Source organism: Nonomuraea sp. NPDC051941 (assembly GCF_044593615.1).
The window spans coordinates 55,000-109,700 of the sequence record NZ_JBIUCF010000038.1 but is presented as its reverse complement, the minus strand read 5'-3'; the positions used below and the strand labels follow the sequence as shown (position 1 = coordinate 109,700).

Annotated in this window: 56 protein-coding genes and 1 tRNA gene (2 of these 57 only partly in view); 28 read left to right on the top strand and 29 right to left on the bottom strand. The window is 70.9% G+C overall.

The features are described from left to right. Window positions 1-2,369 carry the 3' portion of an FxSxx-COOH system tetratricopeptide repeat protein gene (fxsT, locus tag ACIHFD_RS46245; protein ID WP_397372311.1) on the top strand. 187 nt of this gene lie to the left of the window's left edge, so 2,369 of the gene's 2,556 nt are visible here — the last part of the coding sequence; its start codon lies off the left edge, out of view; its stop codon occupies window positions 2,367-2,369. Here fxsT and ACIHFD_RS46240 read toward each other — a convergent pair. Beyond that, entirely contained in the window at window positions 2,366-3,016 is a 651-nt protein-coding gene (locus tag ACIHFD_RS46240) for a 4'-phosphopantetheinyl transferase (protein WP_397372310.1), read from the bottom strand. The genes fxsT and ACIHFD_RS46240 overlap by 4 nt on opposite strands. A gap of 17 nt (window positions 3,017-3,033) precedes the next feature. Further along, window positions 3,034-3,996: a helix-turn-helix transcriptional regulator gene (locus tag ACIHFD_RS46235; protein ID WP_397372309.1), complete on the bottom strand. Its 963-nt coding sequence runs from the start codon at window positions 3,994-3,996 to the stop codon at window positions 3,034-3,036. Window positions 3,997-4,059: 63 nt separating this feature from the next. Between ACIHFD_RS46235 and ACIHFD_RS46230 the strand changes: the two genes are divergently transcribed. Next, window positions 4,060-5,214 (top strand): epoxide hydrolase family protein, encoded by a 1,155-nt coding sequence (locus ACIHFD_RS46230; protein ID WP_397372308.1) that lies wholly within the window; start codon window positions 4,060-4,062, stop codon window positions 5,212-5,214. A 24-nt stretch (window positions 5,215-5,238) separates the two neighbouring features. On the opposite strand, the gene ACIHFD_RS46225 is transcribed toward ACIHFD_RS46230, so the two are convergent. After that, complete coding sequence (locus ACIHFD_RS46225) at window positions 5,239-6,111, bottom strand: NAD(P)H-binding protein (RefSeq protein ID WP_397372307.1); 873 nt, start codon at window positions 6,109-6,111, stop codon at window positions 5,239-5,241. Window positions 6,112-6,200: 89 nt separating this feature from the next. Between ACIHFD_RS46225 and ACIHFD_RS46220 the strand changes: the two genes are divergently transcribed. Then, a complete protein-coding gene (locus ACIHFD_RS46220) occupies window positions 6,201-6,926 on the top strand; it encodes a helix-turn-helix transcriptional regulator (RefSeq protein ID WP_397372306.1) in 726 nt (241 codons plus the stop codon). A gap of 64 nt (window positions 6,927-6,990) precedes the next feature. Here ACIHFD_RS46220 and ACIHFD_RS46215 read toward each other — a convergent pair whose 3' ends face one another. Continuing rightward, window positions 6,991-10,737, bottom strand: a complete 3,747-nt coding sequence (locus tag ACIHFD_RS46215; RefSeq protein ID WP_397372305.1) for a S8 family peptidase — start codon at window positions 10,735-10,737, stop codon at window positions 6,991-6,993. Window positions 10,738-10,890: 153 nt separating this feature from the next. Continuing rightward, window positions 10,891-12,177 (bottom strand): PHB depolymerase family esterase, encoded by a 1,287-nt coding sequence (locus ACIHFD_RS46210; RefSeq protein WP_397372304.1) that lies wholly within the window; start codon window positions 12,175-12,177, stop codon window positions 10,891-10,893. A gap of 272 nt (window positions 12,178-12,449) precedes the next feature. Between ACIHFD_RS46210 and ACIHFD_RS46205 the strand changes: the two genes are divergently transcribed. From ACIHFD_RS46205 to ACIHFD_RS46175, 7 genes are read left to right on the top strand one after another with little or no spacing between them, the layout of a single operon-like run. Continuing rightward, window positions 12,450-13,382: a GNAT family N-acetyltransferase gene (locus ACIHFD_RS46205; RefSeq protein ID WP_397372303.1), complete on the top strand. Its 933-nt coding sequence runs from the start codon at window positions 12,450-12,452 to the stop codon at window positions 13,380-13,382. After that, on the top strand, window positions 13,379-14,089 hold the full coding sequence (locus ACIHFD_RS46200) for a PIG-L deacetylase family protein (protein ID WP_397372302.1): 711 nt from the start codon (window positions 13,379-13,381) through the stop codon (window positions 14,087-14,089). The genes ACIHFD_RS46205 and ACIHFD_RS46200 overlap by 4 nt, the downstream gene beginning before the upstream one ends. Then, window positions 14,086-15,693 (top strand): ABC transporter substrate-binding protein, encoded by a 1,608-nt coding sequence (locus ACIHFD_RS46195; RefSeq protein WP_397372301.1) that lies wholly within the window; start codon window positions 14,086-14,088, stop codon window positions 15,691-15,693. Before ACIHFD_RS46200 ends, ACIHFD_RS46195 begins: the two co-directional genes overlap by 4 nt. Next, window positions 15,690-16,670 (top strand): ABC transporter permease, encoded by a 981-nt coding sequence (locus tag ACIHFD_RS46190; protein ID WP_355204964.1) that lies wholly within the window; start codon window positions 15,690-15,692, stop codon window positions 16,668-16,670. The genes ACIHFD_RS46195 and ACIHFD_RS46190 overlap by 4 nt, the downstream gene beginning before the upstream one ends. After that, entirely contained in the window at window positions 16,667-17,491 is an 825-nt protein-coding gene (locus ACIHFD_RS46185) for an ABC transporter permease (RefSeq protein ID WP_364265257.1), read from the top strand. The genes ACIHFD_RS46190 and ACIHFD_RS46185 overlap by 4 nt, the downstream gene beginning before the upstream one ends. Further along, window positions 17,488-18,468 (top strand): ABC transporter ATP-binding protein, encoded by a 981-nt coding sequence (locus ACIHFD_RS46180; RefSeq protein ID WP_397372300.1) that lies wholly within the window; start codon window positions 17,488-17,490, stop codon window positions 18,466-18,468. Before ACIHFD_RS46185 ends, ACIHFD_RS46180 begins: the two co-directional genes overlap by 4 nt. Then, window positions 18,465-19,460, top strand: coding sequence for an ABC transporter ATP-binding protein (locus tag ACIHFD_RS46175; RefSeq protein ID WP_397372299.1), 996 nt, complete (start codon window positions 18,465-18,467; stop codon window positions 19,458-19,460). Before ACIHFD_RS46180 ends, ACIHFD_RS46175 begins: the two co-directional genes overlap by 4 nt. Before the next feature lie 10 nt (window positions 19,461-19,470). On the opposite strand, the gene ACIHFD_RS46170 is transcribed toward ACIHFD_RS46175, so the two are convergent. Then, complete coding sequence (locus ACIHFD_RS46170) at window positions 19,471-20,448, bottom strand: helix-turn-helix transcriptional regulator (RefSeq protein ID WP_397372298.1); 978 nt, start codon at window positions 20,446-20,448, stop codon at window positions 19,471-19,473. A 46-nt stretch (window positions 20,449-20,494) separates the two neighbouring features. Between ACIHFD_RS46170 and ACIHFD_RS46165 the strand changes: the two genes are divergently transcribed. Then, window positions 20,495-20,947 carry a hypothetical protein gene (locus tag ACIHFD_RS46165; protein WP_397372297.1) on the top strand — a complete coding sequence of 151 codons (453 nt, stop codon included), beginning with the start codon at window positions 20,495-20,497 and terminating at the stop codon, window positions 20,945-20,947. Here the strand turns inward: ACIHFD_RS46165 and ACIHFD_RS46160 are convergent. From ACIHFD_RS46160 to ACIHFD_RS46125, 8 genes are all read right to left on the bottom strand, one after another. Next, complete coding sequence (locus ACIHFD_RS46160) at window positions 20,944-21,336, bottom strand: hypothetical protein (RefSeq protein ID WP_397372296.1); 393 nt, start codon at window positions 21,334-21,336, stop codon at window positions 20,944-20,946. The genes ACIHFD_RS46165 and ACIHFD_RS46160 overlap by 4 nt on opposite strands. Window positions 21,337-21,419: 83 nt before the next feature. Further along, complete coding sequence (locus tag ACIHFD_RS46155) at window positions 21,420-21,821, bottom strand: hypothetical protein (RefSeq protein ID WP_397372295.1); 402 nt, start codon at window positions 21,819-21,821, stop codon at window positions 21,420-21,422. A 77-nt stretch (window positions 21,822-21,898) separates the two neighbouring features. Then, window positions 21,899-23,695, bottom strand: a complete 1,797-nt coding sequence (gene nhaA / locus ACIHFD_RS46150) for a Na+/H+ antiporter NhaA (RefSeq protein ID WP_397372294.1) — start codon at window positions 23,693-23,695, stop codon at window positions 21,899-21,901. 40 nt (window positions 23,696-23,735) lie between these two features. Continuing rightward, entirely contained in the window at window positions 23,736-24,419 is a 684-nt protein-coding gene (locus tag ACIHFD_RS46145; RefSeq protein ID WP_397372293.1) for a GAP family protein, read from the bottom strand. Between the two features lie 121 nt (window positions 24,420-24,540). Then, window positions 24,541-25,911 carry a Dyp-type peroxidase gene (locus tag ACIHFD_RS46140; protein WP_397372292.1) on the bottom strand — a complete coding sequence of 457 codons (1,371 nt, stop codon included), beginning with the start codon at window positions 25,909-25,911 and terminating at the stop codon, window positions 24,541-24,543. Between the two features lie 152 nt (window positions 25,912-26,063). Further along, window positions 26,064-27,050, bottom strand: coding sequence for a lytic polysaccharide monooxygenase (locus ACIHFD_RS46135; RefSeq protein ID WP_397372291.1), 987 nt, complete (start codon window positions 27,048-27,050; stop codon window positions 26,064-26,066). A gap of 41 nt (window positions 27,051-27,091) precedes the next feature. Then, window positions 27,092-28,390 carry a sensor histidine kinase gene (locus ACIHFD_RS46130; protein WP_397372290.1) on the bottom strand — a complete coding sequence of 433 codons (1,299 nt, stop codon included), beginning with the start codon at window positions 28,388-28,390 and terminating at the stop codon, window positions 27,092-27,094. Between the two features lie 37 nt (window positions 28,391-28,427). After that, window positions 28,428-29,105 carry a response regulator transcription factor gene (locus tag ACIHFD_RS46125; protein ID WP_350740650.1) on the bottom strand — a complete coding sequence of 226 codons (678 nt, stop codon included), beginning with the start codon at window positions 29,103-29,105 and terminating at the stop codon, window positions 28,428-28,430. Window positions 29,106-29,144: 39 nt separating this feature from the next. On the opposite strand from ACIHFD_RS46125, the gene ACIHFD_RS46120 reads away from it, so the two are divergent. Continuing rightward, window positions 29,145-29,654 (top strand): hypothetical protein, encoded by a 510-nt coding sequence (locus tag ACIHFD_RS46120; protein ID WP_397372289.1) that lies wholly within the window; start codon window positions 29,145-29,147, stop codon window positions 29,652-29,654. 94 nt (window positions 29,655-29,748) lie between these two features. Next, window positions 29,749-30,183, top strand: coding sequence for a hypothetical protein (locus tag ACIHFD_RS46115; protein WP_397372288.1), 435 nt, complete (start codon window positions 29,749-29,751; stop codon window positions 30,181-30,183). Here ACIHFD_RS46115 and ACIHFD_RS46110 read toward each other — a convergent pair. Together ACIHFD_RS46110 and ACIHFD_RS46105 are read right to left on the bottom strand one after the other, a co-directional pair. After that, on the bottom strand, window positions 30,128-30,622 hold the full coding sequence (locus tag ACIHFD_RS46110; RefSeq protein ID WP_397372287.1) for a DUF523 domain-containing protein: 495 nt from the start codon (window positions 30,620-30,622) through the stop codon (window positions 30,128-30,130). The genes ACIHFD_RS46115 and ACIHFD_RS46110 overlap by 56 nt on opposite strands. Beyond that, complete coding sequence (locus tag ACIHFD_RS46105; RefSeq protein ID WP_397372329.1) at window positions 30,592-31,947, bottom strand: DHA2 family efflux MFS transporter permease subunit; 1,356 nt, start codon at window positions 31,945-31,947, stop codon at window positions 30,592-30,594. The genes ACIHFD_RS46110 and ACIHFD_RS46105 overlap by 31 nt, the downstream gene beginning before the upstream one ends. 43 nt (window positions 31,948-31,990) lie before the next feature. On the opposite strand from ACIHFD_RS46105, the gene ACIHFD_RS46100 reads away from it, so the two are divergent. The 7 genes from ACIHFD_RS46100 (at window position 31,991) to ACIHFD_RS46070 (ending at window position 36,569) form a co-directional block, all read left to right on the top strand. Then, the gene (locus ACIHFD_RS46100) at window positions 31,991-32,680 is read left to right on the top strand and encodes a TetR/AcrR family transcriptional regulator (RefSeq protein ID WP_397372286.1); all 690 of its coding nucleotides are present in this window, start codon (window positions 31,991-31,993) and stop codon (window positions 32,678-32,680) included. Window positions 32,681-32,746: 66 nt separating this feature from the next. Next, complete coding sequence (locus tag ACIHFD_RS46095; protein ID WP_350740632.1) at window positions 32,747-33,109, top strand: hypothetical protein; 363 nt, start codon at window positions 32,747-32,749, stop codon at window positions 33,107-33,109. Then, window positions 33,106-33,486 carry a hypothetical protein gene (locus tag ACIHFD_RS46090; RefSeq protein WP_355204913.1) on the top strand — a complete coding sequence of 127 codons (381 nt, stop codon included), beginning with the start codon at window positions 33,106-33,108 and terminating at the stop codon, window positions 33,484-33,486. The genes ACIHFD_RS46095 and ACIHFD_RS46090 overlap by 4 nt, the downstream gene beginning before the upstream one ends. Before the next feature lie 139 nt (window positions 33,487-33,625). Further along, the gene (locus ACIHFD_RS46085) at window positions 33,626-34,855 is read left to right on the top strand and encodes a CynX/NimT family MFS transporter (protein WP_397372285.1); all 1,230 of its coding nucleotides are present in this window, start codon (window positions 33,626-33,628) and stop codon (window positions 34,853-34,855) included. Continuing rightward, entirely contained in the window at window positions 34,852-35,682 is an 831-nt protein-coding gene (locus tag ACIHFD_RS46080) for a metal-dependent hydrolase (protein WP_397372284.1), read from the top strand. The genes ACIHFD_RS46085 and ACIHFD_RS46080 overlap by 4 nt, the downstream gene beginning before the upstream one ends. Window positions 35,683-35,818: 136 nt before the next feature. After that, window positions 35,819-36,034, top strand: a complete 216-nt coding sequence (locus ACIHFD_RS46075) for a helix-turn-helix domain-containing protein (RefSeq protein WP_350740620.1) — start codon at window positions 35,819-35,821, stop codon at window positions 36,032-36,034. Window positions 36,035-36,038: 4 nt separating this feature from the next. Beyond that, window positions 36,039-36,569 (top strand): Clp protease N-terminal domain-containing protein, encoded by a 531-nt coding sequence (locus ACIHFD_RS46070; protein WP_397372283.1) that lies wholly within the window; start codon window positions 36,039-36,041, stop codon window positions 36,567-36,569. Window positions 36,570-36,580: 11 nt separating this feature from the next. Here the strand turns inward: ACIHFD_RS46070 and sigJ are convergent, their stop codons facing one another. Further along, window positions 36,581-37,471 carry an RNA polymerase sigma factor SigJ gene (sigJ, locus tag ACIHFD_RS46065; protein ID WP_397372282.1) on the bottom strand — a complete coding sequence of 297 codons (891 nt, stop codon included), beginning with the start codon at window positions 37,469-37,471 and terminating at the stop codon, window positions 36,581-36,583. 75 nt (window positions 37,472-37,546) lie between these two features. Between sigJ and ACIHFD_RS46060 the strand changes: the two genes are divergently transcribed. Next, window positions 37,547-37,619 (top strand) — tRNA-Ala (locus ACIHFD_RS46060). Window positions 37,620-37,688: 69 nt separating this feature from the next. Here ACIHFD_RS46060 and ACIHFD_RS46055 read toward each other — a convergent pair. After that, window positions 37,689-38,771, bottom strand: coding sequence for a pentapeptide repeat-containing protein (locus tag ACIHFD_RS46055; RefSeq protein WP_397372281.1), 1,083 nt, complete (start codon window positions 38,769-38,771; stop codon window positions 37,689-37,691). A gap of 139 nt (window positions 38,772-38,910) precedes the next feature. Then, window positions 38,911-39,090, bottom strand: a complete 180-nt coding sequence (locus ACIHFD_RS46050) for a hypothetical protein (protein WP_350740609.1) — start codon at window positions 39,088-39,090, stop codon at window positions 38,911-38,913. Between the two features lie 277 nt (window positions 39,091-39,367). On the opposite strand from ACIHFD_RS46050, the gene ACIHFD_RS46045 reads away from it, so the two are divergent. Next, the gene (locus tag ACIHFD_RS46045) at window positions 39,368-40,993 is read left to right on the top strand and encodes a BTAD domain-containing putative transcriptional regulator (RefSeq protein ID WP_397372280.1); all 1,626 of its coding nucleotides are present in this window, start codon (window positions 39,368-39,370) and stop codon (window positions 40,991-40,993) included. On the opposite strand, the gene ACIHFD_RS46040 is transcribed toward ACIHFD_RS46045, so the two are convergent. The 3 genes from ACIHFD_RS46040 to ACIHFD_RS46030 are packed head-to-tail and all read right to left on the bottom strand — an operon-like array spanning window position 40,977 to window position 43,779. Next, complete coding sequence (locus ACIHFD_RS46040; RefSeq protein WP_397372279.1) at window positions 40,977-41,399, bottom strand: S26 family signal peptidase; 423 nt, start codon at window positions 41,397-41,399, stop codon at window positions 40,977-40,979. The two genes, ACIHFD_RS46045 and ACIHFD_RS46040, sit on opposite strands and share 17 nt — an antisense overlap. Next, a complete protein-coding gene (locus ACIHFD_RS46035; protein ID WP_397372278.1) occupies window positions 41,396-43,225 on the bottom strand; it encodes an ABC transporter ATP-binding protein in 1,830 nt (609 codons plus the stop codon). The genes ACIHFD_RS46040 and ACIHFD_RS46035 overlap by 4 nt, the downstream gene beginning before the upstream one ends. A 2-nt stretch (window positions 43,226-43,227) precedes the next feature. Continuing rightward, window positions 43,228-43,779, bottom strand: a complete 552-nt coding sequence (locus ACIHFD_RS46030; RefSeq protein ID WP_397372277.1) for a TlpA family protein disulfide reductase — start codon at window positions 43,777-43,779, stop codon at window positions 43,228-43,230. A gap of 148 nt (window positions 43,780-43,927) precedes the next feature. Between ACIHFD_RS46030 and ACIHFD_RS46025 the strand changes: the two genes are divergently transcribed. Next, window positions 43,928-44,110, top strand: a complete 183-nt coding sequence (locus ACIHFD_RS46025; RefSeq protein WP_185078139.1) for a hypothetical protein — start codon at window positions 43,928-43,930, stop codon at window positions 44,108-44,110. A 55-nt stretch (window positions 44,111-44,165) separates the two neighbouring features. Here ACIHFD_RS46025 and ACIHFD_RS46020 read toward each other — a convergent pair whose 3' ends face one another. Then, window positions 44,166-45,098, bottom strand: a complete 933-nt coding sequence (locus ACIHFD_RS46020) for a hypothetical protein (RefSeq protein WP_397372276.1) — start codon at window positions 45,096-45,098, stop codon at window positions 44,166-44,168. 131 nt (window positions 45,099-45,229) lie between these two features. On the opposite strand from ACIHFD_RS46020, the gene ACIHFD_RS46015 reads away from it, so the two are divergent. Both ACIHFD_RS46015 and ACIHFD_RS46010 read left to right on the top strand, forming a co-directional pair. Further along, on the top strand, window positions 45,230-45,742 hold the full coding sequence (locus tag ACIHFD_RS46015; protein WP_397372275.1) for a SigE family RNA polymerase sigma factor: 513 nt from the start codon (window positions 45,230-45,232) through the stop codon (window positions 45,740-45,742). Further along, window positions 45,729-46,475 (top strand): hypothetical protein, encoded by a 747-nt coding sequence (locus tag ACIHFD_RS46010; RefSeq protein WP_397372274.1) that lies wholly within the window; start codon window positions 45,729-45,731, stop codon window positions 46,473-46,475. Before ACIHFD_RS46015 ends, ACIHFD_RS46010 begins: the two co-directional genes overlap by 14 nt. A 9-nt stretch (window positions 46,476-46,484) precedes the next feature. Here ACIHFD_RS46010 and ACIHFD_RS46005 read toward each other — a convergent pair whose 3' ends face one another. Beyond that, complete coding sequence (locus tag ACIHFD_RS46005) at window positions 46,485-47,585, bottom strand: SGNH/GDSL hydrolase family protein (protein ID WP_397372273.1); 1,101 nt, start codon at window positions 47,583-47,585, stop codon at window positions 46,485-46,487. Window positions 47,586-47,783: 198 nt separating this feature from the next. On the opposite strand from ACIHFD_RS46005, the gene ACIHFD_RS46000 reads away from it, so the two are divergent. After that, window positions 47,784-48,215 carry a GNAT family N-acetyltransferase gene (locus tag ACIHFD_RS46000; protein ID WP_397372272.1) on the top strand — a complete coding sequence of 144 codons (432 nt, stop codon included), beginning with the start codon at window positions 47,784-47,786 and terminating at the stop codon, window positions 48,213-48,215. A gap of 9 nt (window positions 48,216-48,224) precedes the next feature. Here the strand turns inward: ACIHFD_RS46000 and ACIHFD_RS45995 are convergent, their stop codons facing one another. Then, complete coding sequence (locus ACIHFD_RS45995) at window positions 48,225-48,614, bottom strand: VOC family protein (RefSeq protein ID WP_397372271.1); 390 nt, start codon at window positions 48,612-48,614, stop codon at window positions 48,225-48,227. A 90-nt stretch (window positions 48,615-48,704) separates the two neighbouring features. On the opposite strand from ACIHFD_RS45995, the gene ACIHFD_RS45990 reads away from it, so the two are divergent. Further along, complete coding sequence (locus ACIHFD_RS45990) at window positions 48,705-49,649, top strand: helix-turn-helix transcriptional regulator (RefSeq protein WP_397372270.1); 945 nt, start codon at window positions 48,705-48,707, stop codon at window positions 49,647-49,649. 19 nt (window positions 49,650-49,668) lie between these two features. Here ACIHFD_RS45990 and ACIHFD_RS45985 read toward each other — a convergent pair whose 3' ends face one another. The 3 genes from ACIHFD_RS45985 to ACIHFD_RS45975 form a co-directional block, all read right to left on the bottom strand. Further along, window positions 49,669-51,132, bottom strand: a complete 1,464-nt coding sequence (locus tag ACIHFD_RS45985; protein WP_397372269.1) for a pyridoxal-dependent decarboxylase — start codon at window positions 51,130-51,132, stop codon at window positions 49,669-49,671. 102 nt (window positions 51,133-51,234) lie between these two features. Beyond that, window positions 51,235-51,438, bottom strand: a complete 204-nt coding sequence (locus ACIHFD_RS45980; RefSeq protein ID WP_355204864.1) for a DUF4236 domain-containing protein — start codon at window positions 51,436-51,438, stop codon at window positions 51,235-51,237. Between the two features lie 51 nt (window positions 51,439-51,489). Beyond that, complete coding sequence (locus ACIHFD_RS45975; RefSeq protein ID WP_397372268.1) at window positions 51,490-52,956, bottom strand: PLP-dependent aminotransferase family protein; 1,467 nt, start codon at window positions 52,954-52,956, stop codon at window positions 51,490-51,492. Between the two features lie 78 nt (window positions 52,957-53,034). Between ACIHFD_RS45975 and ACIHFD_RS45970 the strand changes: the two genes are divergently transcribed. Beyond that, on the top strand, window positions 53,035-53,784 hold the full coding sequence (locus ACIHFD_RS45970; protein ID WP_397372267.1) for a metallophosphoesterase: 750 nt from the start codon (window positions 53,035-53,037) through the stop codon (window positions 53,782-53,784). A gap of 39 nt (window positions 53,785-53,823) precedes the next feature. On the opposite strand, the gene ACIHFD_RS45965 is transcribed toward ACIHFD_RS45970, so the two are convergent. Then, window positions 53,824-54,701: the 3' portion of an alpha-L-arabinofuranosidase C-terminal domain-containing protein gene (locus ACIHFD_RS45965; RefSeq protein WP_397372266.1), read on the bottom strand. It continues 2,530 nt past the right edge of the window; only the last 878 of its 3,408 coding nucleotides appear in the window; the start codon falls outside the window, past its right edge; its stop codon occupies window positions 53,824-53,826.

The window sequence follows — 54,701 nt, the reverse complement described above, 5'->3', positions numbered from 1 at the left end:
TGCAAGGACTCGGCGGCGTGGGCAAGTCGCAGCTCGCGATCGAGTACGCCCACCGCTTCAGGCACGCCTATGACCTGGTGTGGTGGGTGCCGTCGGCGCAGACGATGCTGGTGAAGTCGTCGCTGGCCGGGTTGGCCCGGGAGTTGCATCTCAAGGTCGGTCCCCACAGCGTCGAGGACGCGGCCGAGGCGGCGCTGGACGCGCTGCGGCGCGGCGACCCGTACCGGAACTGGCTGTTGATCTTCGACAACGCCGAGACCCTGGACATCAACGACATCGTCCCGCGCGGCCCCGGCCACGTGCTGATCACCTCCCGCAACCACAGCTGGCAGGGCGTGGTCGACACCCTTCCCGTGGACGTGTTCGAGCGCGAGGAGAGCGTCGCGTTCCTGGTCAAGCGGGTGGGGCGGGCGATCGACCACGAGCAGGCCGACCGGCTGGCCGAGGCCCTCGGCGACCTGCCGCTGGCCCTGGAGCAGGCGGGAGCGCTGCAGGCCGAGTCGGGGATGTCGACCGATGAATATCTGCGGCTGCTGAAGAGGCAGACGACCCGGCTCCTGGGCGCCAACAAGCCGTCCGACTACCCGCTGTCGATGACGGCGGCCTGGGCCACCTCGGTGTCGCAGCTCAAGGCCAGGCTGCCCGACGCGGTCGAGCTGCTGCGCTGCTTCGCGTTCTTCGGGCCCGAGCCGATCCCGCGCGACCTGCTGGACGAGCTGCCCGAGGAGTACGCGGCCGGATCCAAGATCGCCGGCCTGCTGGCCGACCCGATCCAGCTCAGCCAGGTCATCCGGGAGCTGGGCAGGTACGCCCTGGTGCGGATCGACTCGGAGAGCCGAACGGTCCAGGTGCACCGGCTGGTCCAGGCGCTGCTGCGCGACGAGCTCGACGACGACGAGGCCGACGCCTTCCGCCGCGAGGTCCACCTCCTGCTGTCGGCCTCGGTGGCCGACTACGAGCCCGACGACACCACGGCCTGGCCCCGCTACGCCAACCTCCTCGGCCACATCACCACGGCCGACGTCAAAGGCAGCCGCGACCCCAACGTCCGCAAGTTCGCGCTCAACATCATCCGCTACGTCTACACCTCGGGCGACTTCGCGTCGGCCCGCGAGCTGGTGCAGGAGTTCCTGGAGGCCTGGCGGGAGGACGGCGGCGAGGACGACCGCCACGTGCTCACCGCCCAGCGCCACTACGCGATCATCATCCGCGAGCTGGGCAGCATCGACGAGTCGTTCGAGCTGAACAAGGCCCTCATGGAACGGATGCGGCGCGTGCTCGGCGAGGGCGACGAGGAGACCCTGCTGCTCACCAACAGCCACGGCGCCGACCTGCGCAACCGCGGCGAGTTCGCGGAGGCGCGGGAGCACGACCAGGAATCGCTGAGCCGGCACGAGGCGGTCTTCGGCCGCTCGCACCGCCGCACCCTGCGCGCCATGAACAACCTCGCCCTCGACCACCTGCTGCTCGGCGACTACAAGGAGGCGCAGTCCCTGCACGCGCGCGTGCTCAAGCTGCAGCGGCAGGCCGGGTCGGGCGCGAGCCGCGCCAACGTGCTCTCCTCGATGAACAACCTCGCCCGCGTCGTACGCCTCCAGGGTCGCTACCGCGAGGCCTGCGACCTCGGCCAGGACGCCTACGACTTCGGTCTCCAGGAGCTGGGCCAGGAGCACCCCTGGACGCTGCGCTGCGCCAAGGACCTGTCGATCGCCAAACGCCGGGCGGGCCTCATCGAGGAGGCGCTCGAACTCGCCGACCGCACCTTCGAGGTGCAGAAACGCGGCACCAGCATCGACCACCCCGACACCCTGGCCGCCGCCCTCTGCCTGGCCAACGCCCAGCGGGCGGCCGACCAGGTGGACGACTCGCTGCGGCTGCTGCGGGACATCGTCTCCAGGTTCGCCAGCATGTACGGCGACGAGCACCCGTTCAAGTACGGCTGCGACAGCAACTTCGCCCTGCTGCTGCGGGTGAGCGGCAGCAAGGAGCAGGCCCGGGAGATCGACGAGGCGGCGCTGGCCGGGTTCGACCGGCGGCTCACGCGCAAGCACTACTTCTCCCTGACCTGCGCCATCAACCTCGCCAGCGACCTGGCCGAGGTGGGGCTGCACGAGGAGGCGCGGGTGCTCGGGGAGCAGACCCTGCTGGACCTGCGGGCCCTGTTCGGCGACGACCACCCGGTGACGCTGGCCGCCGGGGCCAACCTCGTCGTCGACCTGCTCGCCACGGGGGCCACGGAGGAGGCGGCGGCGCTGCGCGAGGACGTGCTGGATCGCTACGACCGGGTGCTCGGCGCCAACCATCCCGACGTGCTGGTGTCCCGCCGGGGCAACCGCCTCGACTTCGACTTCGACCCACCCGTCCTCTAACCGCGAACCGGGACCGCGATCGCCGTCACGATCAGGCCGCCGCTCACCAGCCAGCGGCCCTCGAAGCGGGTCGGCCAGCCCGGGCCGTGGACCGCGATCTCGGCGGCGAAGGTCCCGGACGCGGCCGGCGGGTGCGGGGAAGCGGTGAAGGTGACCGTGGCGTCCAGGAAGCCGAGCCACTGGCCCGTCAGCGGGTGCCACGCCTTGTAGATCGCTTCCTTGGCGCTGAACAGCAGGCGGCCCGGGTCCGGGATGTCCAGGAGGTCCAGGGCTGCGGCTTCCGCGGGGGTCGCGGTTCGATCCAGGACGCCGCGGGGCATCGGGAGGTGGGGTTCGGCGTCGATGCCGATCGACAGGGCGCCGCGCGCCACCGCCGCCGCCCGGTAGCCCGCGCAGTGCGTGATGCTGCCCACGACCCCGGGCGGCCAGGCGGGGGCGCCGCGCTCGCCGCGGAGGACAGGGCGGGGGGCCATGCCGAGCCGCCGTAGTGCCAGGTGGGCGCAGTGACGGGACGTACGGAACTCGCGCCGCCTCTTGTCCGCCGAGTCCGAAACGAGGGCGTCCTCCTCGGGGAAGAGCGTGATGTCCGGCGGGTCGCCGAAGAGCTCGGCGGTGGCGACCCATGAGGGCAGGATCTCATCGAGCATGGTGAACGCATTATCGTTCACCGTTTCGGCCGGGTCGCCCGGGCGAAGCGGTCGGTGAGGGCGCGGATGCGGTCGAGGAGTTCGGGCGGGTCGAGGACTTCGAAGTCGAACCCGGTGAGTCCGACATAGAGGGCGATCTCGTCGAGCGAGTCGGATCCCGTGTGCAGCAGGCAGGTGTGCTGGTCGATCGCCTCTATCCGGCCCGCCGTGGGGGACATGCCGGCGGCCGCCCGCTCGGCGGAGGCGTGGAGCAGGATGCGGGCCTGATGGCGGTACGGAGCCGACGCGACGGACTCGGAGACGTAACCCGCGACGTCCTCGGCCGGCGCCGGACGCGGGGTGAACCGCGGTCCGGAGGACGGCCGGCTCTCGATGCGGTCGACCCGGAAGGTCCGCCAGTCCTCGCGGCCGGTGTCCCAGGCCACGAGATACCAGCGGCGGGGGGTGTGCACGAGCCGATGGGGCTCGACGACGCGGGTGCTCGCCGTCTCGTCGCGGCTGCGGTAGCCGAAGCGCAGGCGATCATGATCGCGGCAGGCGGCGGCGATCGTGGTCAGCGTCTCCGGGTCCACCGTCGGCCCGGTGCCGGGCAGGGACACGGTGACCGATTGCAGCGCCTCGACCCGGCGGCGCAGCCTGGACGGCAGCACCTGTTCGAGCTTGAGCAGCGCGCGTACCGACGTCTCCTCGATCCCCGCGACGGTGCCGACCGCGGCGCCACGGAGTCCGACGGCGACCGCCACGGCCTCCTCGTCGTCGAGCAGCAGCGGCGGGAGGGCCGCACCGGCGCCGAGGCGGTAGCCGCCCGCCGTGCCTGACGTGGATCCCACCGGGTAGCCGAGGCTGCGCAGCTTGTCGATGTCGCGCCGGACGGTTCGTACGTCGACGTCCAGGCGTTCGGCGAGGTCGGCGCCGGACCAGTCGCGTCGCAGCTGAAGCAGCGACAGGAGCCGGAGCAGGCGCGCTGAGGTCTCCAACACAGTTCTCAGTCTGACGCCCCTTGAGGACAGCAATCGTCCGCAAGGCGAATTAACGTCTGGCCCATGCACACCGAAAGCACCGAAATTCGGCCGTTCCGCATCGATATCCCGCAGGCCGACCTGGACTCCCTGCGGGACCGGCTGGCGCGTACCCGCTGGCCCGACGAGCTGCCCGGCGTCGGCTGGACCTACGGCGTCCCCGTCGGCTACCTGAAGGGGCTGGCCGAGTACTGGCGGACCTCCTACGACTGGCGCGAGCACGAGAAGAGACTCAACGACTTCCCGCAGTTCACCACCACGATCGACGGACAGAACATTCACTTCCTGCACGTCCGCTCACCCGAGCCGGACGCGTTGCCGCTGATCATCACCCACGGGTGGCCGGGTTCGATCGTGGAGTTCATGGACGTCATCGGGCCGCTCACCGACCCCCGTGCGCATGGCGGCGACCCGGCCGACGCGTTCCACGTCATCGCCCCGTCCATCCCCGGGTTCGGCTTCTCCGGGCCGACGCGCGAGACAGGATGGGACATGTCCCGGATCGCCCGTGCCTGGGCGGAGCTGATGAGCCGGCTCGGCTATCAGCGGTACGGCGCCCAAGGCGGTGACACCGGCTCCGTGGTCTCTCCGGAGCTGGCCCGCATCGACTCCGAGCACGTCGTGGGCGTCCACGTCAACGGCAGCCTCGGATTCCCCACCGGGGATCCGGCAGAGCTGGCCGCCCTGAGCGAAGCCGAGCAGGAGCGGCTCGCCCGCCTGCAGCGGCAGATGGAGGAGGGCGCCGGGTACGCGATCATCCAGTCGACCCGTCCGCAGACACTGGGATTCGGGCTCGCCGACTCGCCGGTCGGGCAGCTTGCCTGGATCGTCGAGAAGTTCAAGGAGTGGACCGATCCGGCCGCCGAGCTCCCCGAGGACGCCGTCGATCGCGACCTGCTGCTCACCAACGTCAGCGTCTACTGGCTGACCGGTACGGCCACCTCGTCCGCCCGCCTCTACAAGGAGGGCAGGGCCGCTTGGGGGCGGCCGGCGACACGCTCCGAGGTGCCCGCCGGGGTTGCGGTGTTCCCCGGCGACTTCGGAGTCCGCTCCATCGCCGAGCGTGACAACAACGTCGTCCACTGGTCGGAGTTCGAGCGCGGCGGCCACTTCGCGGCGATGGAGGTCCCCCGGCTCCTGGTCGGAGACGTAAGGACGTTCTTCCGAGACCTCCGGTGACCCTTCGGAGAGTACTCCAAGGGATCAGGCCAGCGACTTCGTGAGTTCGTCGTGGACCCACGACGACAGCGTGGTCGGGGTGGTGGTCGCGGCGGTGCGGGCCTGCTCAGGGACGAAGCCGTCTCGCAGGCCGGTCGACATGCCCAGTACCGCTTCGGCAAGGCCGGGTGGCATACCGGCTTCGATGTACTGGTCGTACATCGCCTGGTCGCTGATCTGCTCGACGGTGATGGGGCGGCCCAGCTCGGTGCTGAGGATGGACGCCACGTCGTTCCACGTCAGGTCGGCGAAGCCGTGGACCGCTTGGACGTGGCGACCGGACCACGCCGGGTTGAGGAGCACCGTCGCGGCGACCTCGGCGATGTCGCGCGGAGCGACCCAGCTCATCGGTGCGTCGAGAGGCAGGGCGACCTGCAGGGTGCCGGCGCGGAGGGCGTCGATCTGGAGCAGCAGGTTGGTGAAGAAGTAGCCGCAGCGGAGGTGGGTCACGTCGACCCCGGTCTCGTTCAGGGCCACTTCGGTGCCTGCCAGCCCGTCGATCTCACCGGCCCCGTGGCGCTTCTCCGCCCCGACGCTGCTCTGGAAGACGACCCGGCCGATGCTGTTACGGGTGACGGCCGCCGTGACGGCTTCGGTGGCGCGAGCGTGGTCGGCCAACGGGTCGGCACCCGCCGCGGTGGGGTCAATCCAATAGATCGCTTCCACCTCCCGGGTCGCGGCGACGACCAGTTCCGTGTCCCAGGAGTCGGCCCGCACCACCTCGACGAAGTCGCGCAGGTCCGCGGGCAGACGGTCGGGTTGACGCATGAGTAGCCGGGGGCGGACACCGGCGCGCACGAGGGCGCGCGTCAGGTGCCGGCCGACGTTGCCATTGGGGGCGGTCACAGCAATCCGCATGAGCGGCCTCCTTCTGCATTGGGGCAGGTTGGAACGCTACGAGCAGAGGCGGCCTGTTCCCGTCCTCGTCTCCCGGCAGGATGGTTCCCATGGACGAGACACCGACGGCGCGCACCCTCCAGCTGTTGTCTCTGCTTCGGAGCGGCGGCGACTGGCCCGCCGCGGACCTGGCGCAACGCCTCCGCGTGAGCGTCCGCACGGTGCGTCGTGACGCTCAACGTCTGCGAGAGCTCGGTTACGACGTGCGAGCCCGTCCCGGCCCCGGGAGTGCTTATCGGCTCCATCCCGGTGTCAAGATCCCACCGCTGCTCTTCACCGAGGACGAGATCAGCATGATCATCGCCGGTCTCCGCGTGCTCGAGGCCTGGGTCCCCGACGACCCGGCCACATCGGCGGCGCTGCTCAAACTCGACCAAGTGCTCCCACGAAGGCTGCGTCGGCGGGCCGCCGCCACAGCCCTGGTCACCGAGGTCCTGCAACAGCCTGCGGCCGTCATCACCTCCGCCACGATCGGCGTCCTGGCCGACGCCGTCGCCGACAACACCCGGGTGCGGTTCCGATACACGGACCGGAACGGCGACCGATCGGAGCGCCTGATCGAGCCCTACCGGCACATCCTGCGGAATGGGCGCTGGTATCTGGTGGGTTTCGACGTGTGCCGAGCCGATTGGCGACTGTTCTGTATCGACCGCGTCCGCGACCTCACGCCCGTGCCCGGTGACTACGAGCCGCACACCTTTCCCGACCTCTCGATCGAGCGCTGGCTCACCAGCGACTTCGGGCGCGCCACTCCTACCGGGACGCGAACCGAATAGCCCGAGGCCATGTCCGGGGGATCGGGGACGGCCAAGGAGGGTGGTCCTTGGCCGTCCCGTGGTGTCATCTCAGGGCGTAGGCCCGGTTGACGGTCTGGGTGGTCGAGCCGCCCGCCGTGTCCGACGCCGTGACCCGCAGCGACACGAACCCGCTGGTCCGCGCCAGGGCGGGATGCGTCAGCTCCACGCGGAACCGCCCGTCGCCGTGCTTCCTGACCCGCGTCGCGGCCCGCCAGGTGGCCCCGTCGTCGACCGAGAACTCGACCGTGACCTGGTTGACGGCGGCCGCCCGGCGCACGGCCGAGTGCGCGCCGGCGCGCAGGTCGAACGCGAACGGCTCCCCGGCCGGGGCCCGGTTCAGCAGGTCGAGGGGCAGGTCGTAGGTGACCTGGACGGCCGGCTGGAACGCGCACCCCGCCCCGAACGAGCACGCGTACCCCCGGGGAGCCCCCGAGGACGGCGGCGGGGAGGAGGCGAAGCGCGCGGTGGTCGTGACCTTGCCGGACAGGGTGCGTCCCGAGGTGTCCACGGCTTCCACACGGTAGGACCCGGCGGCCCCGGTGAAGAATCGGGGGCGCCAGCCCTGCGGGGCCAGCTCCTGATCGGCCGCGAACAGCCGGGGCGCCGAGGTGACCGGGCTCAGATCGCTGTAGTGACGAGGATCGGAGTCGCGCCACTGCTCGAAAGGTACGAACCGGTCGGAGTCCCGGCACAGCGCGCACGGCACCTTGACCGGGTACCCCGACGGCACGTCCGCGGCGCCGGGCACCAGCGGCGCCTTGAACCACTGCTCGGAGACCCGCCGGTCGTCACCGGCGAACCGGTCGTCGGAGTGCAGGACCAGCCCGTCGTTCGTGATCGTGCGGGACCACACCACGTCGTCGGACACGGGCCCGAAGTACTCGGTCCGGGTGAGCGGCATCCGCAGCGACCCGCCGTACGCCATCCGCCCCGGCTCCTCGCCGGCCGTCGACTCGCCGTACTCCCAGCCGCTGGTGTCCGGTTTGTCGGCATGGTAGGCGGCGTCGATCCGTACCAGCCGCCCCATGTCGACCTTGACGGGCCGCGCGGGCACCCGGCCGCGCGAGTCGAAGCGGAGGTGGTAGATCGCGCCCGGCCCCGCGTACGGTTCGAGCCGCAGCGACACCGGCCCCTTGGCCAGGGCGGACCGCAGCGAACGCCCCTCGGCGGCGTCCAGCCCCAGCCGCAGGGACCAGCCCTGCGGCACGCGGGCCCGCCCGCCGTCCACGTCGAGGAAGCCGATGACGCCCGCCGCGCCGCGCAGGGAGGCCTCGCGGCCGGCGTCGTCCATCTGGACGCTCGCGTTGACGTAGCCGCTCTCGACGGGGATCCCGACGAGCACGATCTTGCCGGAGACCTCCACCCCTGAGAAGTCCTCCGGCCGCCCCCTTCCGACCGAAACGACGGGGTAGGACGTGGTGGAGGTCAGCCTGCGCTGGGCCTCCACGTCGTACGCGGGATGCAGGGCCAGCCCGCCCGCGGTGGCCGAGGTGAGCATGGGGGGCTCCAGGTTCCACTGGTGCGACAGCCGCACCTTGCCCGCCTTCACCGAGGACACCGGCGTGACGAACAACTGCTGCCCGCCGCCCTGGACCCCGCCGTACAGCGAGACCGGCTGGCTGCGGTCGGTGAACGTGCGCACGTAGTACGCGTTCCCGCCCCCGTCCAGCGCCTTCGGCGTCCTCGGCCGGATCGGCGCCGTCCTGCGCGCGTCCAGGGTGACGGTCCGGTCCCCGTCGAGGTGGACGTTCTCGATCACCCAGCTCGTACGGTTGCTGATCCGGGTCTCGTTGGCGACGCCGATCACCTCGTAGTCCCCGGCGGGCAGGGAGAACTCGCCGTTGCCCGAATAGTCGGTACGCAGGTAGTAGTACCCGTACGGGTTGAACGGGTCCTCCGGGCTGTTCGCCCGCTTCAACGGGATCGCGTACACCAGGGGCTCGGCCTGGTAACCGGGGAAGAACTCCTTGGTCCCGTACGAGTTGACCAGCGACACCCCCAGCCGGTGGGTGGCGGGACCCGTGTAGTAGCTGAACGGCGTCACCAGCCGCACGTCGCCGCCGCTCGCCGTCACCCAGCCCCCGTACGCGCCGATCGGGCCGGCCGACGGGTCGGCGGTGACGGAGACGGCGGCGGTGCCGTTCGCGGGCACCGTGACGCTCCGCGCGCCCAGCCTGACCGCCTTGTCCGGCGCGGGCCTGCCGCTCCAGCCGCGGGTGACGAGCGAGACGGCCAGCGTGACCGGCTCGGAGCCGAGGTTGCGGTACGTGACCTGCCTGGTGGCGGGCTTGCCGAGGAGCCGGAAGTCCACCACGGAGGTGGCGAACACGCTCTGGGTGACGGCGCGGGCCACGTCCACCCGGCCGCTGCCCTGCTCGAACCAGTTGTGCCCGTCGTTGCGCACGGCCGTCGAGGTCAGCGCGTCACGCAGCTCGGCGGCCCGCCAGCCGGGATGCTGCTGGGCCAGGATCGCGGCGGCCCCGGCGACGTGCGGGGTGGCCATGGAGGTGCCGCTGAAGATCGTGTACTTGTCGTCGCCCGGGATGCCGGGCAGCGAGGAGTCGGCCGAGCGCGCGGCGACGATGTCCACGCCGGGGGCGACGATGTTCGGCTTGACGGCGGCGTCGTCCAGCCGCGGCCCCTTGCTGGAGAAGTCGGCCAGGGTGGTGCCGGTCTCCTTGTCCACCGCGCCCACGGCCAGCGCCTCGTCGGCCGCGGCCGGGACGCTCACGGTGAGCGGGTCCTCCTCGTTCCCGGCGGCCGTCACGAAGAGCGTGCCGTACTTCTTCGTGAGCTCGTTCAGCGCCTGGCTCATCGGGTCGGTGCCGTTGCCGCAGCAGGAGCCCAGGCTCATGTTGACCACGTCGGCGCCCTGCGCGGCGGCCCACTCCATGCCGGAGATGGCCCACGACCAGTCGCCCTGGCCGTTGTCCGCGAGGATCTTGCCGACCAGCAGGGACGCGGCCGGCGCCACGCCCTTGTACGTCGGGCCGGAGCCCGCGATCGTCGAGGCGACGTGCGTGCCGTGTCCGACCTTGTCGGCGATGCCGGCGGAGTCGGAGAAGTTCTCGCCGGCGAGAATGCGTCCGGCGAAGTCGGGGTGGGCGGCGTCGATCCCGGTGTCGAGGACGGCGACCTTGACCCCCTTGCCGTCGAACCCGCGCTCCCACCCGGCCGGAGCGCCGATGAGGGGCACGCTCTTGTCGAGCGAGGCCCGCGTCTTGCGGTCCAGCCAGATCTTGGAGATCGCGCCGCCGGTCAGTCTGGCGCCGGTGTTGAGCCCGGCCCAGAAGTCGTCGGCCCGGTCGGCGCGTACCGTGAGCGCGGCGCCGTTGACGCTGTCGAGCACCCGTACGTTCTCGCCGGCCGCCAGGGACTGGGCCGATCTGGCGAGCGCGGCGGGGGCGGGGTCGCCCGGGTAGGTGACGAGCAGCGGGATCGCCTCGACGCGCCGGTCCCGCGCCAGCGTCTCGACGTCGAACAGCTCCTCGTCCAGCGTCCCGGCGGCGACCATGGGGGCCGCGTCGGAGGGCAGGACCAGATATCCGCCGTCCTTGCCGGGCAGCGTGGCGAACGTGACGTCCGCGCCGTCGGGCCTGGGCGCCGGCCTGATGGCGATGGAGGGGACGCCGCCCTGCGACGGCGCGTACTCGACGACGTCGCCGGTGATGAGGGTGAGGGTGAGGGTGACCCGGGCCGGCTGGGTCTCAGCGGGCTCGGTGACCGCGGCTGCCGCCTGGTGGAGCGGCGCGAGCCCGGCGGCGAGCACGAGCGCCGAGCCCGATAACACCGCCGATAACCGCGTGTGAAATTTGGACAAGTTGTGCCCTTTCGGTTGAGCGAGAGCACTTTCGGGAGCGCTCCCAAATTCTCCGAGAAGGGCCAGTATCCATCAGATGATCACACCGGGCTCTGGGGGGTCCGAGCCCGGTGGATCGAGCGGTCAGGTGCAGGTGGCGCCGTTGAGGGTGAAGGCCGCCGGCTTGGACGTGTTCCCCGTGTGGGTGGCCTGGAAGCCGAACGAGGCGGACGCGCCCGGGGCGACCGTGCCGTTGTAGCTGACGTTCCTGGCCGTGACCTGGCCGCTCGCGGGCGAGATCGTGGCGTTCCACGCGGAGGTGACGCTCTGGCCCGCGGGGAGCGTGAAGGTCAGCGCCCAGGAGGTGAGCTGGCTGGTGCCGGTGTTGGTGATCGTGACCTCGGCCGTGAAGCCGGTGTTCCAGGAGTTCATCGCGTACGTGACCCGGCATGCCCCGGTCCCGGGCGTCGGGGTCGGAGTCGGGGTCGGAGTCGGCGTGCTGCCACCGCCCTGGTCAAGGCCGAAGAACGCGATCGCCGCGGCGGCCATCCCGCTCATCGGGACGTTGTGGCCGACGCCCTGAAGGCTGATCGCCTCGACGGGGGGCGTCGTGCCGGTGCCGCCGTACCTGGTCCTGTTCCAGCCGGACCGCGGTTGGTCGGTGCTGCTGGGCGTCTGGCTCAGGCCGTGGACGTTGGTCCACTGCTTGATCTCCTCCTGGAAGTTCGGGTACTGCAGCGTGGTGTCCGCGGTGCCGTGCCACACCTGCATGCGCGGGCGGGAACCGCTGTAGCCGGGGTACGCGCCGCGTACGAGGTCGCCCCACTGCTGCGGCGTCTTGCTGACCTGGCCGTTGGCGCAGGCGCTGTTCCACATCGACCCGTCCGTGGTGGCGAAGCAGGCGAACGGCACCCCGGCGAACGCGGCTCCGGCCTTGAAGACGTCGGGGTAGTCGCCCAGCAGCACGTTCGTCATCATGGCGCCCGACGAGGCCCCGGTCACGAAGGTGCGGTCGGGGTCGGTGCTGTAGCGCTGCTGCACGTACCTGACCATCGAGATGATGCCCACCGGGTCGCTGCCGCCGTCGTGCCGCAGCGCCTGCGGCGAGGAGACGTCGAAGCAGGAGCCGCTCCTGGTCGCGGACGGGTAGATCACGATGAACTTGTACCGGTCGGCCAGCGAGGCGAACTCCGTGCCGGAGTAGAAGGCCGGACCCGATCCCGTGCAGTAGTGCACGGCGACCAGGAGAGGTGGTCGGGTCCCGACGCCGTCCGGGACGTACAGGTGCATGCGCAGGTTTGTCGGGTTAGTGCCGAAGCCGGTCACCTCCGTCAGCTGTGCCGACGAGGCCGGTGGCGCGGTGATCAGCCCCGCGACGATGAGCGTCACGGCGGCGATCAAGGCACCCACGATCCGAGCTCTCACGTTCATCGGGTTCCTCTCGTTCGCCTGAAACATTGCGAGTGTGAAGAGAAACTTTCACCGACGCAATCGTTGCTGGTGATGAACTGTCAGGTTGGCTAGGTGACCTGCGGCTAAGGATGAGGGCGGGTTGGCGGGGCGTGAAAGTTTCGGGCGGGCATGGCGCAAAAGAAATTTTCTAAACATGTGCCTAGGAAGAAAATAAATTCCCGAATCATCTTGACCTTGCCCGTTGACCATGGGAAAGCTGGGACCGGAGAGCCAAAGGTGAAAGGACCCCGATGGTCACAGTCCGCGCCTTCGCGTCCGGTGACGAGGTCTCCCTGGTGGACGCCTGGAACCGCAGCATGCCGGCCGATCCCGCCACCTCCGCCTGGTTCCGCGACTGCGTGTTGCTCGACCCCAACTTCGACCCCGAGGGCCTGCGCGTGGCCGTCTCCGACGGCCGGGTGGTGGGCTGCGCCTACGGAGTGCGCCGCCTGACCCCCTTGGCCCCGGGCACCGACCTGGAGCCGGACACCGGCTGGATCCCGTTCTTCTTCGTCGTCCCCGAGCAGCGCGGCGGCGGGCTCGGGAGGCGGCTGGTGGGCGAGGCGCTGGCGTTCTTGGAGCAGGTCGGCCGGACGAAGGTCGATTTTTCGTCCTATACGCCGAACTATGTGCTCCCCGGGGCCGACTCCGAGCTCTACCCCGACGGCTACCGGCTCCTGAACGGGCTCGGCTTCCGGACCCTGTACTCCCCGGTCGCCATGGACCGGACGCTCGTCGGCTACGTCACCCCCGACGAGGTACGCGAGCTGCGCGCCGAGCGCGAGAGCGAGGGGTACGTCTTCCGCAGCCCCACCGACGGCGAGCTGCCCGAGCTGATCCGCTTCGCGGCCGACGCTTTCAACCCCGACTGGGGCGAGGCGATCCGCCTGCACCGTGACCCCCGACGCATGGTCATCGCGAAAAAAGATCAAATAATGGGATTCGCGCTGTACGCGGCCTACCGCGGTATCCCCGAGCGCTTCGGCCCGTTCGGCGTCGACCCCGAGCAGCGCGGCACCGGCCTCGGCAAGATCCTCCTCCATCTCACCATGACCATGATGCGCGCCGAAGGGCTCCACTCGTCGTGGTTCCTCTGGACCGGCGAGGCGAGCCCGGCCGGCCGCCTCTACACCAAGGCGGGCTACGAGATCACCCGGCGCTTCCACGTGATGAGGAAGTCATGACCCACGTCCTGGCCATCGGGGCTCATGCGGGCGACCTGGACCTGACGGCGGGCGCCGTGCTCGCCCAGCACGTCCTGCGCGGCGACCGGGCCACACTCCTCCACCTCACCCTCGGCGAGCGCGGCCACCCCCGCATGCCCGTCCCCGCCTACGCCAGGCAGAAGCGCGAGGAAGCCGAGACGTTCGCCGAGCGGATCGGCGCGGGCGTGCGCTTCCTCGACTACGAGGACGGCCTGCTGCCCGAGGACGAAGAGGTCAAGCTGCGCGTCGGCGACCTGATCAGGGAGCTGCGCCCGGACGTCATCCTGACCCATTGGAGCGCGTCCATCCACAAAGATCACGCTCGTACCCACCGGATCGTCGAGGACGCCCGCTTCTACGGCGGGCTCAAGACGCTTGAACGCGAGCACCCGGCCTACTGGGCGGGCGAGCTCTACTACGCCGACAACTGGGAGGACGCCGAGGGCTTCGTCCCCGACGTGTTCGTCGAGCTGACGGAGGAGGCGTACGAGCTCTGGTCACAGGCGATCAGCGGGTACGCCTACGCCAGAGGCGAGACCTACGGCTTCCCGTACGTCGAGTACTACCGCGCGCTGACGATCGTGCGCGGCGCACCAGCCGGATTCGGCCGCGCTCAGGCCTTCGCCGCACCGAAGGGCTCGCGCGACCTCCGGACGAAGTATTTCGGAAAGGCCACCCCCCAATGAAACGCTGTCTGGCAGTACTCCTCGCCCTGGCCCTCGCAGGCTGTTCGAGCAGCGGCGGCCCCACCGGCAAGAACAGCACGAGCGCGCCCCCGCTGGTGATCCACGCCGTGGACGCGGGGACGTTCCAGGAGGACTTCAACCCGTACCACCTCGAAGGCGTGAACTTCGGCACGAGCGGGATGATCTACGAGACCCTCATGTACTTCAACAAGCTCAAGCCGGGAGAGATCGTCCCGTGGCTGGCGCTGAAGTACGAATGGTCGGACAAGGGCAAGTCGCTCACGTTCACCCTCCGCCCGGGGGTGAAGTGGACCGACGGGCAGCCCTTCACCGCCGACGACGTGGCCTTCACCTTCCAGATGCTGAAGGACCACGCGCAGCTCAACACGTCCGCGCTGGAGATCAAGGACGCGCGGGCGCTGGCTCCGGACAAGGTGCGCGTCGACTTCAAGACCACCTCGTACGCCAAGCTCTACAACATCGCCGGCGGCTCGCCCATCGTGCCCAAGCACCTGTGGGACAAGCAGCAGGACCCGGCGACGTTCACCAACGCCAAGCCGGTCGGCACCGGGCCGTACAAGCTGTCGAAGTTCTCGGCGCAGCTCTACGAGATGGAGAAGAACCCGTCCTACTGGCAGCCGGGCAAGCCGGAGGTGCCGCTGCTGCGCTTCCCCGCGTACACGGCCAATGCCCTGCAGACGGCGCTCCAGCAGGGTGAGGTGGACTGGGCGGGCGCGTTCGTGCCGGACATCCAGAAGATCTTCGTGCAGGGCAAGCCGGAGCAGAACAAGTTCTTCTTCCCGCCGGAGGGCCTGGTCTCGCTGCTGCCGAACCTGACCAACCCGGTCCTGGCCAAGCCGGAGGTACGGCAGGCGATGAGCCTCGCCATCGACCGGGACAAGATCGTCAGGGTGGCCGAGCGCGGCTACACCAAGGTCGCCCACCCGACCGGCGTGCCGATGCCGGGCGGCCAGGCGTACGTGCCGCCGCAGTACAAGGACGCCGCGTTCCAGGTGGACGTGGCCAAGGCCAAGGAACTGCTCAAGGGCGTCAACCCGGCCGACCTGAAGTTCACGCTGCTGGTGCCGTCGCCGTTCACCGACTGGGTGAACGCCGCCCAGCTCATCAGGGAGGACCTGGCCAAGGTCGGCATCACGGTCGAGACCAGGGGCGTGGCCTTCCAGGACTGGGTGTCGAAGGTCGGCAAGGGCGACTACGAGCTGTCGATCAGGGGCGCCGAGGCCGGCCCGACCCCGTACTTCCAGATGCGCTTCATGCTCTTCGGCGGCCTGGCCAAGCCCGTCGGCGAGGCCGCGAGCGGCAACTACGAGCGGTGGAAGGACGCCGAGACCGACCGGCTGATCGAGGAGTACGCCGCCACCGACGACCTGGCCGAGCAGCAGAAGGCCACGCAGGGGCTGGGCCGGATCATGGTGGAGAAGCTGCCCCAGCTGCCGCTGTTCTACAGCCCGGGGTGGGCGCAGTTCCGGACCACCAAGTATGTCGGCTGGCCGTCGGAGCAGGATCCGTACGCGATGCCGTCGCCGTACACCTCGCCCGACGCCGCGGTCGTGCTGCTGCACCTGAAGCCGGCCGTCAAGTGAGGTTCCTGGCCCGGCGGCTCGGCTTCTACCTGCTGACCGCCTGGGCCGCCGTCACGCTCAACTTCCTGATCCCCCGGCTCATGCCGGGGGACCCGGTGGAGCTGCTGGTGGCCCGGATGAAAGGCAACGTCGACCCGGCCGCCATCGACGCGATGCGGCGGGCGTTCGGTATCAGCGACGCGAACCTGTGGCAGCAGTATCTGGACTACCTGGGCAATCTCGCACAAGGGGAGCTGGGCCGCTCGATCACCTTCTTTCCCGCCGAAGTGTCCACCGTCATCGCCGGCAGCCTGCCGTGGACGGTCGGGCTCGTCGGGGTCGCCACCCTGATCAGCTACCTGATGGGCACCTCGCTGGGCGTGCTGATGGCGTGGAAGCGGGGCACCTGGCTCGACGGGGTGCTGCCGGCGGCCACGTTCATGCACGCGGTGCCGTACTTCTGGGTGGCGCTGGCGCTGGTGTTCGTCTTCGGGGTGACGCTGCAGTGGTTCCCCGTGTCGAGGGCGTACGGGCTGGACGTGATGCCCGGCTTCACCGGCGAGTTCGCCGGCAGCGTGGTCTACCACGCGGCGCTGCCCGCGGTGACGATCGTGGTCGCGTCGATGGCCGACCGGATCCTCGGCATGCGCAACGTCATGGTGACCACGCTCGGGGAGGACTACGTGGTGATGGCCGAGGCCAAGGGGCTGACCTCCAGGAGGGTCATGTGGGCCTACGCCGCCCGCAACGCGATCCTGCCGAACATCACCAGCTTCGCCCTGTCGCTCGGCTTCGTGGTGGGCGGCTCGGTGCTGACCGAGATCGTCTTCTCCTATCCCGGGATCGGGTCGATGCTCCTCAAAGGGGTGGAGAACGAGGACTTCCCGCTCATGCAGGGCATCTTCCTCGTCATCTCGCTGGCCGTGCTCGTCGCCAACTTCCTGGCCGACCTGGCGTACGTGGTGCTCGACCCGCGTACCAGGCAGGAGTCCGAATGAAGATCAAGATCGGCATCGGCATCCTCGTCTTCTTCACGCTGATGGCCGTGCTCGGGCCGCTGCTCATCGGCGCCGACCCGGCCGCGACCGGCGACGACGGGCTCCAGGGTCCGTCGGCCGCGCACTGGCTCGGCACCACGCAGACCGGGCAGGACATCCTCACCCAGATCGTGTACGGCGCCCGCGTCTCGATGGGCGTCGGCCTGCTGTCGGCGGTCATCGCCAACGTGATCGCGGTCGCGGTCGGCCTGGTCGGCGGCTATTTCGGCGGCGCGGTGGACGAGGTGCTGTCCGTGCTCACCAACATCTTCCTGGTGCTGCCCGCCCTGCCGCTGATCATCGTGCTGGCCGGCTACCTGCCGCAGCGCGGGGTCGCCTCCGTGGCCGTGGTGATCGCGGTCACCGGCTGGGCCTGGGGCGCGCGGGTGCTGCGGGCGCAGACCCTGTCCGTACGGCGGCGCGACTTCGTCCAGGCCGCGCGGGCGAGCGGCGAGGGGGCCCTCCGGATCGTCTTCTTCGAGATCCTGCCCGTGCTGCTGCCCGTCATCGCCACCAGCTTCCTGGCCACCGTGGTCGCGGCGATCCTGGCCGAGGCCGGGCTGTCGTTCCTCGGCCTGGCCGACCTGTCCACCGTGAGCTGGGGCAGCATGCTCTATTTCGCGCAGAACGGCCAGGCGCTGCTCATCGGGGCCTGGTGGTGGTTCATCCCGCCCGGCCTGTGCATCGCGCTCATCGGCACCGGGCTCGCGCTGGTGAACTTCGGCATCGACGAGATCGCCAACCCCCGGTTGCGAACGGTCAAGGTGAAGGCCCGCACATGAACGTCCTGGAGATCCGCGACCTGAGCGTCGACTACCTGTCCGGCAGCGGCACCGTGCACGCCGTCGCCGACGTCTCCCTCGACCTGCGCCGCGGAGAGGTGCTGGGCCTCGCGGGGGAGAGCGGCAGCGGCAAGTCCACGCTGGCCAACGCCGTCGCCCGGCTGCTGCGGCCGCCCGCCGCGATCACCTCGGGCTCGGTCGTCTACCGCCGCCAGGACGGCTCGTCCGTCGACGTGCTCGGGCTCGGGAAGAGCGAGCTCAGGGCCTTCCGCTGGAAGGAGCTGGCCGTGGTCTTCCAGAGCGCCATGAACGCCCTCAATCCGGTCAGCACCGTCGGCGCCCAGATCGACGACGTCCTGCGCGTCCACGTTCCGGGGATGTCGCGCGGCGACCGTACGGAGCGGGCGGTCGAGCTGCTGCGGCGCGTCGGCATCAGTGCCGACAGGCGGCGCTCCTACCCGCACGAGCTGTCCGGCGGCATGCGGCAGCGCGCCGCCATCGCCATCGCGCTCGCGCTCAACCCCGAGATCATCATCATGGACGAGCCGACGACCGCGCTCGACGTGGTGGTCCAGCGCGACATCCTCCACGAGATCAGGGAGCTCAGGCAGGAGTACGGCTTCGCGGTCGTGTTCATCACGCACGATCTGTCGCTGCTCATGGAGATCTCCGACCGGATCGCCATCATGTACGCGGGCCGGGTCGTGGAGACCGGGTCCGCCAAGGCCATCCACAGGTCGCCGCGGCATCCGTACACGCTGGGGCTGCTCCGCTCGTTCCCGCGCCTGCACGGGCCGCGCGAGGAGCTGCTGGGCATCCCCGGCAGCCCGCCCGACCTGAGGTCGCCGCCACCGGGATGCGCGTTCCACCCGCGGTGCGGGGTGGCGGTGGCGGCGTGCTCCTCGGTCATGCCCGAGCTCGAAGGCGACGTCGCGTGCCTGCTGAACGGCGGCCGCGGTCTGGAGGACGCGTCATGATCGTCCTGGAGGGACGGAACCTCACCAAGCACTTCACCGCGGCCCGCGGTCCCCGAGGCCGCTTCGGCAGGCGGCCGCCGGTGCGGGCCGTCGAGGAGGTGTCGATCGCGCTGCGGGCCGGGACGGTGTCGGCGCTGGTGGGGGAGAGCGGCTGCGGCAAGAGCACGGTGGCGCGGCTGCTGGCGCAGGTCTATCCGGCCACGTCGGGCGAGGTGCTGCTGCGCGGCGAGCCGGTACGCGCCCACCGCGGGGCGGCGTTCAGGGACTTCCGGCGGCAGGTGCAGCTCATCTTCCAGGACCCGTTCGCCTCCCTGAACCCCTTCCACCGGGTGCGTTACCACCTGGCCAGGCCGCTGCGCATCCACGGACACGTCCGCTCGGACGCGGAGGAACGCGCACAGGTCGCCGAGCTGCTCGAACGCGTCAGCCTCACGCCGGTCGAGCAGTTCATGGACAAGCTGCCGCACGAGCTGTCCGGCGGGCAACGGCAGCGGGTGGCCATCGCGCGGGCGCTGGCGGTGCGGCCCGTCGCGCTGATCGCCGACGAGCCCGTGTCGATGCTGGACGTGTCGATCAGGCTCGGGGTGCTGCGGCTGCTGGAGGGGCTGGCAAGGGAGAGCGGGCTGGCGCTCCTGTACATCACGCACGACATCGCCGGCGCCCGTTACTTCGCCGAGGACATCACGGTCATGTACGCGGGACGGCTGATCGAGAGCGGGCCGAGCGAGGAGCTCACGCAGTCGGCGCGGCACCCGTACACGCGGCTGCTGCTGGAGTCGGCGCCGGATCCCGACCGGGTGGCGGCGCCGGAGGTCACGCGGCACGGCGAGCCGCCGAGCCTGATCGATCCGCCGGGCGGGTGCCGGTTCCATCCGCGCTGCCCGGTGGCGCTGCCGGTGTGCTCGGAGGAGGCGCCCGCGCGTACCGCGCTGGGGGACGGCCACTGGACGCACTGCTGGCAGGTGGAAGCGGCGGCTCAGGCGGAGAGATAGGCGCGGCGGCTCAGGTGGGGCGGTAGCGGGCGGCGAGTTCGGCGGCGGTCGTGGCCATGCGGTCACGCAGCTCGGCGGGGGCGAGCACCTCGGCGTCCGTGCCCAGCCGCAGGAACTCGGCGAGCGCATGCTCGATCGACTCGATCGGCACCGTGACCCGCGTCCAGCCCTCCTCGTCGGGCGGCTGCGCGCTCTCCCTGGCCGCCGCCACCACGCCGGGGGTCATGAGGTTGGGCACCCGTTCGACGCCGCGTGGCGACAGCCGGAGCACCGCCTCGCCCCGCCGCAGCCGGGCCTCGAACTCGGCCAGGTACTCCTGCCAGTAGGCCGCCAAATCGAAGCCGTCCGGCCTGGTGAAGCCCTCGGGGAGCGGGTGCAGGTCGAGGATCTGCGAGACGCGGTAGGTGCGCACGTCCTCGCCCGCCCGCGCGACGAGATACCACCGCCCGGCCTTGACGACCAGCCCGTACGGGTCCAGCCGCCGCTCCACCTCCTGGGGCGCCTTCCAGCGGCGGTATCTGACCTGGATGCGGCGCTCGTTCCAGACGGCGTCGGCCACGGCGGGCAGGTAGGTCACCGGCTCCTGGTCGCGGTACCAGGTGGGCGCGTCGAGGTGGAAACGCTCCTGGATGCGCCCGGCGCGGTCGCGGAGCTCGACCGGCAGCGCCGCCATGAGCTTGAGCTGCGCGGCCGTGACCACCGCGCCCAGCCCCAGCTCCGCCGCCGGACCCGGCAGTCCAGCCAGGAACAGCGACTCGGCCTCGTCGGTCGTCAGCCCGGTGAGGCGGGTGCGATAGCCGTCGAGCAGCTGGTAGCCGCCCTTCGGGCCTGCGTCGCCGTACAGGGGGATGCCGGCGGAGTGGAGGGACTCGACGTCGCGGTAGATGGTGCGTACCGAGACCTCCAGCCGCTCGGCCAGATCCTGCGCGGTCATCCGGCCGCGCGTCTGCAGGAGCAGGAGGATCGAGACCAGGCGGGAAGCACGCACATTCACTGACACTACCTGTCAGTGACCACGGCCTAGCGTCGCCCGCATGAACGATTTCGACTTTCTCGCCGGCCACTGGAACGTCGACAACCGCCGGCTCGTGAAGGCGCTCGCCGACAGCGACGAATGGGACGAATTCCCGGGCCGTTCGGTGGCCACCCGGCACTTCGACGGGGCGGCCAGCTTCGACGAGATCACGTTCCCGACCAAGGGGTCCAGCGGGCTGACCGTGCGCGTGTACAACCCCGAGACACGGCAGTGGGCCATCTACTGGGCTAGCAGCACGAGGGGCACGCTCGACAGCTCGCCCATGGTGGGCGAGTTCGAGGGGGACCGGGGCGAGTTCTACGGGGAGGAGGCGTATGAGGGCAGGCAGGTGCGGTGCCGGTTCATCTGGACGGTGCTCGGCCCGGACGCGGCCCGCTGGGAGCAGGCGTACTCGGCGGACGACGGCCTGACCTGGGAGACGAACTGGACGATGGACTTCAGCCGGGCCTAGGCGCCGGAGCGGGCCCACAGGACCGCCGCCACCGCGACGGCCGCGATCAGCAGCACCAGCGATCCGGCCACGATCGCCCACCACCAGGCCGATTGAGGCGGCTTGGTCTCGTAGTGGGACACGTCGGGCAGCATGTCCGGCGTGTAGGGGAGCCGCTGCGTGGAGGGCGGATCCTGCGGACGCCCGGGCCGGGGCACGCGCACGGTCGGCGGAGCCGGGGGTGGCGGCACGCGCACGGTCGGAGGGCCCTGCGGGGGCGGGTGTCCGTGCCGCGGCGGCGGGACCTGTCCGGGAGGTCCCTGCCGGGTGGGCTGGGTCGGGAAGGGCGGGCGGTGCCTGATCGTCTGGTGGGGGTCCTGGCCCTGCGGGTCAGGTTGCTCTCGAGTCATGATCTCCTCAGGAGCCGCTGCGGAGAGTGGGGGCGTGCCCTCCCATTGTCACACTTCGCCGGGGGACCCGTCCCGCGGGTTCGTCAGCTCTGGCCCTGACCCTGGCCGTAGGGCGGCTGCGGCGGGTTCTGCCAGCCGGGCTGCTGCTGGTACGGCTGCTGCGGATAGGGGGGTTGCTGCGGCCAGCCGGGGCCCTGCGGAGGCTGGGCGGGCTGGCTCGGCTTGCGCCGGGCCACCACGGCCCAGATCAGCAGGGCGGTGCCGCCCGCGTCGAAGAGCAGGGAGACCAGGCTGGTGACGGTCACGGTCGTCTGAATGTCCGTCGACGAGGTCATCTGCGGGAACAGCACGTACGAGCGGAAGATGTTGAACAGCAGTCCCAGCAGAAGCAGGATGCAGCCCGCCATGCCGATCATCGCGGCCGAGCCGTGCTCGCGCCGGGCCATCGCGGTCATGACGACGCCGAGGAGCAACAGGATGCCCATCACGCCAAAGGTGAGGATACCGGCGATCGTTGATATCACAGGGAACTCCGTTCGAGGCCAAGCCGGACGCGACGACGCTACGGGGATTCGCGCAGATCGTCCAATGCTCTGCTGATCGATCCCTCGTCCAGGCCACCCTGGTGGCGCACGCCGTTCAGGAAGAGCGTGGGGGTGCCGCGCACGCCGCCGTCGCGGCCGGACTCCTCGTGCAGGGCGATCCGCGCGGCGTGGCCCGGCACGTCGGACCAGGGGTCGATGCCCAGCTCGGCGGCATAGTGCTCAAGGTCGGCGTCGGTGAGGAAACGCTGGTTGTCGTAGAGGATGTCGTGCATCTCCCAGAACCTTCCCTGGTCGGCCGCGGCCTCGGAGACGATCGCGGCCGACGCGGCCCGGGGGTGTAGCGTGCGGATCGGGTAATGCCGGAAAACCATCCGTACATCAGGATTTTTCCGGAGGATCTCCTCCAGGACCGGGTGCAGTCGCCCGCAGTACGGGCACTCGAAGTCCCCGTACTCGACGATCGTGATCTTGGCGTCCTCGGGCCCGCGCACGTGGTCCGTCGGCCCGACCGGCACCGTGAGCCGGTCGGGCAGCTCCTCGGGCGGCTCGGCCTCGGGCGGCGCGCACACCCCGCCCCGATCCCAGGCCAGCCGGAAGATCACCCACCCCAGCAGGGCGGACAGCAGCGACCCGGCCAGGATGCCGATCTTCGCCTGGGCGTGGACAGGTGACCCGTCGAAGGCCAGGTCCACGATGAACAGCGCCACCGTGAACCCGATCCCGGACACGGCCGCCCCGCCCAGCAACTGCCCCCACACCAGGTTGCCGGGCAGGATCCCCCAGCCGAACCGCAGCGGGAGCCACGTGCCGAGGGAGATCCCGACGAACTTCCCGACCACCAGCCCCAGCGCCACCCCGATGGAGACGGGCGAGGTGAGGGCGGCCCGCAGGGTCTCGCCGTCGAGCCGCACCCCGGCGTTGGCCAGGGCGAAGATCGGCACGATCACGTAGCTGCTCCACGGGTGCAGGCGCAGTTGCAGCCGCTCGTTGACGGAGACGGCCCGCTGGACCCGCCGCGTGGCCTCCCTGGCGGCCCGCGCGCTCGGCTCGCTGGTGAACTCCTGCACGGCCTCGCCGGCCAGCAGCAGTTTCTGGTCCGTGGGCGCGTAGACGAAGACCAGCAGGCCCAGCGCGATGCCGACCAGCGTCGGGTGGATCCCGCTCTCGAGGGTGGCCACCCAGAGCGCGAACCCCAGCACGACGTAGGCCGGCGCCCGCCAGATCCTCAGCCACCGCAGGGTCACGATGGCCGCGAGGAGCAGGACGGCGGTGATGAGCGCGGGGATGGAGAGGCTGGCCGTGTAGAAGATCGCGATGATCATGATCGCCAGCACGTCGTCCACGATGGCCAGCGTCAGCAGGAACGCCCGCAGCGGGTCGGGGCAGCGGGCCCCCACGACGGCGAGCACGCCCAGCACGAACGCCGTGTCGGTGGCGATGGGCACGCCCCACCCGCCCGCGCCCGGCCCGCCGAAGTTGAGCAGGAGGTAGACGCCGGCCGGCACCAGCATCCCGCCCAGGGCCGCGACGGCGGGCACGGCGATGAGCCGCCGGTCCCTGAGCTGCCCGAGCCGCACCTCGTACGAGACCTCGAGGCCGATGAGGAAGAAGAAGACGGACATCAGCCCGTCGTTGACCCAGTGCCGCAGGTCCAGCGAGAAGTCGGCGTCTCCGAAGGAGATGCCCATGGGGGTGTGCCAGAACGCCTCGTAGGTGTCACCCCATGGCGAATTTGCCCAGAGCAGGGCAAGCACCGTGGCCACCAGCAGCACGGTCGTGCTGCCTGCCTCGGTCCGCAGGAACGCCCGCAACATCACAGATCTCCCCCCGAAGATCCAGCGGAGGCATCCGATCCTACGGTGTCCGGAAGAACAGATAAAACGCCGCATCCCGGGCAAGCAGGAAACCGACGATGGCAACGCCCCAGCTCAGGGCCGACGCCGCGTGCTTGCTCATCCAGGCCCGCAGCCACTCCAGCTTCGGCTCCAGCCAGGCTCCCGCCACGGCGCGCAGCCCCATGAGCGCCAGCGGCGGCAGGATCATGACGAGCACGTACGCGCCCAGCACCGGCACCCACTGCCCGACGGTCAGCCCAGCCGTGGTCATGATGCCGATCGCGGCGAGGTAGGGCACCATCGTCGCCACCTCCAGCGCCCCGGCGGTCAGCCCCAGCAGCACCATCACGCGCGGACCGCCCACCCGGGGCTCGAAACGGCGCTCGGGCTTGCCCAGCTTCGCGCGCCGCTTGGGGTCGAGCCTGAAGCTCAGCGCGAACAGCCCCACGCCCAGCACGAGCTGCACCCAGTACGCGGGACCGCTGCGCAGCACGTCGCCGAAGCGGTCCATCACCGTGGACAGCCCCAGCATGAGCGCGACCCCCACCAGGAAGTAGAAGACCGTGATGGTGGCCAGATAGATCAACAACCCGCGCGACCGTTTGGAGGCCAGCAGCAGGTAGACGGGAATGCCGAGGGTGCCGAAGCTGGTGCTGTCGACGAGGGCCAGGGCGGCGAGGGCGAGCAGCAGTCCGATGGTCATGCTCTCGATCGTGCTGGTTCGCGAGCGCCGGCTCCTCCTCCGGCGGGGTGAACCGGGCGTACATACTTCTTCGTATCGCGCCGGAGGAGGCCGGGCCGCGGACGGGCCCGGCCTCTCCCGGTTACAGGTTCCGCAGGTACGCCAGCGACGGCGCGAAGAAGTACTCGCCGCCCTTCATCGTGACCGTCTGGGCCACCTGGGCCTGCGGCGCCGACAGCTCCGGCTTGCCCCAGACCTTCGGGAACGCGACCTTGATGTCCCGATCACCCTGCCCGATCACCGGGTCGTGCCCCGTGGCCGGGTTCTCGAAGTCCGGGTTGTCGGCCCACGACTGCTGCGTGAACTCGAACTGGCTCAGCAGGCTGCCGTTGAACGCCATGAACAGCAGCCCGACCTCGCCGCTCGGCCGGGTCTCCGGCGGCGAGTCGTCCCACGGCTCGTCGGTCCGCTCCCCGTACGTCTGGCCGCGCCGCGCCATGAGCACCTCACGCCCGAACGAGCGCGGGTTCGTCTTCCTGATGTGCCCGCTGAACGGGCACTTGCTGCCGTCGTCGCCGTCGAAGGTGAAGTCGTTGGTCACCGGCCCGCCGCCCGCCTTGGGCTTGCTGGTCAGGGGCGTGCCGTCCCTGAACCGGCCGACGATCATGGCGCCGGCCCGGTCGCGGTCGGCGCCGACCAGGCCCAGGCCGTCGGCCAGCTCCTGCTCGATCGTCTTGAACGCCCGTACGTTCTGCTCCAGCTTCCGGAACACCAGGTAGCTGCCGTGGTGCCGGACGGGGTTCGGCGCGAAGGGGTCGGGCACGAGCACGTTGCTCAGCGGGAATGCCGGGTTCCAGTGCTTCTTCGGCTCCTTGTCCACCTCGTCCTTCACGAACAGCGGCTGGCTGCGGCCGTCCACGTACCCGAAGTGCTCGATGCCGTCGCCGGCGGGGTTGCGCATGCCCTGCCCGGTCTCCTCGCCGAGCAGCCGCGCGCTCTCCGGCAGCTCGCCGAGGATCTCCTCGCGCAGCGCCGCCACCGGCTCGGGCTCAGCGTCGCCGATCAGGATGACGGCGTGGATCTCCCGCTGGTACGCGCGCTCCCACGTCTCCACGGGCGGGTCGGCGACCTCGGCGACGCGGCGCTTCATGCCGTCGCGGAACACCCGGTCCTCGAACTTGCGCACGTCTTCGACCGGGTGGCCGAGGTCGCGGTAGCCGGCCTTGCTGATGCCGATGCCCACGTACGGCGTGCCGCGGCTGCCTTTCGCGTTGAAGTCGTGCACCTCCTGCAGGTGCCGGCGGGCCGACTTCATCTTGGTGGTCGCGACGTGCCGGAGGAACGCCTTTCCTTCCGCCGCGTCGTTGAACCGGACGAACAGCACGGACAGGTGCTCGCGCACGTGGGCGCGCAGGATGTTCGGCTGGAGATTGTCGAGCATCGCCTTGGTGTCCGCGTCGAGCGTGGCCGAGTCCCAGGCCAGAGGTTGTGCGTTGTTCAGGTCGACAGGCATTGCCGAGTCCCTTCCCCGTTTCGATGTGAAATCGGGCCCCCTATCGCGTCGAACGAGGAACGGCGAATCCCCCGTATTCCAACGCGCCCCACCTGTACGACTCCTGGGAACGCGAGAAGGTTTCCGGGAAAACGGTCCGGTTGCTTTCCCGATCAGCCGACGGTGAGAGCGGTACGCGCCACGCCGCCGTTCTCGCAGCGCACCGTCACCCCGAACCGGCCCGCCTTGACCGCCTTCAGGGCCGACGACCAGGTGGCCGTGGGCGCGGTGGGGCGGTTCCGGACGGTGGCGAAGGCGTTCGAGGTCACGTCACGCACCGTCGATCCGCCGCAGACCGCCGTCACCCTCACCTGCTGGCCGACCTTGGCCGCGGCGGGGGCGACGCCGACGCCCGCGTTGACGGCCGGCACGTCCCCGGACGGCTGCGTGGGGGCGGCCGTGGGGGTGGGCTTGGGGGTCGCGGTGGGGGTGCCGGTGGGCGTGGGGGCCGGGGCGGGGTTGGCCTGCCCGAAGACCACGTCCGAGCAGGAGTAGAACGCCTCGGGGCTGTCGCTGCGCTGCCAGATCGCGTAGATCAGGTGCCGTCCCTGCCGGGCGGGCAGCTTGGCGTTCATCGTGTAGAAGCCGTCCGTCACCACCGGGTTCTGCACGGTCTGGAACGGCCTGGCCTCCAGGTCCGACCACTTCAGCGGCCTGGCCGGGTCGTAGCCGTCCTTGGTGATGTAGAGCTCGAACGATCCCTTGTGCGGCGCGGTCGCCCGATACCTGAACGTGTGGGACGCGCCGCTCGCCAGGGTCGTCGCGGGCCAGTCCGCCCGAGCCTGGTCGAACCCGCGGTATTTGTCCCGCCCCGCGCTGCACAGCTTCCCGTCCGGGATGATCTGGCGGTGCCGGCCCGCCGCGTCGGCGATGTTGACCTCGTTCCAGTCGTAGAGCGGCTGGGTGCCGCCGATGGCCACGGCCTGCTTGCAGGCGGCCGACTTCGGGTTCTCCGGGCCCTCGCTGTAGCAGACCATGGTGCGGCTGGGCGGGTTGCTCATGGTGCCGTGCGCGGAGGCCGTGCCGGGGGCGACGGCGAGCACGAGCAGCGTGGGGGCGGCCAGGGTGGTGGCGACGAGCGCCTTGCGGGTGATCTGCATGTAGATCACCTTGATGCACCCGAAAGATCGAAATTTCGGGCTTAAGCGTCCTTTAAGGCTGCCTTAGCTGCTATTTCAGTACGCAGCCACACCTGCACCTGGGCCCCGCCCATCGACGACCGGTCCAGCCGCAGCCGGCCCCCCGTCGACTCGGCGAGCCTGCGCGCGATGTCCAGCCCGAGCCCGGTGGACCCGCTGCCGCTACTGCCCCGCTCCATCGCCGAGTCCGGGTCCGCGATGCCGGGCCCCGCGTCGGCGATCAGGATGCCGACGGTGTCCTGGCCCTCGTGCAGGGTGACGCCGAACGCCGTGCCCTCCGCCGTGTGCCTGAACACGTTCCCGAGCAGCGCGTCCACCACCGCCGTCAGCTCACCGGCCGGTACGGGCACCCGTACCGGAAGCGTGGCCCCGACCAGCTCCCACGGGCGCCGCTGGTCCTCCGCCAGCGCCGACCAGAATGTCAGCCGCTCGCGCAGCACCTCGGCCGCGTCGCACGACCTGGCCGCCCGCGACGGCCGCCGGGCCGCCGAGATGATCGTGTCCACCTCGCCTTCCAGCCTGGCCAGCGCCTGCCTGCCGGGCTCCGCCTGCGGACCGAGCTGGTCCAGGCTGAGCTTGAGCGCGGTGAGCGGGGTGCGGAGCCGATGGGAGAGGTCGGCGGCCAGCTCCCGCTCGGCGGCCACGAGCTGGGTGACGCGGTTCGCCATGGCGTTGAACGCGGTCGCCGCCGCCTTGAGCTCGGGCGGCCCGTCGGGGTAGACGCGTTCGCTCAGGTCACCGGCTCCCAGCGCGGTCGCGGCGGTGCCGAGCCGCCGCGCCGAGCGTACGACCCGCGCCCCGAGCCGGTCGCCGACCAGCACCGAGCCGAGCACCAGCGCCACGGCCACCCCGGTCAGCACCGCCCATGACGTGAAGACGCCCCGGTTGAGGTCGGCGGCCGGGACGAACACCTCGATCACCGCGCCCCGGTCCTCGTCCAGCGCGACCGGGCGCAGCAGCACGTATCCGCCGTCCAGTTCGACGGTGCTCGCCCTGGTCTCGCGGGCGGCCCTGGCCACCTCGGCGGCGGGCGCGCGGGAGGTGCCCTGCGTCGCGCCGCCCTTGACGTGGACGGCCAGCAGGCCGCGCCGCCCTGCCTCGGTGCGGGCCATGGCGTGCCCGAGGTCGTCGCTCCTGGTCGTCAGCGCCAGCACCGGGACCAGCGCGGACGCCTGCCGCTCGGCGCCCGCCAGCGCCCTGGTCTGCGCGGTCTCCTTGACGATCAGCGCCAGCGGCACGAGGAAGGCCAGCGCGACCATCGAGGTGACCGCGACCATCAGCACCGCCAGGGTGCGCCTCATCGGGATGCTCTCATCGGGGCACTCTCGTCGCGCGCTCTCATCGGGGTGCCGACAACATCACGCCGACGCCCCGGACGGTGTGCAGGTAGCGCGGCTGGGAGGCGCTCTCGCCGAGCTTGCGCCGCAACCACGACAGGTGCACGTCGATCGTCTGGTCGTCGCCGTACGACTGCCGCCAGACCTCGGCCAGCAGCTCCTGGCGGGTGACGACGCGGTCGGCCCGGGCGGCGAGGTAGGCGAGCAGGTCGAACTCGCGCCTGGTCAGCGAGAGCGGACCGCCGTCGAGCGCGGCCTCGCGCCGGCCCACGTCCACCTCCAGGCCGCCCACGCGGAACATCTGAGGCGCGGGCGCGGACCTGGCCCTGCGCAGCACGGCGTCCAGCCGGGCGCTGAGATGGTCACCGGAGAACGGTTTGACCAGGTAGTCGTCCGCGCCCGCCCGTAAGAGCCGGACGATCTCGGCCTCCTCGTCGCGGGCCGTGGCCACGATGACCGGCACGTCGGAGACGCCGCGGACCATGCGCAGCGCCTCGGACCCGTCCAGGTCGGGCAGGCCGAGGTCGAGGACGACGGCGTCCGGCGGGCGCTGCGAGATCTCCCTGAGCGCGTCGAGCGCGCACCCGGCGCTGCGGACGGCGTGCCCGCGCCGGCCGAGTTCGTGGATGATCGCTGATCTGACGAATTCATCGTCTTCCACTACGAGAACCGTCGCCATGCGCCCAACCGTACCGACGAACCGTACATAATTCGTCTCATGCGTCGAGCCCTTCGATACGCGGCGATCTGGTGCGGGGCGACCGCGGTGGCCGTGTCGGTCTCGTGGTTCGGCGTACGGGGTGTGCTGCGGGACGAGTTCGTGGACGACGTGGACGTGGAGCCCTTCGTCGCCCAGACGATCGCGGCCGACGAAGCCCCGCTGACCCTCACCAGCCCCAGCCCCAGCCCGAGTCGTGAGCCGAGAAAGCCGGTCAAGAGCCCGGTCGAAAGCCCGGTGCAGAGCCCGGTCAAGAGCCCCGTGAAGAGCCCGGCGAAGAGCCCCGCGCCGAGAAAGCCGCTGAAGGTGGTGAAGGTGAAGGGCGGCGAGGTGGCGTTCACGCTCGGCCCGGAGGGCTGCCGCCTGGTGTCGGCCACCCCGGTCAGCGGCTACACCGCCAAGGTCGCCCGCGCCACCGGCTGGATCAGGGTGGACCTGGTCAAGGGCGAGCACGGCACAGGGGTGTTCTGCATCAGCCACGAGCAGCGCACCGACACCTGGGAGTACTGACGAGCGGCGGCCGCCGGGCTACGGCGGGCGTGGTATCCGCACCGCCTCCCTGGGGACGATTCGCCGCCCCGCCCCGGGTGCGAGGGTGGATCACATGGACGCACTTCGCAGGGCCCTGGGCTGGCTGTCGCTGCTGTACGCGCTGATCTTCCTCTCGTTCGGGCTGCTGCACGCCGGGATCGCGTTCGGCCCGGTACGCGAGCCTGTGATCGTGCCGGCCGCGATCGTGGAGACGTTGTGCGCCGGGGCCACGTTCGCCGGGGCGTACGGCGTGCTCGCCAAGCGCGCGTGGGCGTGGGACGGGCTCATCTACGGCCACGCGGCCGCGCTCGGCGGGGTGCTGATGGGGATCCTGTCGCTCGCGCTCGGGGCGGGCCCGGCGAGCACGCTGCTGAGCTGGTATCACAGCGTGATCGCGGTCCTGCTCGCCACCGGGCTGGCGGGCTCCTTCTACGCGTCCAGAGTGCGCGGGGTTACGGCTCCAGGGTCCGCAGATAGTCGGCGGCCTCGTCGACCTGGTCCTCGGTGAACACGCGGATGCCGTGCTGCTCCAGCAGCGCCGTCGTGACGCCCTGGCCTGGGCCGCGCCGGCCGCTGAACGTACCGTCGTAGATCGACAGCGCGCCGCACGACGGGCTGCCCTCCTTCAGCACCGCCAGCCGGATGCCGTACGAGCGCGCCACGGTCAGCGCCGACCGCGCGCCCGCCAGGAACTCGGCCGTCACGTCGGACCCGTCGCTCGCCAGCACGCGGGCGGCCCCGGACAGGACGGCCGCCCCGCCCGCACCGCCCTCGATCTCGGCGGCGGGACGCGGGATCGGTAGCCCGCCCGACACCTCCGGGCAGTGCGGCACCAGCCGCCCCTCCTCGCGCCACGCGGCGAGCCGGGCGTCCGAGCTGGTCTTGGCGCGACCGTCGTAGCGGACCCGGCGGCCCATCAGGCAGGCGCTGACGAGGATCCTCTCCATGCCTTCGATCCTATGAGCGCGATCGGCACCAGCGAGACGGCCGCCAGCGCGATCGCGACGCCGAACGCGTACGTGAAGGGCCGCTCCACGCCCGTCCTGGTGAACACCTGCAACAGGACGGCCAGCACCGCCACCCCGAACGGGGAGGCGAGCCGCACCGCGATCGTGCTCAGCGTGGTCGCGGCCGGGATGGCACCCGGCTCCAGCGTCTTGAACGCGGCCGCCATCACCGACGTCGACACCAGCCCGTGCCCGAGCCCCAGGACGAACATCGGCACGAGACCCCCGAACGCCGCGAATCCCGCGATGCCCGCCACCGCCACGACCACGCCCGCCGCGCCGACGCCGCGCGGCCCCTTGCTGTCGGTCAGCCTGCCCGCGACCGGCATCGTGATCGCCGCGCCGATCCCCATCGGGGCCAGCAGCAGGCCCGCCTCCAGCGCGCTCCTGCCCTGCGCGAGCTGGCTGTAGAGGGGCACGAGCACCGTGAAGCCGAACATGGCGGCCGAGTAGCACACGAGCGCGCCCACCGCGGCGACGAACTGCCTGTTCCCGAACAACCGCAGATCCAGCAGCGTGCCCGTCGTCCGCAGCGCCCGCACGGCGAACGCGGCGACCAGCGCCACGCCGATCCACAGCGCGGGGTGCAGCGGGGAGGCCCCGTCGCCGATCTCGGACAGCCCGTAGACCAGCGCGGCCAGGCCGGGCGAGAGCACCGCGAGACCCAGCACGTCGAGCCCCTGCGGGTTCGCGCCCGATTCGCGGGGGAGCAGCAGGAACGCCGCCGGCAGCGCCACCGCGCAGAACGGCACGTTGATCAGGAACAGCCACCGCCAGCCGAGACCCTCCACGATCACCCCGCCCAGCGGCGGCCCGAGCACCGGCACCAGCATCGCCGGGAGCGAGATCATGGCCATCGCGCGGCCCATCCGCTCCTGGCCGGCCGCCCTGGCCAGCATCATCTGGCCGACCGGCAGGAGCAGGCCCCCGCCCAGCCCCTGCACCGCGCGGAAGGCGACCAGGCTCCCGACCGACCAGGCGGCGGCGGTGAGCGCGGAACCCGCGACGAACAGCGCGAGCGAGACCAGCCAGACGTTCCTGGCGCCGAACCTGCCCACGGCCCAGCCGGTGACCGGGACCGTCATCGACAGGGTCAGCAGGTAGCCGGTGACCGCCCACTGCATGGTGGCGAGCGTGGTGTGGAAGTCGCGGGCCAGGGTGCCGAGCGCGACGTTGACGATCGTGGTGTCGAGCATCGTCATGACGACGCCCAGGAGGACGACCAGGCCCGTTGTCCGGAGTGAACTTCGTACGCCGTATCGCATGTCGTACACCGTAGCACTTTCGTACAGTGTCTAGGATCTGGGCGTGAGCTCGATCTGGTCCCGTCCCACGCCGCCCCGCCGCCCGGTCCTGACCCGGGAGGCGATCGTGGCCGCCGCCATCGCCGTCGCCGACGCCGAAGGGCTGGCCGCGGTCTCGATCCGGCGAGTGGCCGCGGAGCTGGAGGCGCGGGCGATGACGCTGTACTCGTACATCGAGCGCAAGGAGGACCTGCTCGCGCTGATGCTCGACGAGGTCAGCGCCGAGGTGCTCGTCGAGGAGCCGCTGCCGTCCTCCTGGCGCGAGGCGCTGCTGCTGATGGCGCGGCGGGAGCGCGAGCTGGTGCTGCGGCATCCGTGGCGGGTGGAGCTGATCTCGCAGCGGGTGGCCGTGGGGCCCAACGCGCTGCGGCACGTGGAGCAGAAGCTGGCCGCCTTCGACGGGCTGGGGCTCGACCGGCTGACCCGGTGGCGGTTCCTGGCGGTGTTCAACGACTACATGACCGGGTTCGTGGTGCGGGAGGCGCAGGAGCGCGGGGCGCCCCGGTCGGAGGGGATCAACGAGGCGGAGCGGACGGCCGTGGCGGAGCCGTACATCAAGGAACTGGTCGAGAGCGGCGAGTTCCCGCGGCTCGCGCCGATGATCGAGCAGGGGGTACGCGGGGCGGACGACAACTTCGAACGCGGCCTCAACTGGGTCCTCGACGGCATCGAACGCGCCATCCCGGAGCGGTAGCGCCGCCCTCGCTTCCGGCCGCCGCGAAATGGGGACCGGGACACTCTGGGGATAGCCTTAGCCCCGATGAACACCGTCATCTCCACGATCGTCATCGTCGTCTCGCTGCTGCTCATGCTGGCGAGCCTGATCGTCGCCGTCCGCAACCGGCCGATGGGCATGGTGCTGCTGGTCGGGTTCGCCGTGCTCGAGGTGGCCGTGCTGGTGCAGGCGGGCTTCGTGATCGCGGCGGTGGCCGGGGGGCAGGGGCCCGCCGAGAAGGTCACGCTCTTCGGCTACGTCGGAGGCCAGGTGGTGATCCCGCCCGCAGGCGTGTTCCTGGCGCTGGCGGAGCGGAGCAGGTGGGGGTCGGCGATCCTGGTCGTGGCGGGGTTCGCGATCGCGGTGATGACGGGGCGGATGCTGCAGATCTGGGCGGGGGGCGCGTGACCGCCTCCATCAGCACCGGGCCCGGACGTGCCCTGATCGCGGTCTACGGGCTGTTCTCGCTGGCCGCCGGGGCTCGCGCGGCGGTGCAGATCGTCTCCAAGTTCGACCAGGCGCCGCTGGCGTACTCGCTGTCGGCCTTCGCGGCCGCCGTCTACATCGCCCTCACCGTCGCGCTCTGGCGCGGGGCACGGCTCCTCGCGCTGGTGGGGCTGGGGATCGAGCTGGTCGGAGTGCTGGTCATCGGCACGCTCAGCCTCCTCGACGCGGCCGCCTTCCCCGACGCGACGGTGTGGTCGGCGTACGGGAAGGGGTACGGGTTCATCCCGCTCGTGCTTCCGGTGGTGGGCCTCTACTGGGTGCTACGCCACAAACGCTGACCCCCGGTCGAGCCGTGCGTGCGCCGTCCGTTGGGCCGTCGTGCTGCCCGCAACCGACACAGCCAGGAATAAATGCATATTTCGGTCCTGTTAAGATGGCGATTCGTCCTATGACTTGATGAGTGGAGGACCGCCCCCGATGAGCGTGCTGACCCAAGAGGCACGAGGCCGTACCACCGGACCCCTCGCCTGGCTCCTCGTCCTGGGGATCGTCCTCGCCGCACTCAACCTCCGCACCGCCGTCACCAGCGTCGGCCCCCTCCTCGACCAGCTGACCGGCGCGCTGGGCATGTCGAGCGTCGGCACCGGCCTGCTCACCACCCTCCCCGTCCTCGCCTTCGCCAGCGTGGGTGCGATCACGCCCACCCTGGCCCGCCGCGTCGGCGAGCACCGCCTGCTCCTGCTCGCCCTCGTCACGCTGGGCGTCGGCATGCTGGTCAGGTCGCTCGTCGGCTCCGCCCCCGTGTTCCTGCTGAGCAGCGCCGTGGCGCTCTCCGGTGGCGCGGTCGGCAACGTGCTCATCCCCACGCTGATCAAGCGCCACTTCCCGGCCCGCACCGGGATCATGACCACCGTCTACACCACGGCCCTGGCGGTCGGCACCATGCTGGCCGCCGCCGCGACCGTGCCGATCGAGCGCGCGTCGGGCGACTGGCACATCGCGCTCGGCGTGTGGGCGGCCCTGGCCGCCGTCGCCGCCATTCCGTGGCTCGCGCTCCTGCGCAGTGAGCCGGAGCGGGACGCGGGCAGCCGGGACGCGGGCCTCCGCCGCCTGCTCGGCAGCAAGCTGGCGTGGATGATCGCGATCTACTTCGGCACCCAGTCGATGATCGCGTACATGATGTTCGGCTGGCTCGCCACCATGCTCACCGACAGCGGTTTCAGCACGTCGGAGGCCGGGGTGGTCCTCGGCGTGTTCACGGCGCTGAACATCCCGGTCTCGATCGTCGTCCCCATGGTCGCCTCCCGCTTCCGCGACCAGCGTCCCGCCGTGGTCGGGCTCGTCGCGTTCTACGCGGCCGGGTTCCTGGGGCTGTGGGCCGGGCCGGCCGACCTGGCGCTGCTCTGGGTGACGCTGGTGGCGGTGGGCATGGGGTCGTTCCCGCTGGCGCTGATGATGCTGGCCCTGCGCACCCGTACGGCGGAGGCCACGGCCGCGCTGTCGGCGTTCGGGCAGAGTGCGGGATACCTCATCGCCGGCGCCGGTCCGCTGCTGGTCGGCGTGCTGCGCGACGTGACCGGCGGATGGACGCTGCCGTACATGCTGATCTTCGTGGTGCTCGTCGTGCAGCTGTTCACCGGCCTGTACGCGGGCCGCAACCGCTACCTGGAGGACGAGCAGGCGGTCCCTGCGAGAATGACCGGATGAAGTCCACCATCGTCACCTTTCCCGACGGCCGGACCAGCGGCCGTTCCGAGATCGTCGGGGCCGTGCCGGTGGGGGACCGGCACGGTCTCGTCGTCGCCGAGACGCCGTTCCACCCCCTTGACCACACCTGGCCCGACCAGCCCGCAGACCGGGGCACGATCGGAGGCCTGCCGGTCATCGACTGCGTGACAGGGGCCCAGTCGAGCACCGGCGAGGTCTTCGTCGGCGACGCCATCCCGGTACGGCGCGGCACGGAGGGCTGGGAATGGCTGGTCGTCCACGTCACCGAGACGCCGCTGCCCGTCGGGGCGGAGGCCGAGCTCGAGGTGGACGCCGGATTCCGGGCGGCGCTCTCGGCGGGTCACACCGCCTGCCACCTGGCCGCGCTCGCCGTGAACGCGGCCCTGGCCGGCCACTGGCGTAAGGACGCCACGCCCGACCCGCTCGGGCACCCCGACTTCGACCAGACGGCGATCGTCTCGTCGCGGATCGAGCCGTACGGCAGCGTGGACGTCTACCGTCTGGGCAAGTCGTTGCGCAAGAAGGGGTTCTCCGCCGAGGGCCTGGACTTCGGGAAGGTCGCCCGGCACGCGAACGAGCAGCTCGCCGCGTGGGTGGCCGGCGACGCGCCGGTCCGGCTGGACATTCCGGGGCCGGGGCTGACCGCCCGCCGCACGTGGCACTGCTCGCTGCCGGAGGGCGAGGCGTCCATCCCGTGCGGCGGCACCCACGTGGGGAGCACGGCTGAGCTGGGACGGGTCGAGGTCGCGTTCTCGCTGGAAGAGGCCGCCCTGACCATGCGCACCACCTGCGGCGCCCCGAGCTAGCCGGTCAGCGGCTCGCCAGGAAGGCGAGCACCCGCTTCCAGACGTCCCCGCAGGCGGCCGCCACGCTGCCGAGCGGCTCTGATCGTTGTGTCAGCATGTGTTGACAAGCGGGTGCTTGTCAGCACATGCTGACACCATGGAAGTCACCGAGCTGGCCGAGGCGGCCGCCGATCGCGATCCCGGAGTGGGGCTGGCGGCCGTGGCCGCGCTCAGGGGCCTGCTGGAGGAGCTGGAGGCGACGCACGTGTCGAACGCCCGCGCCCAGGGCTGGTCGTGGGAGCAGATCGCCGACGCGCTGGGCGTTCGGCGGCAGTCGGCTCATCGCAAGCATGCTCGCAGGACGGGGAGGTAGCCGCGTGTTCGCCAGGTTCACCGAGGGGGCCCGCAGGGCCGTGGTCAAGGCCGGGATACTCGCGCTCGACGCGGGCCGGCCCGCGCTCGACGCCGATGTGCTGCTGCTGGGGGTGGCCGAGGTCCGGCCGTTCTCGCTGGCGGCGTTCACCGCCTCCGAGGCCGACGTGCGGGCGCGGGTGGACGTGCGCGACGCGCGGTCACTGCTGGCCACGTTGGGGATCGACCTCGACGCCGTGCACCGGCGCACCAGGGCGGGCCTGGACGCGCCCGGGCTGTGGAGCCTGCGCCGGTCCCGGGTGCGCCCGCTGCGGGTGACCCTGTACGGGCCACTGGGGGAGATCCCGCTGGCCATGCACTCCAGGAAGGCGATCGAGGTCGCCATGTGGCGCCCCGGGCCGGTCACGGGTGAGGACCTGCTGTGGGGACTGCTCGCCGACCACGCGAACGGCACCGCCGCGATCCTCCGGGACGCCGGGGTGGACCTGGCCGCGCTGATCCGCGAGGCCCGCGTCCCCACCCGGCGCACGGCCTGATCGCGGCGGCGTCAGACGGGCTCCAGGTGCGCGATCTTCTCGGGGTTCGCGATGAGGTAGATCGTGTCGATCTTGCCGTCCGAGATCAGCAGCGAGGCGACCGTGATCACCCGTCCACCCGCGGAGATGACCATCGCGGGGGCGTTGTTCATGGTGGCCAGCCCGATGGACAGGTCGGAGATCCCCGCCATGCCGATCGAGGCCATGAAGGCCGCGATGTTGGCGGGGGTGTTGATCGACAGCAGCCAGCGGCTGACGTTGTCGGCGCCGGTGATGACCCGCAGCGCGGCCCGGGCCTTGCCGCCGCCGTCACTGACCATCGTGACCTCACTCGCGAACAGCTCGATCAGCCCGTCGAGGTCGCCCTCGGCGGAGGCGCTGATGAACCGCTCGGTGATCCGCCGCCGCTCCTGCCTGTCCACGTCGAACCGGGGCCGCCTCTCCCGCACGTGGTCCCGCGCCCGCCGCGCGAGCTGCCTGGTCGCCGGCTCGGCCCGTCCGATGATCTCCGCGATCTCGGAGAAGGGCAGGTCGAACGCCTCCCGCAGCACGAACACGGCCCGTTCGAGCGGCGACAGCGTCTCCAGCACCAGGAGCAGCGCCAGCTCCACCGACTCGGCCAGCTCGGCGTGCTCGGCGACGTCGGGCGCCGTGCTGATCGGCTCGGGCAACCACGGCCCCACGTACGACTCCCGCCGCGACTTCGCCCACCGCAGCCGATCGATGGCCAGCCGCGAGGTCACCCTGACCAGGTACGCCTTGGGCTCTTCAACGGTCGTCTCGTCCACCCCCGACCAGCGCAACCACGCCTCCTGCACGACGTCCTCGGCGTCGGCCGCACTGCCCAGGATCCGGTACGCGACCCCGGTCAGCAGGCTTCGGTGGTCTTCAAAGGTCGGCATGAAACCATAGACGTATCACAGGCCTCTCGGTGTGACACAGGGGCTCCCGATCTCCGATACACTTGGTGATCGCAAGGGGCTATGGCGCAGTTGGTAGCGCGCCTCCATGGCATGGAGGAGGTCTGGGGTTCGAATCCCCATAGCTCCACCCTCATCAGACCGCCTCTGACCTGCCGAAACGGCTCAAGGTCGGGGGCGGTTCCGCGTCTGGGGCAGGTCAGAGCCGGGTTTTGTCGTCCATCAGCGCGATCTTCTTCAGGACGGCTGCTGACGGGACGCCCTTGGCTCCGCTGAGGTCGGCGCCGCGTAGGTCGATCTTCCCCTGGCCGCTGGGCCATTTCGCGCCGGTGAGGTCGGCCCCACGGAAGTGGGTGCCCGTGAAGTCGACGCCGCCCAGGTCGACGCCCGTGAGGTCGGCACCGTCCAGGTCCGCGTACCGGACCTTCGCGTCGATGAGGCTCGCGCCGGGAAGCCGTGCCCCGCTGAGGTCGATGTTCGTCAGGTCGGACCCGGCGAAGCTCGCCCCGGTGAGGTTCGCCCCGGACAGCGACACCCGGATCCAGGTCGAGGAGCCGATGTCCGCGTAGGAGAGGTTCGCGTGGTCGAGGAAACTGCGAACCCATCTGATGGAGCCGTCCGCCTTCTCTATGTATTCGCGGTGGCCGAAGTCGGTGTCGGTGAGGTCCGCGCCGGACAGGTCGGCGTTGACCAGCGTCAGGGCCGTGGCGCGGATGCCCGACAGGTTCACCCAGTGCTGCGCGGACCACGGCGGCCCTGTCGGCGGCGACGTGCCGGCGGGCTTGTTCCTGGCGATCACCGCGAGCGCCGCCTGGATGTCCGCCGGGATGCGCGGCTCCTTCTCCTTGGCCTTCTTCGGGGAGCGCTCGCGCACGTACGTGGCGAGCACGTCCACGACGGTCCGCTGATCGCGCGGCGAGTCGCGAGAGATCCTCTCCAGGGCGTAGATCGCGCCGACTCTCCCCTCCAGGGTGTCCGAGCCGATCTGCTCGATGGCCCGCGTGTAACGCTCGGTGATCTGGCCTTCCTGCGTGGTGTCGAGCGAGCGGGCGGTGTAGAACAGCCCCGCCGCCGTGAACAGCAGCCCCAACAGCACCCCCGACGTGGAGAGTAACTGCATTCTGTTCTGCGTGGCGAGCGCCCTGATCTCGATGCGCTCCTTCACGGGCAGTGCCTCGAACTCCGCGCGGGACACCCCCTTGATCGACGGGTCCCGGCCGTCGGAGAAGGTGCGCTCAAGACCTTCGATCAACCAGCCCGCGAGCGTGCGCATGCGCTGCATGAACCAAGTAAAGCCCGACAAGGGCCTACGTGGGGATGGTCTGCCGCACGCGTGGCCGGACGCCCGCGGCGGCAGGTCGCCCGCCTCGCGGATCCGCGGGCGTCCGGCTACGCGACCTATTCGTGGCCCGTGGATATGGCTAGGCGCCGCACATCTGGCAGGAGCAGCGAAGGCAACTCGTGTGGCCGTCGTCGTACCGGTAGATGCACATGCAGGAGTCGCAGCACCCGATCCACGTCGCGGGCAGGGCGTGGGCCTCCTTCCTGGGGACCAGCAGTCCCAGCATCGCGTCACTGACCTTGCCGAACAATCTGTTCATGGTGTACCTCCAGGTACGACGCGGATGTGTTCGGATTCGACCGTAGGGGTGCTGCCGATAGGGCTGATACACGAATGTGTATGCGTGCCCTTCGGGAAATGTCCGCTCAATGTCCGGCGGCTGACCTTGTTGCGGGCCTTTTCGTTTCCGAGGATTCGAGGTGATGACCCCTGGTTCAATGGAATTCACGGTGCTGGGCGGGCTGGCGATACGGGCGAATGGGCGGTTGCTCAGGCCTGGAGCCCCGAAACAACGCACACTCACGTCCCTTCTGCTGGTGCGGGCCAACTCGCTTGCCCCGCTTCACGAGATCACCGAGGAATTGTGGGGATCGGCTCCCCCCAAATCCGCCATCGCCAATCTCCGCACTTATGCGGCGCGGCTTCGAGCCGCGTTTCCGGCGGCGGAGCGAGATCGCCTGATCGTCCGCCCGCTCGGCTATCAACTGCGGGTCGAGGCGGCCGAACTCGACCTGAAGGCGTTCGAGGACAAGGCGGTGTCCGGTCGCGCGGCTCTCGAAAAGGGACGCGCCGAGGAAGCCCTGCGGCAATGCGAAACGGCGCTCGCCTTGTGGCGCGGGCGGCTGCTGGAGGACGTCCCCCACGGGCCGGTCATCGCCGCCCGTGAGGTCGCGATCGACGAGCAGCGCCGAGCGGTCCAGGAGGACCGCTGCGAAGCGCTGCTGCTGCTCGGCCGGCCGGCACCCGCCATCTGGCCTCTCCGTTCGCTCGTCACGGAGCTGCCGCTGCGGGAGCGGGCGTGGGCGTTGCTGATGCGCGCTCTGTACGCCGACCACGACGTCGCCGGCGCGCTCGACGCGTACGAGCAGGCCCGCATCGCGATCACCGGGTCCCTAGGGATCGAGCCGGGCGAGGAGCTGCGGAGCCTCCACCAGGCGATCCTGCGCCGGGACCTGCGCCCGCCCCGCGCGGTCGCCTCGGCCTCCCCGCCGTGCCGGCTACCGCGGAAGCCGGTCATCGTCGGGCGCGAGCCCGAACTCTCCTTTCTCACCCGGCGGCTCGGCGCCGCCGGCGGTGTGGTGGTGGTGCACGGCCCAGCGGGAGCCGGCAAGTCCTCATTGGCCCTGCACGCCGCCCATCTGGTCGCGGATCGCTATCCGGACGGCCAGCTGTACGTGGACCTGCGACCGCGCCGCCGGCCCGTGAGCGATGCCGATACCGCTCTCGCTCGATACCGGTCGCTCCTGGCGGAAGGCCGCATGCTCGTGGTGCTGGACAACGCGCCCGAGGTCGCGCACGTCCGTCCGTTCCTCGCGGCCGCCCGGCTCTGCACGTTCCTCGTCACGAGCTGTCCGATGCTCACGACGCTGGACGGCGCGCTGCACCTTCGGGTGGACAGGCTGGGACGGCAGGAAGCGCTGGCGTTCCTGGCGCACCATGTCGGTCCGGAAAGGCTGCGGGAAGATCCCGGCGCCGCCGCCGAGGTGGTACGCCTGTGCGACCGGTTACCGCTTGCCCTGCGCATCGTCGCCGCCCGGCTGGTCGCGCATCCCGGCTGGTCCGTCCGCGAGCTGCTGGAGCGGCTGGCCGACGACCGGCACCGGCTCGACGAGCTCCAGGCCGGTGACCTGTCGATGCGGGCCAGCATGTATGCGCAGGTCGAGCACCTCGTGGCAAGTGAGCACCCGATGGATCGGCTCGCCATCGAGGTGTTCCGGCAGCTCGGCTCGCTTCCCGCCGCGGAGATCAGCGCGGGGGAGGCCGCCCGGCGGCTTCATGCGCCTGCCGGGAGAATCAGCCGGGCACTGGATCGGCTGGTCGAGATGGAGCTGCTCGACTTCCACGCGCGTGACCGCTACCGGATGACGGAGCTGCCCCGGCTCCTGGCGCGGGACATCGCCACCGTGTCCCGGGGCGCCCTGAGGCTCATGCCCGGCGTTTGACCGTCGTCCCGAGCAGGCTCTCGCCGTCGAAGAAGCCCACCGTCCGGGAATCCAGGCTCCAGTCGGAGTTGTCGCCCCGCACGATGAACTTCCCGGCGGGGATGGGCGTGCCCGCGGGCCGGCTGACGGCGGTCGCCACATCGGCGGGGATGGGGTCACCGGCGATCCCCGCCACCCGTTTGATCAGCAGCAGCGGGATCGAATCCGTCGCCGCCCACCGCACCACGACGATGTCGCCCCGGCGCAGGCGGTCGACTCCGGCGCGTACCACCAGCACGCGTTCACCGCCGCTGTAGGTGGGCGCCATGCTCGTGCCGGTGATGGTCACGGCGACGAACCGGCGCCTGACGTACGCGAGGCCGAGCGCCACGGCGCCGCCGACGACGGCGAGAACCCAGCCATTCACGACGGCACGCTCTGCTCGTCGGCCCGGTATCCCCGCGCCTGCCTGGTGAACAGCCGCGCGTAGGTGCCGCCCAGCGCGAGGAGCTCCTCATGAGTTCCGTACTCGGTCACCTGCCCGTCCTCCAGCACGGCTATGGCGCTCGCGTTCGTCATGGCACCGAGCCGGTGGGACACGAGCACGCTCGTGCGGCCCGCGCGATATCGCCGCAGCCGCTGGTGGATCTCGTGTTCGGCGTCGGCGTCTAGCCCCGAGCTCGGTTCGTCGAGAATCATCAGGTCGCAGTGGTCGCGGAGCATCGCACGGGCGAGCGCGACGCGCTGCCATTGCCCGCCGGACAAATAGACTCCCGTGCTCGCGTCGGTCTTGTCGGCCTCGCTGAAGAACAGCCGCGAGAGCAGGGTCTCGTAGCCGTCGGGCAGACCGGCGAGGAGGGAATGGGCGCCCGCGTCGCGTGCGGCGGCCTCGATGCGGGGCCGGTCTTGGAGCGCGCGGACGTCACCCAGGCCGACATTCTCCGCGGCCGTCAGGTCATAGGCCATGAAGTCCTGGAAGACCGCGCTGATCCTGCTCCGCAACGTCTCCGGCGACACCTCGCGGATGTCCACGCCGTCCCAGAGGATCACGCCCCGGTCGGGGTCGTAGAACCGGCACAACAACTTGACGATCGTGCTCTTGCCCGCGCCGTTCACGCCGACCAGGCCGAGTACGGAGCCGTACGGAACGAACAGGTTGACGCCCCGCAGCGCCCAGGGATGCTCAGGCGAGTACCGGAACCAGACGTCGCGGAGCTCGATCCCCTGCCGCAGCCCCGCCAGCGGACGCCGGCGCGACGGCGCGGGGAGGTCGGGGCCGGCATTCACGACGGCCCGGTAATGGTCGAACATCAGGAGCTGGAAATGAGCCCCCGCGACCTCGGTGACCAGGCGTCCGAGCGCGAGCCCCACGCCCGCCACCGCGGCCGCGAACATCGTGACGTCGCCCACGGAAAGCTGCCCCGAGCCGGCTGCCCGGACGGCCCAGACGAGGCCGGCGCCGGACACCGTCGCGCTGACCAGGCCGAGGCCGCCCTGCGTGAGCATTTCGCGTCTGCCGGTGCGCCGCTCGGCGGCGTTCGCGGAAAGCCTGTCGGCGCGCATCAGGCCGCGCAGGTGACCGCCGATGCCGAAGAGCCGTACCTCCTTGGCGGCGTCCACGCTTCCCAGCAGGTCCCCGAAGAAGATCTCCCGCCTCTGCAGCGGCCCGATGTGCCAGAACATCTGGGCCCGCCGCCGGGACAGCAGGAATTCGGCGATCGTCATCGGAATCGCTCCCATGAGCACCGCCACGACCATCAGGGGACTGATGACGATGAGCGAGCCCAGAAAGCCGGCGACGCTGATCGCCGCCTGGACGAGGGAGAGCACCGCGGCGACGACCCGCCCCGGGGCGACCCCGCCGGACTGTTTGGCCATGCGCAGCCGGTCCAGGAAGGCGGGATCCTCGAAGCGCCCGAGTCCGGCGAAGGAGTTGACCACCGCGTACAGGCGATCATCGGCCAGCAGCGCCACGGAGCGGCCCAGCTCCTCGGTGACATATTGGGCGGCACGCGGCAGGACGGTGACGACGGCTCCCGCGGCCGCCAACCCGGCGCCGAGACCGGTCAGCGTCGTCGCGTCGGCGTGGCCGGTGGCGATCTGGTCCAGGATCAGCTTGGTCAGCCACGAGACGGCGACGGGAACGGCGCCGCTCACGACGGTGAGGCCCACGTACACCAGCAACGTCGCCGGCCCGGCCCGCCAGGCCAGGCCGAGGGCGTGGCCGACGCCCCCCAGACGAGGCAGCCGCACCGTCAGGCCGTTGCGACGTCGTGCGGCAGCAGCGCGGCGGGGGCCGACTCCGATCGGAGCACCTGCCCCGAGGAGTCCACCACCCCGAAGAGCGGGTACGCCGTCACGCCGAACCCCGTGGCGATCGGCCCGTCGGGCGCCTCGCCCACGACCCTCGCCACGGGGGTCAGCCGCTCGACGTACTCGGTGGCGCGGTCGCGTTTGCCGATGACGACCACCAGGGTGTTCTGCCGGCCGCCTGGCCACTTCTCCGCGGTTTCGACGAGGTGGGGCAGGCTTTCCTCGCACGGTTCGCAGCCGGGCGTCAGGAAGGCGACGAGGGTGTCGCCCGCGAGCAGCGCCCGCGCGACCGGCTCCCCGTCGGTCGTGGTGGCGGCGAAGTCCCCGACCTGGCTGCCCACCGGCAGAGAGGGCGCCTCGCCCGTGATCGGGGTCGCCCGGCCGGCGAGCAGCTCCGTGTGCTCGCGGAGCCGCCGGATCACACCGAACGTGAGCAGCAGATTGAGCACCGTCAGCACGCTGACGAACGCAAGGATCGCGACGAGACCTGACATGGGGGTCCTCTCCCTTTCGCCGTGGCCGGGCATCGGAACCCTAGGAACCGCGGCGATAGGCCCCGCATACGCACTCGTGTATCGGCCCGATCGGCGGCCTCTCTACGGTCGGCTCCGAGAACCGTCGGCGTTCCGCTTGGAGGCGGGAATGAACAGATTGTTCGGCAAGGTCAGCGATTTCATGCTCGGCCTGGTGGTGCCGAGGGCCGAGGCGGCGGCGTACGCTCCGCCCCCGGAGTGGATCGGGTGTTGCGACTTCCAGATCTGCAAGTTCCGGAGCGGGAGCGGCGTGATCGCGTGCGCCCAGTGCCTGGACCCGCGCTGCCGATGACCACGTAGGCGCGAAGGCCCGTCCGGACGGGCCTTCGCGCCTGTTTTGTCCCGCCTTACGGCAGGGCGGGCACGGCCGGCTCGGCGTTGGTCCAGCCGGCCTGGAGCACGGTCTGGGTCATGGTCTTGTTCGGGAACACCTTGCCGTCCTTCAAGGTCGTCTGGCTCTCGGACAGCAGGAGCATCGTGCCGGTGTCGACCACCAGGTCGGTCGTGACCTTGATCGTCTCCTCTTTCTGGCCGGTCGGCTCATAGCCGATCGAGACGACCGCGCCGGTTCTGCCGGCGCCGTCCACGGACTTTCCGCGCGAGCTGACGCCGGGCATCGTCAGCAGGGCCTGGTAGGCCGCGGCGCGGACCTCCTTCGGCGCCGGGAGCTGGTGGAGCAATATGGGCAGCGCCGAGGTGACGAACCTGTCCACGGCGTTCTCCGACACCCGTGAGACCCGCGCGGCCTGCGCGAGCCAGGACTTCAACGCGTCCGGGTTCGCGGGCAGCCGCTGGACCTCGTCGTACGTCAGCCGCTGCCCGGCCAGGAAGAACGTGTTGTCACCTCGTACGGGGGTGACGTGGCCCTTGGTGGGCGTGGTGGACAGCGACACGGTCTGGCCGTTGGCGGTGCGGGTCCACTTGGTGGGGGAGCCGTCGCGGCGCCACGCCGCGCGGTCCGCCGCGCTCTGCGGGTACGCCCCCAGCTCCCGCGATCCGACCCAGCGTCTGCCGTCGGGCGCGGTCCATTCCTCGGTGAGCGACTGCTGGACCAGCGAGTAGCGGTTCGCGCCGCTGCCGACCTGACGGGGCTCGGGGCGCTTCAGCAGCACTCTTGTATGCCAGTACGCACCCTCCGGCGGAGCCGACGCGGCGGCCGTGAGCCGGGCCTCCGGGGCCTTGGTGAGGCTCGGCAGACCCAGCAGGGCGGCGGTGCCCACGGCGGCCAGGCCGGCCCCGAGGGCGATCAGCGGCCGGGCCGGTGCGGTCGCGCGCTTCATGTGCTTCCTCCAGAAATCCGGTTCGATGTCCTCAAATACGCCCGGGCGTCGGGCAAGGTTGCCCGCGGGCGCCTGGCAACTGTTTGGAGCGGCCGAGGCGTATTAGGAGGCGTGAAACTGGACAGACAGCCGTGAGCGGCGCGGAGCATGACTTCGGCGCGTTCGTGGCCGCAAGGGCCACGACCCTGTTGCGGGTCGCCTATCTCGCCTGCGGAGACGAGGCGGAGGCGGAGGACCTGCTGCAGACGGCGCTGGAGCGTACGTACAAGAACTGGGACCGGGTGCGGCGCGACACCGTCGAGCCTTATGTGCGCCGCGTCATCATCAACACCGCCATCAGCCGGGCCCGGCGCCGGGCGATCCTGAACATCATCCCGATGCGCGTGCCGCCGGAGAGAGCGGCCCGCTCGACCGACGTCGACCTGCGTCACGTGCTCATGGACGCGCTGCGCGGCCTGCCTCCCCGGCAGCGCGCGGTGGTCGTCCTGCGGTACTGGGAGGACCTCAGCGAGACGCAGACCGCGGAGGTGCTCGGCTGCACGCTCGGCACGGTGAAGAGTCAGGCGTCGAAGGCGATGGCCAAGCTGCGGACGGCACTCGGCGAGGAAGCCGTGGAAGGAGTGATCGGGAATGCCCATGCTTGAGGACCAGCTCCGCCAGATCATGGCGGAGGAGACCGCGCGACTGCACGCCGCGCCCGACCTCGTGGAGCGGGTCGTCCGGTCCTCGCGGCGGAAGCGGATCCGCGGCCGGATCGCGACGGCGGCCACGTCGCTGGCCGTGGCCGCGGCGGTGCCCCTCTACCTGACGGTGGCCCCGGGCGCCGTGCAGACGTCCGTCGTCTCCGAGACGCCGGATCCATCCGCCTCCGAGACGCTGGGTCCGCCCGCCATCGACGACACCCCGCCGGTGCGGTCCGAGCCCCCGAACCTCGGGGACCTGGGCGACGGAAGGGCGTTCAAGCACGTCAGGGTGGGTTACCTGCCCGACGGCCTGCGGTGGTCCAACTGGTCGCTGGACTTCGGCGAGAGCTACACGACCTCGTGGAACTACGACGGCGACAAGACCGGCTTCTACTGCGTCCAGATCTACGTGTACGAGGGCAAGACCGTCCAGGAGGTCGACGACCGCGTGCAGGTGCACCGCGACGAGGGGGAGGGCGAGGAGGTGACCGTAGGCGACCGGACCGGGTACCTGATCGTCGAAGGGGTCGGCGAGGACGGCATGAAGGGCACCCCCACGCTTTTCCTGAACATGGGCGAGCAGCGGAGGGCCGAGATCATGTTCAGCCCGGTGTACGTGAAGAAATTCCGCGACGCCAAGGCCGTCGACCGCGAGCTGATCAAGATCGCCGAAGGGCTCACCGCCGTCGACTAGGGACTTGAGCTACCAGCGCAGCGGGAGGGTGGCGATGAACTCGCCGAGGCGGTCGGCGATGATCCGGTGGTCGTGGACGGACGGGTGCCAGTGGCAGCCGAGATAGTCGAGGCCGGATTCGCTGTAGTACCAGTAACGGATCCGGTCGTCGCCCCTGCTGTTGCGCTCCTGGACGATCTGCCGCGCGGTCTCGGCGAACACGGTGGTGTTGGACATGTAGGTGGCGCTGACCACGATGGTCGTGCGGGGGCCGTACCGGGCACGGAGCTTGTCGAGGAAGCCCTGGTATGCGGTGCGGTAAGCGGCCAGCAGAGTGTCCGGCGTCCACTGTTCGCCCGGGTTGATGGCGGTGGAGAAATCGTTGATGCTCAGGCCGATCACGACCAGCTGGGGATGCCAGGTACCCGGGTTCTGCCAGACGTCGCCGGCGACGTTCAGCAGGGCCCGGTCGTAGTAGGTGCGGTAGTCGGTGCCGGGGTCGCTGCCGTTGTAGTTGCGTACCATGCCGCGACCGGAGAAGGCGTTGAGCTGGTAGTCGGCGTTCAGGCGGCGCGCGGTGAGGGCGCCGAAGCTGAGGTTCGCGTCGGTGGTGCGGGCGACTTTGTCGGTGGTGCAGTCGCGGCTGTCGGAGCGGTTGCCGTAGCCGACGGTGTAGGAGTCGCCGATGAACTCGATCTGCCGGTGGCGCGCGGCGGGCCTGCCGAGGATCGCGCCGCCCGGGGCGGCGACGAAGCCGCCGAAGGCGCTCGTGGCCCACGGGCTCTCGGTGCGTTTGACCAGCCGCACGCGGTGCACGCCCCGGGTCAGGCCGTTGACCCAGTACGTGGTCCGGCCCGGGGTCACCAGGGTGGCGACGGTCGAGCCGTCGACCTCGACCTCGTAGTCGTTGTCGGAGTCGTCGAGGACGATCCCGACGCCGGTGCCGCGGAAGCGGCCCTCGAAGTAGACGCCGGGCCAGCTGTACTGGAGGAAGTCCCCGCCGGCCTTGACGCGTCCGGCGGTGTGCACCTTGGCGAGGGCGCCGGACAAGGGGGTCGCGCTCGCGACGCCGGGCAGCACCAGGGCGCCCGTCAACGCGGCCAGGACTACGGTCACACGCACAGTTCGCACGGCTTCTCCTTCGCGGCTGGGCGATTGTAACGAGCGCTTGCCCGGACGCCGCAAGATCTGATTCCGCCCCCTGTGCGCCGACCTGGCCTTTCGCCGTCAGCCCGGTGAACGGATCCTGAAACTAACCACACTCTCCCGAATCCGGCGGCCCGAATAGGCTGGAAAGCGTCGACTTTATGCAGGGGAGTCCCATAAGTGGTGAGCATCGCTCAGGAGACGTCGTTCGACGAGGCCGAGATCTACGAGCTGTACGACTCGGTTGGCTGGCAGCCCTGGACCCGCGACATCGCCAAGGTGTGCCGGAGCCTGGTGAACTCGCATCTCGTCCTCGTCGCCAGGGACGCGGACGGGCGGCTGCTCGGCCTGGCCCGGACGGTGTCCGATGACGAGATGGTCTGCTACGTGCAGGAACTGCTCGTCAACAAGAGGTTCCACGGCCAGGGGATCGGCCGGCTGCTGCTGGAGCGGCTGAAGGAGCGGTACGCGCACTGCCGCTACTTCGTGCTGACCACCGACCACGAGTCCACCCCAGAAGGGGTCGCCAACCATGCCTTCTACCGGCGGATGGGCCTGATCGAGCACCACGAGCAGGGGCTGTCGGCCTTCGGGCTGAAGGTCGACAACTCCTGAGCGGCCCCGTCACTTGGCGAGCACGTCCAGGTAGTGCTGGTTGTACATGACGCCGAGGATGTTGCCGAACGGGTCGATCACGGACGCGGTGACGAACCCCTCGCCGTGCTGCCTGATCCCCTGGTGCTCCTTGGCCCCCAGGGCGACGAGCCGGTCGAGGGCGGCCTCCAGGTCGTCCACGTGCCAGTACGTGATCGAGCCGGCGGGCCCGTCGGTCGCGCCCGCCGGGGCATAACGGGCGTCGATGATGCCCAGCTCGTGCTGGTGGTCGCCGACGCGGAACTCGATGTAGCCCGGCACCTGGTAGTAGGGCTCGATACCGAGCAGCTCGGTGTACCAGGCCTTGGCCGCCTCGAGGTCGGCTGCGTAGAAGCTGATCGTGGCGAATCCGCGGAGCATCTGTGTGGTCCTTCCTTCCGGGTGATGTCTATGATTCTTCCGGTCAAAGTGCTCATCCAATGAGCACTTTAATGAGGAGAATTTCCAGCCATGCGAGCCGATCGACTTGTGGCCGTCCTGCTGCTCATGCAGTCGCGCGGCCGGGTGACCGCGGCCGAGCTGGCCGCGGAGCTGGAAGTGTCCGTGGCCACCGCGCGCCGGGACCTCGAAGCGCTGTCCGCGGCGGGCGTGCCGGTATATCCGCAGGCCGGGCGCGGGGGCGGCTGGTCCCTGCTGGGCGGCGCCAGGACCGACCTCAGCGGCCTCACCGCCAACGAGGCCGAGGCGCTGTTCCTGCTGGCCGGCCCGGCCGCGGCCGCCACACCCGAGGTCAAGTCCGCGCTGCGCAAGCTGGTGCGGGCCCTGCCCCAGACGTTCAGGGACGACGCCGAGGCCGCCGCCGACGCCGTGGTGATCGACCCCACCGGCTGGGGCGAGCGCGACCCCGACCGGCCCGAGCTGGTGCGGGTCCTGCAGAGCGCCACCGTGAGACGCCGCAAGGTCAGGCTCGGGTACGAGGGCCGCTCCGGCGAACGTACGCACCGGCTCGTCGACCCCTGGGGTCTGGTGGACAAGGACGACGTCTGGTACCTGATCGCCGGCACCGAGGCCGGGCAGCGCACGTTCCGCGTGGACCGGATCGCCGAGGCCGAGGTGACGGAGCTGACCTTCGAGCGGCCGGAGGGGTTCGTGCTGTCGGAGGCGTGGGAGAAGGTCGTGGACGAGATGGAGCGGCGGCGCTCGCTCCTGTCCGCGACCGTGCTCATCGCCGAGCGGTTCCTGCCGGTGCTGCGCCACCAGTTCGGGCGCCACTGCGAGGTCGAACGCGTCGAGGAGGACGGGCGGGTCAGGGCACGCGTGGCGGCGCCCATGGCGTTGTCGATCGCCGAGCAGCTGGCCGGATGGGGCGCGACGGTGGAGGTCGTGGAGCCGGAGGAGGTCAGGGTCCAGCTGGCCAGGATCGGGTCCGAGCTCGTGGAGCGCTACCGCGTCTGAGCTGTGAGGGCCTGAGCCGTCAGGGGAGCGTGGCCGACAGGGCCGCGTGTTCCCACCGGATCTGCTCCCACGCCTGCTCCACGTGCCGCCGCTCCGTCGCCACGCCGCCGATGGCCATCCGCAGCACCACCCGGTCATCGATCCTGGTGTGCGTCATGTACATGGACCCGCCGGCGTTGAGCAGCTCCAGCAGCCGCATCGTGGCCCGGTCCGCCTCGTCCGCCGCCAGGCCCGGCCACACCGGGCGGAAGCACACGAGCCCGAGCGGGTGCGGCTCGTGCACCTCGAAGCCCGGGTCCGCGGAGATCCACGACGCCAGCTCCTGCGCCAGCGCCACCCCCTTGCGAATGTGCGCGCGCAGCCCCTCGGCCCCGTACCAGCGGATCACCGACCACAGCTTCAACGCCCTGAAGCGCCGGCCCAGCGGCACCTGCCAGTCCCGGTAGTCGACGACGGAGCCGGTCGCGGTGGCGGGGTTCCTGAGGAACTCGGGCATGACCGACAGCGCGTCGAGCAGCGGGGCGCGGTCGGCCGTCCAGAGCACGGTGCAGTCGAAGTTGGTCAGCAGCCATTTGTGCGGGTTCGTGGAGTAGGAGTCGGCGTACTCGGCCACGCCCTCGTTCAGCCACCGGAGCTCGGGGCAGATCGCCGCGACCCCGGCGTAGGCCGCGTCCACGTGCAGCCAGATCCCGCGTTCGCGGCACAGCTCGCCGATCGCGGGCACCGGGTCGACGGCGGTGGCGGAGGTGGTGCCGACGGTGGCGCACACCATGGCCGGCACGGCGCCGTCCGCTTCGTCCTGGTCCAGCAGGGTCCGCAGGTGGCCGGGGTCCATGGCCAGCGTACGGGGATCGACGTCCACCACCCGTACGCCGGCCGCCCCCAGCCCCGTGATCCGGGCCGCCCGCTCCAGCGACGAGTGCGTCTGGGACGACACGTAGATCGTGTACCTCCGGGTGACGCCGTCGGAGGCGACCCGGCCGCCGCTCGCCCGGTGCAGCGCGGCCAGCAGCGCGACCAGGCAGGCGCTCGACGCCGAGTCCTGGATGACGCCGCCGCCCGCCCGGTCCGTACGGAAATGCTCCGGCAGGCCGAGCAGCCCGGCCAGCCAGTCGACCATCACCGTCTCCAGCTCCGTGCACGCCGGGCTGGTCACCCAGAGCATGCCCTGCACGCCGAGCCCGCCGGACAGCAGGTCGCCCAGGATGGCAGGGCCGCTGGCGTTGGAGGGGAAGTAGGCGAAGAAGCCGGGATGCTGCCAGTGCGTGATGCCGGGCAGCAGGATCCGCCCCAGGTCCGACAGCACGGCCTCGAAAGGCTCGCCGTGCTCGGGCGCCGCGGCCGGCAGCGCGCGGCGGATGTCCCCCGGTCTCACCTGGGACATCACGGGATGGGACTCGATGCCGGCGAGATAGTCCGCGATCCAGTCGACGACCTGCCTGCCGTGGCGGCGGAACTCCTCGGGGCTCATGTGATCGCTCATCCGCCCACTCTGATCGCCTGGCGGGCGTCGGGAAAGGGGACGGGCCGGAGGCTTTGCCGCCTCCGGCCCGTCTATGTCGAGCGGTCGATCGACCGCCTTGGGTCAGTAATGTCCGCGGTGGCGCCGGCCGCCGAACGACTTGCCGAGGTGGAAGCCGCCGGGCAGGTGCACGGAGACGTGGCGGCGGCCGTCGGGAGTGGTCGTGACGTGGAAGCGGCGGTTGCCGTAGCTGTGGCCGACGCCGCGACGTGACAGGTTGATCCGGAACGGGCCCACCTTGATGGTCTTGCGGTAGTGCCAGCCCATGTCCCTCCTTCGCCGTTTGTGCGCTCACCCTGACAACGGACGGGGCCGCCGTCAGGTTCCGGCGAGTACTCGGGCCAGGGCTTCGAGGGCGTGCGGGTAGGCGCGTTCGGACGCGGCGGCGTACCCGATGAGCAGGCCGCCGGGGCCGTCGCCGCGCCAGAGCGGGGAGGCGGCGCGCAGCGCGATGCCCCTGCGCTCGCACTCGGCCAGCAGGTCCCCTTCGGCGGGACCCTCCTCCGGGAGCCGGAGGAGCGCGCGCAGCCCCGCGGCCACCCCGGGCAGGGCGACGCCGGGCAGCGGCTGGCCGGGCCCGGGGCCGAGCCGGGCGAGCAGCAGCTCGCGGCGGCGGCGGTAGCGCAGGCGGGCGGCGCGGATGTGGCGGTCGTAGTCGTGGGTCTCGATCAGCCTCGCCAGCACGAGCTGGCCGAGCACCTCGGTGTGGGTGTCGGTGTGCAGCTTGGCCTCGGCCACGGGGCCGATCAAGGAGGGCGGCACCACCATCCAGCCCAGGCGCAGGGCCGGGGCGAGGGACTCGGAGGTGGTGCCGACGTACACGACCCGATCGGGCGCGGTCCCCTGGAACGCGCCGACCGGCTGCCGGTCGTAGCGGAACTCCCCGTCGTAGTCGTCCTCCACGACGAGCCCGCCCCACTCGCGCAGCGCGCGGCGGCGGGCGGGGTGCAGGGGCACGCCCGTGGGGTACTGGTGCGCGGGCGTGACGACGGCCGCCGCCGTGGCGCCGGTGAGGGTGTCCACCTGGGCGCCCAGCCCGTCCACGGGCAGCGGTACGGTCTCGCGCCCGGCACGGCGCAGCACCTCGCGGTAGAAGTCGTGCCCCGGCTCCTCCGTGGCGATCGGGCCGTCGATCACCTGGACGAGCAGGTTGAGCGCCTGGACGAACCCCGTCGTGACCACGATCAGGTCCGGCGTGGTGATCACCCCGCGCGTCCTGGCGAGGTAGCCGGCCAGCGCCGCCCGCAGCTCGATCCGGCCGCGCGGGTCGCACGGGCCGAGGACCTCGGCGGGTGCTGTGGAGAGCACGTGCCGGGTGGCCCGCAACCACGCCCGCGCCGGAAACGCCGACACGTCGGGCTGCCCGGGCCGCAGGTCATGCAGCGGCGTCGCGGGGGGTCCGGCCGGCAGCCGTAGGTCATACCCCAGCCCGGGGGAGGGCTCGGACGTCGGCCGCAGGTTGTGGCCCGGCCCCGGGAAGGGCTCGGACGGCGGTTCCGGACGGGTCGGCGTGGTGGGGGACACGTCGGCGACCTCGGTGGCCGAGCCCGGCCGGGTGGCCAGGTAGCCCTCGGCGACGAGCTGGTCGTAGGCCGCGCTCACCGTGCCGCGCGACAGCCCCAGCTCCGCCGCCAGCGACCGCGTCGAAGGCAGCCGCGTGCCGCGCGGCAGCCGCCCGTCCCGGACCGCCTGCCGCAGCGCCTCCTCCAGCCCGCGCCGCCGCCCGCCGCCGGTGGAGACCTCCAGATGCAGGTCCACCCCGAAACCGGCCCAATCTTTCCGCACAGAACCGGATCTTACGCATGGTCCGGTACCCGGGCCTACGGTAGGTGAGCAGGCAGAACCCGGAAGGACGACGTCAACATGATCGTGATCGCTCACCTGAGCGACATCCACATCGGCGCGACGCCCCAGAGCGTCGACCGCGCCACCTCCGTCATGCGCTACCTCGACGCGCTCCCCGCCGACCTCGACGCCGTGCTCGTCACCGGCGACATCGCCGACCACGGCCTCCCCGAGGAGTACGAGGAGGCGCGCAAGCTGCTCTCCTCCCGCCACCCCGTCCTGGTCGGCCCGGGCAACCACGACGTGCGGGAGCAGTTCCGCCGCGTCCTGCTGGGCGACCAGAGCGGCGGCGCGGGCCCGATCAACCAGGTCCTGCGCACGGACAGGGCCGTCTACGCCATGTGCGACTCCTCCATCCCCGGCGAGGACTCGGGCCACCTGGACGACGAGACGCTGGCCTGGCTGGACGACGTGCTCGCGGGCGCGGACCGGCCGGTGTTCGTGGCCTTCCACCACCCGCCCACGCTGCTGCACAGCCAGGTGGTCGACGGCATCAGGCTGCACCGGTCCGAGCCCCTGGAAGAGCTGCTCGGGCGGCATCCGGACGTCCCCGCCGTGCTGGTCGGCCACGCCCACACGGGCGCCGCCACCACCTTCGCCGGCCGCCCGCTGCTGGCCGCCCCCGGCGTCGTGTCCACGCTGAAGCTGCCGTGGGAGGGCGGCACGACGTTCGCCAACTGCGCGGACTACGACCTCCCGCCGGCGATCGCGTTCCACGTGCTCGACGACACGGGCCGGATGACCACGCACTACCGGGTCGTCGCGTAGCCGCCGGGCGGGCCTCCAGGTGGAGGCCCGCCCGCGCCGTCATCGCTCGGTCAGCCGTACGAACGTCACCGAGTGCGCGGGGAAGTCGTAGGTGAAGGCCGAGGAGAAGCCGGGCACCTGCCGCTCCACCGGCGCCACCCGTTCCGGCTCGGAGAGCGAGTTCGTGTCGGACGGCGAGCCCGTCAGCGTGGTCACCGTGGCGACCGGCCGGAACCGCGCCGAGCCGAGGTCCACACTGCCGCGTACGGACGTGTCCTGCACGTTGACGACCTTGAGCGTCACGGACTTCCCGTCCCTGGACACCACCTGGTAGAGCGGCTCCACGACGGCGTCGTCCACGAAGTCGTTGATCTTCTGCCCGTCCAGCCAGGTCGTGATCCGCCGCCCGCTCACCTGGATCTTGATCTGGTAGTCGCGGCCGGTCTCGATCGTGGTGGCGGAGGTGGCGATCGACGACTTGGCGCCGGTGGCGGCCTTCTCTACGGCGGACTGGGTGTTGCCCCAGCCGCCGAGGTTCCACCAGTAGAAGTTGCCGGTGTCCTTGACCCCGAACATGATCAGGAAGCCCTCGGCCCCGGCGGTCTTCCTGGCGGTGACCTCCATCGTGTAGTTCGACCAGCCGGCCGAGCCCGCCGTGGACCTGGCGTCCGTCACCTGGGCGGTCTGCGCGTAGGCGCCATCCTGCACGGCCCAGGTCCCCAGGCCGGGGGTCCACTTGCCGGCTCCGGCCGAGAAGTCGTCCGCCAGCAGCGTGGTCCCGTCGGCCGCGGTGACCTTCACGTCGTCGTACCGGACGGCGGTGTTCCACGCGCCGAGCCCCACCGCGCCGCCGATGTCCTCGACCGTCCTGCCCTCGCCCGTAAAGGTGCTGGGCAGCACCCGGTCGCCGACGTTGGCGGAGAAGAGGCGCTGCACGT

Coding starts and splice junctions, on each gene's coding strand:
- ACIHFD_RS46240 (WP_397372310.1), bottom strand. CDS start 3,016: ATGCTCGATGAGATCCTGCCCTCATGGGTCGCCACCGCCGAGCTCTTC.
- ACIHFD_RS46230 (WP_397372308.1), top strand. CDS start 4,060: ATGCACACCGAAAGCACCGAAATTCGGCCGTTCCGCATCGATATCCCG.
- ACIHFD_RS46225 (WP_397372307.1), bottom strand. CDS start 6,111: ATGCGGATTGCTGTGACCGCCCCCAATGGCAACGTCGGCCGGCACCTG.
- ACIHFD_RS46220 (WP_397372306.1), top strand. CDS start 6,201: ATGGACGAGACACCGACGGCGCGCACCCTCCAGCTGTTGTCTCTGCTT.
- ACIHFD_RS46210 (WP_397372304.1), bottom strand. CDS start 12,177: ATGAACGTGAGAGCTCGGATCGTGGGTGCCTTGATCGCCGCCGTGACG.
- ACIHFD_RS46205 (WP_397372303.1), top strand. CDS start 12,450: ATGGTCACAGTCCGCGCCTTCGCGTCCGGTGACGAGGTCTCCCTGGTG.
- ACIHFD_RS46200 (WP_397372302.1), top strand. CDS start 13,379: ATGACCCACGTCCTGGCCATCGGGGCTCATGCGGGCGACCTGGACCTG.
- ACIHFD_RS46195 (WP_397372301.1), top strand. CDS start 14,086: ATGAAACGCTGTCTGGCAGTACTCCTCGCCCTGGCCCTCGCAGGCTGT.
- ACIHFD_RS46185 (WP_364265257.1), top strand. CDS start 16,667: ATGAAGATCAAGATCGGCATCGGCATCCTCGTCTTCTTCACGCTGATG.
- ACIHFD_RS46180 (WP_397372300.1), top strand. CDS start 17,488: ATGAACGTCCTGGAGATCCGCGACCTGAGCGTCGACTACCTGTCCGGC.
- ACIHFD_RS46175 (WP_397372299.1), top strand. CDS start 18,465: ATGATCGTCCTGGAGGGACGGAACCTCACCAAGCACTTCACCGCGGCC.
- ACIHFD_RS46165 (WP_397372297.1), top strand. CDS start 20,495: ATGAACGATTTCGACTTTCTCGCCGGCCACTGGAACGTCGACAACCGC.
- ACIHFD_RS46160 (WP_397372296.1), bottom strand. CDS start 21,336: ATGACTCGAGAGCAACCTGACCCGCAGGGCCAGGACCCCCACCAGACG.
- ACIHFD_RS46155 (WP_397372295.1), bottom strand. CDS start 21,821: ATGGGCATCCTGTTGCTCCTCGGCGTCGTCATGACCGCGATGGCCCGG.
- nhaA (WP_397372294.1), bottom strand. CDS start 23,695: ATGTTGCGGGCGTTCCTGCGGACCGAGGCAGGCAGCACGACCGTGCTG.
- ACIHFD_RS46145 (WP_397372293.1), bottom strand. CDS start 24,419: ATGACCATCGGACTGCTGCTCGCCCTCGCCGCCCTGGCCCTCGTCGAC.
- ACIHFD_RS46140 (WP_397372292.1), bottom strand. CDS start 25,911: ATGCCTGTCGACCTGAACAACGCACAACCTCTGGCCTGGGACTCGGCC.
- ACIHFD_RS46135 (WP_397372291.1), bottom strand. CDS start 27,050: ATGCAGATCACCCGCAAGGCGCTCGTCGCCACCACCCTGGCCGCCCCC.
- ACIHFD_RS46130 (WP_397372290.1), bottom strand. CDS start 28,390: ATGAGGCGCACCCTGGCGGTGCTGATGGTCGCGGTCACCTCGATGGTC.
- ACIHFD_RS46125 (WP_350740650.1), bottom strand. CDS start 29,105: ATGGCGACGGTTCTCGTAGTGGAAGACGATGAATTCGTCAGATCAGCG.
- ACIHFD_RS46120 (WP_397372289.1), top strand. CDS start 29,145: ATGCGTCGAGCCCTTCGATACGCGGCGATCTGGTGCGGGGCGACCGCG.
- ACIHFD_RS46115 (WP_397372288.1), top strand. CDS start 29,749: ATGGACGCACTTCGCAGGGCCCTGGGCTGGCTGTCGCTGCTGTACGCG.
- ACIHFD_RS46110 (WP_397372287.1), bottom strand. CDS start 30,622: ATGGAGAGGATCCTCGTCAGCGCCTGCCTGATGGGCCGCCGGGTCCGC.
- ACIHFD_RS46105 (WP_397372329.1), bottom strand. CDS start 31,947: ATGCGATACGGCGTACGAAGTTCACTCCGGACAACGGGCCTGGTCGTC.
- ACIHFD_RS46095 (WP_350740632.1), top strand. CDS start 32,747: ATGAACACCGTCATCTCCACGATCGTCATCGTCGTCTCGCTGCTGCTC.
- ACIHFD_RS46085 (WP_397372285.1), top strand. CDS start 33,626: ATGAGCGTGCTGACCCAAGAGGCACGAGGCCGTACCACCGGACCCCTC.
- ACIHFD_RS46080 (WP_397372284.1), top strand. CDS start 34,852: ATGAAGTCCACCATCGTCACCTTTCCCGACGGCCGGACCAGCGGCCGT.
- ACIHFD_RS46075 (WP_350740620.1), top strand. CDS start 35,819: ATGGAAGTCACCGAGCTGGCCGAGGCGGCCGCCGATCGCGATCCCGGA.
- sigJ (WP_397372282.1), bottom strand. CDS start 37,471: ATGCCGACCTTTGAAGACCACCGAAGCCTGCTGACCGGGGTCGCGTAC.
- ACIHFD_RS46055 (WP_397372281.1), bottom strand. CDS start 38,771: ATGCAGCGCATGCGCACGCTCGCGGGCTGGTTGATCGAAGGTCTTGAG.
- ACIHFD_RS46050 (WP_350740609.1), bottom strand. CDS start 39,090: ATGAACAGATTGTTCGGCAAGGTCAGTGACGCGATGCTGGGACTGCTG.
- ACIHFD_RS46030 (WP_397372277.1), bottom strand. CDS start 43,779: ATGTCAGGTCTCGTCGCGATCCTTGCGTTCGTCAGCGTGCTGACGGTG.
- ACIHFD_RS46025 (WP_185078139.1), top strand. CDS start 43,928: ATGAACAGATTGTTCGGCAAGGTCAGCGATTTCATGCTCGGCCTGGTG.
- ACIHFD_RS46020 (WP_397372276.1), bottom strand. CDS start 45,098: ATGAAGCGCGCGACCGCACCGGCCCGGCCGCTGATCGCCCTCGGGGCC.
- ACIHFD_RS46010 (WP_397372274.1), top strand. CDS start 45,729: ATGCCCATGCTTGAGGACCAGCTCCGCCAGATCATGGCGGAGGAGACC.
- ACIHFD_RS45995 (WP_397372271.1), bottom strand. CDS start 48,614: ATGCTCCGCGGATTCGCCACGATCAGCTTCTACGCAGCCGACCTCGAG.
- ACIHFD_RS45990 (WP_397372270.1), top strand. CDS start 48,705: ATGCGAGCCGATCGACTTGTGGCCGTCCTGCTGCTCATGCAGTCGCGC.
- ACIHFD_RS45985 (WP_397372269.1), bottom strand. CDS start 51,132: ATGAGCGATCACATGAGCCCCGAGGAGTTCCGCCGCCACGGCAGGCAG.
- ACIHFD_RS45980 (WP_355204864.1), bottom strand. CDS start 51,438: ATGGGCTGGCACTACCGCAAGACCATCAAGGTGGGCCCGTTCCGGATC.
- ACIHFD_RS45970 (WP_397372267.1), top strand. CDS start 53,035: ATGATCGTGATCGCTCACCTGAGCGACATCCACATCGGCGCGACGCCC.